68 protein-coding genes, 3 tRNA genes and 1 pseudogene (2 of these 72 only partly in view) are annotated in these 54713 nt (G+C 50.6%); 18 read left to right on the top strand and 54 right to left on the bottom strand.

The features are described 5' to 3' along the window. Both HV302_RS10250 and HV302_RS10245 read right to left on the bottom strand, forming a co-directional pair. Window positions 1-187: the 5' portion of an arsenic transporter gene (locus tag HV302_RS10250; protein WP_016156830.1), read on the bottom strand. 1103 nt of this gene lie to the left of the window's left edge; 187 of the gene's 1290 nt are visible here — the first part of the coding sequence; the start codon lies at window positions 185-187; its stop codon lies beyond the left edge, outside the window. Window positions 188-231: 44 nt separating this feature from the next. Further along, window positions 232-552: a transcriptional regulator gene (locus HV302_RS10245; protein WP_016153468.1), complete on the bottom strand. Its 321-nt coding sequence runs from the start codon at window positions 550-552 to the stop codon at window positions 232-234. An 86-nt stretch (window positions 553-638) separates the two neighbouring features. On the opposite strand from HV302_RS10245, the gene arsH reads away from it, so the two are divergent. Next, the gene (gene arsH / locus HV302_RS10240; protein WP_016153469.1) at window positions 639-1337 is read left to right on the top strand and encodes an arsenical resistance protein ArsH; all 699 of its coding nucleotides are present in this window, start codon (window positions 639-641) and stop codon (window positions 1335-1337) included. Window positions 1338-1361: 24 nt separating this feature from the next. Here arsH and HV302_RS28255 read toward each other — a convergent pair. After that, window positions 1362-1535, bottom strand: a pseudogene (locus HV302_RS28255) (IS30 family transposase); the annotation flags it as partial. Between the two features lie 131 nt (window positions 1536-1666). Here HV302_RS28255 and HV302_RS10235 point away from each other — a divergent pair. After that, window positions 1667-1837 (top strand): YnfU family zinc-binding protein, encoded by a 171-nt coding sequence (locus HV302_RS10235; protein ID WP_162835200.1) that lies wholly within the window; start codon window positions 1667-1669, stop codon window positions 1835-1837. 394 nt (window positions 1838-2231) lie between these two features. On the opposite strand, the gene cspA is transcribed toward HV302_RS10235, so the two are convergent. Then, window positions 2232-2447: an RNA chaperone/antiterminator CspA gene (gene cspA / locus HV302_RS10230; protein WP_016153470.1), complete on the bottom strand. Its 216-nt coding sequence runs from the start codon at window positions 2445-2447 to the stop codon at window positions 2232-2234. A 297-nt stretch (window positions 2448-2744) separates the two neighbouring features. Here cspA and cspH point away from each other — a divergent pair, with 297 nt between their 5' ends. Beyond that, window positions 2745-2957 carry a cold shock-like protein CspH gene (gene cspH, locus HV302_RS10225; protein WP_049040548.1) on the top strand — a complete coding sequence of 71 codons (213 nt, stop codon included), beginning with the start codon at window positions 2745-2747 and terminating at the stop codon, window positions 2955-2957. A gap of 65 nt (window positions 2958-3022) precedes the next feature. Beyond that, window positions 3023-3112 carry a hypothetical protein gene (locus tag HV302_RS28560; RefSeq protein ID WP_016153471.1) on the top strand — a complete coding sequence of 30 codons (90 nt, stop codon included), beginning with the start codon at window positions 3023-3025 and terminating at the stop codon, window positions 3110-3112. 543 nt (window positions 3113-3655) lie between these two features. Here HV302_RS28560 and HV302_RS10220 read toward each other — a convergent pair. Genes HV302_RS10220 through HV302_RS10210 form a run of 3 tightly spaced genes read right to left on the bottom strand, consistent with a single transcriptional unit; the run spans window position 3656 to window position 4874 of the window. After that, the gene (locus HV302_RS10220; RefSeq protein ID WP_181627296.1) at window positions 3656-4015 is read right to left on the bottom strand and encodes a hypothetical protein; all 360 of its coding nucleotides are present in this window, start codon (window positions 4013-4015) and stop codon (window positions 3656-3658) included. Next, entirely contained in the window at window positions 4012-4548 is a 537-nt protein-coding gene (locus HV302_RS10215) for a lysozyme (protein ID WP_181627295.1), read from the bottom strand. Before HV302_RS10215 ends, HV302_RS10220 begins: the two co-directional genes overlap by 4 nt. Then, a complete protein-coding gene (locus HV302_RS10210; protein ID WP_181627294.1) occupies window positions 4545-4874 on the bottom strand; it encodes a hypothetical protein in 330 nt (109 codons plus the stop codon). The genes HV302_RS10215 and HV302_RS10210 overlap by 4 nt, the downstream gene beginning before the upstream one ends. Window positions 4875-5016: 142 nt before the next feature. Here HV302_RS10210 and HV302_RS10205 point away from each other — a divergent pair, with 142 nt between their 5' ends. Genes HV302_RS10205 through HV302_RS10195 form a run of 3 tightly spaced genes read left to right on the top strand, consistent with a single transcriptional unit; the run spans window position 5017 to window position 7774 of the window. Continuing rightward, window positions 5017-5379, top strand: a complete 363-nt coding sequence (locus tag HV302_RS10205; protein ID WP_160387618.1) for a GtrA family protein — start codon at window positions 5017-5019, stop codon at window positions 5377-5379. Next, the gene (locus HV302_RS10200; RefSeq protein ID WP_160387620.1) at window positions 5376-6293 is read left to right on the top strand and encodes a glycosyltransferase family 2 protein; all 918 of its coding nucleotides are present in this window, start codon (window positions 5376-5378) and stop codon (window positions 6291-6293) included. Before HV302_RS10205 ends, HV302_RS10200 begins: the two co-directional genes overlap by 4 nt. Beyond that, window positions 6290-7774: a glucosyltransferase domain-containing protein gene (locus HV302_RS10195; RefSeq protein ID WP_175136012.1), complete on the top strand. Its 1485-nt coding sequence runs from the start codon at window positions 6290-6292 to the stop codon at window positions 7772-7774. Before HV302_RS10200 ends, HV302_RS10195 begins: the two co-directional genes overlap by 4 nt. Window positions 7775-7844: 70 nt before the next feature. Here the strand turns inward: HV302_RS10195 and HV302_RS10190 are convergent, their stop codons facing one another. The 32 genes from HV302_RS10190 to HV302_RS10035 form a co-directional block, all read right to left on the bottom strand. After that, window positions 7845-10349 (bottom strand): phage tail fiber domain-containing protein, encoded by a 2505-nt coding sequence (locus tag HV302_RS10190; RefSeq protein ID WP_181627293.1) that lies wholly within the window; start codon window positions 10347-10349, stop codon window positions 7845-7847. Between the two features lie 21 nt (window positions 10350-10370). After that, window positions 10371-11981 carry a phage terminase large subunit gene (gene terL, locus HV302_RS10185; protein ID WP_152933127.1) on the bottom strand — a complete coding sequence of 537 codons (1611 nt, stop codon included), beginning with the start codon at window positions 11979-11981 and terminating at the stop codon, window positions 10371-10373. Then, window positions 11978-12319 carry a hypothetical protein gene (locus HV302_RS10180; protein WP_001619040.1) on the bottom strand — a complete coding sequence of 114 codons (342 nt, stop codon included), beginning with the start codon at window positions 12317-12319 and terminating at the stop codon, window positions 11978-11980. Before HV302_RS10180 ends, terL begins: the two co-directional genes overlap by 4 nt. Window positions 12320-12383: 64 nt before the next feature. Beyond that, window positions 12384-15272: a hypothetical protein gene (locus HV302_RS10175; RefSeq protein ID WP_049122000.1), complete on the bottom strand. Its 2889-nt coding sequence runs from the start codon at window positions 15270-15272 to the stop codon at window positions 12384-12386. Beyond that, entirely contained in the window at window positions 15272-17980 is a 2709-nt protein-coding gene (locus HV302_RS10170) for a transglycosylase SLT domain-containing protein (RefSeq protein ID WP_181627292.1), read from the bottom strand. Before HV302_RS10170 ends, HV302_RS10175 begins: the two co-directional genes overlap by 1 nt. A 2-nt stretch (window positions 17981-17982) precedes the next feature. Next, window positions 17983-18450 (bottom strand): hypothetical protein, encoded by a 468-nt coding sequence (locus HV302_RS10165; RefSeq protein ID WP_181627291.1) that lies wholly within the window; start codon window positions 18448-18450, stop codon window positions 17983-17985. A 2-nt stretch (window positions 18451-18452) separates the two neighbouring features. Then, complete coding sequence (locus HV302_RS10160) at window positions 18453-18902, bottom strand: GNAT family N-acetyltransferase (RefSeq protein WP_001619036.1); 450 nt, start codon at window positions 18900-18902, stop codon at window positions 18453-18455. A gap of 1 nt (window position 18903) precedes the next feature. Beyond that, window positions 18904-20892 carry a hypothetical protein gene (locus HV302_RS10155; RefSeq protein WP_160387465.1) on the bottom strand — a complete coding sequence of 663 codons (1989 nt, stop codon included), beginning with the start codon at window positions 20890-20892 and terminating at the stop codon, window positions 18904-18906. Between the two features lies 1 nt (window position 20893). Further along, on the bottom strand, window positions 20894-21457 hold the full coding sequence (locus HV302_RS10150) for a hypothetical protein (protein ID WP_181627290.1): 564 nt from the start codon (window positions 21455-21457) through the stop codon (window positions 20894-20896). Window positions 21458-21515: 58 nt separating this feature from the next. Beyond that, complete coding sequence (locus tag HV302_RS10145; RefSeq protein ID WP_181627289.1) at window positions 21516-22427, bottom strand: phage capsid protein; 912 nt, start codon at window positions 22425-22427, stop codon at window positions 21516-21518. A 215-nt stretch (window positions 22428-22642) separates the two neighbouring features. Beyond that, complete coding sequence (locus HV302_RS10140; RefSeq protein WP_110820427.1) at window positions 22643-23095, bottom strand: Gp49 family protein; 453 nt, start codon at window positions 23093-23095, stop codon at window positions 22643-22645. 34 nt (window positions 23096-23129) lie between these two features. Continuing rightward, window positions 23130-23966 (bottom strand): hypothetical protein, encoded by an 837-nt coding sequence (locus HV302_RS10135; RefSeq protein ID WP_110820428.1) that lies wholly within the window; start codon window positions 23964-23966, stop codon window positions 23130-23132. After that, complete coding sequence (locus HV302_RS10130; protein WP_110820429.1) at window positions 23953-24186, bottom strand: Bbp19 family protein; 234 nt, start codon at window positions 24184-24186, stop codon at window positions 23953-23955. The genes HV302_RS10135 and HV302_RS10130 overlap by 14 nt, the downstream gene beginning before the upstream one ends. Then, window positions 24183-25808 carry a portal protein gene (locus HV302_RS10125; RefSeq protein WP_110820430.1) on the bottom strand — a complete coding sequence of 542 codons (1626 nt, stop codon included), beginning with the start codon at window positions 25806-25808 and terminating at the stop codon, window positions 24183-24185. Before HV302_RS10125 ends, HV302_RS10130 begins: the two co-directional genes overlap by 4 nt. Before the next feature lie 3 nt (window positions 25809-25811). Continuing rightward, entirely contained in the window at window positions 25812-26042 is a 231-nt protein-coding gene (locus HV302_RS10120) for a hypothetical protein (RefSeq protein ID WP_015571350.1), read from the bottom strand. A gap of 12 nt (window positions 26043-26054) precedes the next feature. Further along, a complete protein-coding gene (locus HV302_RS10115) occupies window positions 26055-26540 on the bottom strand; it encodes a hypothetical protein (RefSeq protein WP_058662367.1) in 486 nt (161 codons plus the stop codon). Between the two features lie 36 nt (window positions 26541-26576). Then, on the bottom strand, window positions 26577-26867 hold the full coding sequence (locus HV302_RS10110) for a hypothetical protein (protein WP_017384458.1): 291 nt from the start codon (window positions 26865-26867) through the stop codon (window positions 26577-26579). Between the two features lie 155 nt (window positions 26868-27022). After that, the gene (locus HV302_RS10105; protein WP_181627288.1) at window positions 27023-27325 is read right to left on the bottom strand and encodes a Ref family recombination enhancement nuclease; all 303 of its coding nucleotides are present in this window, start codon (window positions 27323-27325) and stop codon (window positions 27023-27025) included. An 11-nt stretch (window positions 27326-27336) separates the two neighbouring features. Then, entirely contained in the window at window positions 27337-27933 is a 597-nt protein-coding gene (locus tag HV302_RS10100) for a DUF1367 family protein (RefSeq protein ID WP_181627287.1), read from the bottom strand. 68 nt (window positions 27934-28001) lie between these two features. Beyond that, the gene (locus tag HV302_RS28250) at window positions 28002-28397 is read right to left on the bottom strand and encodes a hypothetical protein (protein WP_326928705.1); all 396 of its coding nucleotides are present in this window, start codon (window positions 28395-28397) and stop codon (window positions 28002-28004) included. Further along, window positions 28370-28708, bottom strand: a complete 339-nt coding sequence (locus tag HV302_RS10090; RefSeq protein WP_181627286.1) for a hypothetical protein — start codon at window positions 28706-28708, stop codon at window positions 28370-28372. Before HV302_RS10090 ends, HV302_RS28250 begins: the two co-directional genes overlap by 28 nt. 1 nt (window position 28709) lies before the next feature. After that, the gene (locus tag HV302_RS28245) at window positions 28710-29030 is read right to left on the bottom strand and encodes a hypothetical protein (protein ID WP_326928704.1); all 321 of its coding nucleotides are present in this window, start codon (window positions 29028-29030) and stop codon (window positions 28710-28712) included. Then, window positions 29027-29275, bottom strand: a complete 249-nt coding sequence (locus HV302_RS10080; protein ID WP_181627285.1) for a hypothetical protein — start codon at window positions 29273-29275, stop codon at window positions 29027-29029. Before HV302_RS10080 ends, HV302_RS28245 begins: the two co-directional genes overlap by 4 nt. Continuing rightward, window positions 29272-29493: a hypothetical protein gene (locus HV302_RS10075; protein ID WP_047720581.1), complete on the bottom strand. Its 222-nt coding sequence runs from the start codon at window positions 29491-29493 to the stop codon at window positions 29272-29274. Before HV302_RS10075 ends, HV302_RS10080 begins: the two co-directional genes overlap by 4 nt. Beyond that, complete coding sequence (locus HV302_RS10070; RefSeq protein WP_181627284.1) at window positions 29490-29966, bottom strand: hypothetical protein; 477 nt, start codon at window positions 29964-29966, stop codon at window positions 29490-29492. The genes HV302_RS10075 and HV302_RS10070 overlap by 4 nt, the downstream gene beginning before the upstream one ends. Beyond that, window positions 29959-30207 (bottom strand): hypothetical protein, encoded by a 249-nt coding sequence (locus HV302_RS10065; RefSeq protein WP_181627283.1) that lies wholly within the window; start codon window positions 30205-30207, stop codon window positions 29959-29961. The genes HV302_RS10070 and HV302_RS10065 overlap by 8 nt, the downstream gene beginning before the upstream one ends. A 3-nt stretch (window positions 30208-30210) precedes the next feature. Further along, window positions 30211-30888 (bottom strand): hypothetical protein, encoded by a 678-nt coding sequence (locus HV302_RS10060; RefSeq protein WP_181627282.1) that lies wholly within the window; start codon window positions 30886-30888, stop codon window positions 30211-30213. A 41-nt stretch (window positions 30889-30929) separates the two neighbouring features. After that, window positions 30930-32318, bottom strand: a complete 1389-nt coding sequence (locus HV302_RS10055) for a replicative DNA helicase (protein ID WP_181627281.1) — start codon at window positions 32316-32318, stop codon at window positions 30930-30932. Next, window positions 32315-33373 (bottom strand): replication protein RepO, encoded by a 1059-nt coding sequence (locus tag HV302_RS10050; protein WP_181627280.1) that lies wholly within the window; start codon window positions 33371-33373, stop codon window positions 32315-32317. Before HV302_RS10050 ends, HV302_RS10055 begins: the two co-directional genes overlap by 4 nt. A gap of 2 nt (window positions 33374-33375) precedes the next feature. Then, window positions 33376-33600: a hypothetical protein gene (locus HV302_RS10045; RefSeq protein WP_017384467.1), complete on the bottom strand. Its 225-nt coding sequence runs from the start codon at window positions 33598-33600 to the stop codon at window positions 33376-33378. Window positions 33601-33621: 21 nt separating this feature from the next. Then, window positions 33622-34068 carry a toxin YdaT family protein gene (locus HV302_RS10040; RefSeq protein WP_017384468.1) on the bottom strand — a complete coding sequence of 149 codons (447 nt, stop codon included), beginning with the start codon at window positions 34066-34068 and terminating at the stop codon, window positions 33622-33624. A 65-nt stretch (window positions 34069-34133) separates the two neighbouring features. Continuing rightward, a complete protein-coding gene (locus tag HV302_RS10035; RefSeq protein ID WP_181627279.1) occupies window positions 34134-34367 on the bottom strand; it encodes a YdaS family helix-turn-helix protein in 234 nt (77 codons plus the stop codon). 108 nt (window positions 34368-34475) lie between these two features. Here HV302_RS10035 and HV302_RS10030 point away from each other — a divergent pair, with 108 nt between their 5' ends. The 8 genes from HV302_RS10030 (at window position 34476) to HV302_RS09995 (ending at window position 40409) form a co-directional block, all read left to right on the top strand. After that, window positions 34476-34931, top strand: coding sequence for a helix-turn-helix domain-containing protein (locus HV302_RS10030; protein WP_181627278.1), 456 nt, complete (start codon window positions 34476-34478; stop codon window positions 34929-34931). 516 nt (window positions 34932-35447) lie between these two features. Then, a complete protein-coding gene (locus HV302_RS10025) occupies window positions 35448-35771 on the top strand; it encodes a hypothetical protein (RefSeq protein ID WP_023282796.1) in 324 nt (107 codons plus the stop codon). A 7-nt stretch (window positions 35772-35778) separates the two neighbouring features. Further along, entirely contained in the window at window positions 35779-36024 is a 246-nt protein-coding gene (locus HV302_RS10020) for a hypothetical protein (RefSeq protein ID WP_134898686.1), read from the top strand. Window positions 36025-36053: 29 nt separating this feature from the next. Continuing rightward, the gene (locus tag HV302_RS10015; protein WP_181627277.1) at window positions 36054-38198 is read left to right on the top strand and encodes a hypothetical protein; all 2145 of its coding nucleotides are present in this window, start codon (window positions 36054-36056) and stop codon (window positions 38196-38198) included. After that, a complete protein-coding gene (locus HV302_RS10010) occupies window positions 38198-38764 on the top strand; it encodes a siphovirus Gp157 family protein (protein ID WP_023316169.1) in 567 nt (188 codons plus the stop codon). Before HV302_RS10015 ends, HV302_RS10010 begins: the two co-directional genes overlap by 1 nt. 1 nt (window position 38765) lies before the next feature. After that, window positions 38766-38951, top strand: a complete 186-nt coding sequence (locus HV302_RS10005) for a hypothetical protein (RefSeq protein ID WP_023282799.1) — start codon at window positions 38766-38768, stop codon at window positions 38949-38951. A 209-nt stretch (window positions 38952-39160) separates the two neighbouring features. After that, complete coding sequence (locus HV302_RS10000; protein ID WP_023282800.1) at window positions 39161-39424, top strand: DUF4224 domain-containing protein; 264 nt, start codon at window positions 39161-39163, stop codon at window positions 39422-39424. After that, a complete protein-coding gene (locus tag HV302_RS09995; RefSeq protein WP_032723132.1) occupies window positions 39393-40409 on the top strand; it encodes a tyrosine-type recombinase/integrase in 1017 nt (338 codons plus the stop codon). Before HV302_RS10000 ends, HV302_RS09995 begins: the two co-directional genes overlap by 32 nt. Before the next feature lie 128 nt (window positions 40410-40537). Here HV302_RS09995 and HV302_RS09990 read toward each other — a convergent pair. The 6 genes from HV302_RS09990 to uvrY form a co-directional block, all read right to left on the bottom strand. Next, window positions 40538-40624, bottom strand: a tRNA-Leu gene (locus tag HV302_RS09990). Between the two features lie 12 nt (window positions 40625-40636). Further along, window positions 40637-40710 (bottom strand) — tRNA-Cys (locus HV302_RS09985). A gap of 51 nt (window positions 40711-40761) precedes the next feature. Beyond that, window positions 40762-40837 (bottom strand) — tRNA-Gly (locus HV302_RS09980). Window positions 40838-40988: 151 nt separating this feature from the next. Then, on the bottom strand, window positions 40989-41537 hold the full coding sequence (pgsA, locus tag HV302_RS09975; protein WP_016153472.1) for a CDP-diacylglycerol--glycerol-3-phosphate 3-phosphatidyltransferase: 549 nt from the start codon (window positions 41535-41537) through the stop codon (window positions 40989-40991). A gap of 55 nt (window positions 41538-41592) precedes the next feature. Then, window positions 41593-43425 (bottom strand): excinuclease ABC subunit UvrC, encoded by a 1833-nt coding sequence (uvrC, locus tag HV302_RS09970; RefSeq protein ID WP_016153473.1) that lies wholly within the window; start codon window positions 43423-43425, stop codon window positions 41593-41595. Beyond that, window positions 43422-44078, bottom strand: a complete 657-nt coding sequence (gene uvrY / locus HV302_RS09965; protein ID WP_006684079.1) for a UvrY/SirA/GacA family response regulator transcription factor — start codon at window positions 44076-44078, stop codon at window positions 43422-43424. Before uvrY ends, uvrC begins: the two co-directional genes overlap by 4 nt. Before the next feature lie 295 nt (window positions 44079-44373). On the opposite strand from uvrY, the gene HV302_RS28555 reads away from it, so the two are divergent. Together HV302_RS28555 and HV302_RS09960 are read left to right on the top strand one after the other, a co-directional pair. Beyond that, window positions 44374-44517 (top strand): hypothetical protein, encoded by a 144-nt coding sequence (locus HV302_RS28555; RefSeq protein ID WP_418135068.1) that lies wholly within the window; start codon window positions 44374-44376, stop codon window positions 44515-44517. 19 nt (window positions 44518-44536) lie between these two features. Continuing rightward, on the top strand, window positions 44537-44761 hold the full coding sequence (locus HV302_RS09960; protein ID WP_016153474.1) for a DUF2594 family protein: 225 nt from the start codon (window positions 44537-44539) through the stop codon (window positions 44759-44761). Window positions 44762-44827: 66 nt separating this feature from the next. Here the strand turns inward: HV302_RS09960 and sdiA are convergent, their stop codons facing one another. From sdiA to HV302_RS09915, 9 genes are all read right to left on the bottom strand, one after another. After that, window positions 44828-45550, bottom strand: a complete 723-nt coding sequence (gene sdiA, locus HV302_RS09955; protein WP_016156833.1) for a transcriptional regulator SdiA — start codon at window positions 45548-45550, stop codon at window positions 44828-44830. A 231-nt stretch (window positions 45551-45781) separates the two neighbouring features. Continuing rightward, window positions 45782-46534, bottom strand: coding sequence for an L-cystine ABC transporter ATP-binding protein TcyN (gene tcyN / locus HV302_RS09950; RefSeq protein WP_003030477.1), 753 nt, complete (start codon window positions 46532-46534; stop codon window positions 45782-45784). After that, window positions 46531-47199, bottom strand: coding sequence for a cystine ABC transporter permease (gene tcyL / locus HV302_RS09945; RefSeq protein WP_003030474.1), 669 nt, complete (start codon window positions 47197-47199; stop codon window positions 46531-46533). Before tcyL ends, tcyN begins: the two co-directional genes overlap by 4 nt. Before the next feature lie 21 nt (window positions 47200-47220). After that, window positions 47221-48207 (bottom strand): D-cysteine desulfhydrase, encoded by a 987-nt coding sequence (gene dcyD / locus HV302_RS09940; protein ID WP_104651509.1) that lies wholly within the window; start codon window positions 48205-48207, stop codon window positions 47221-47223. A gap of 106 nt (window positions 48208-48313) precedes the next feature. Next, window positions 48314-49114, bottom strand: coding sequence for a cystine ABC transporter substrate-binding protein (gene tcyJ, locus HV302_RS09935; RefSeq protein WP_016156835.1), 801 nt, complete (start codon window positions 49112-49114; stop codon window positions 48314-48316). 100 nt (window positions 49115-49214) lie between these two features. Continuing rightward, on the bottom strand, window positions 49215-49766 hold the full coding sequence (gene fliZ / locus HV302_RS09930; RefSeq protein WP_016153478.1) for a flagella biosynthesis regulatory protein FliZ: 552 nt from the start codon (window positions 49764-49766) through the stop codon (window positions 49215-49217). A 57-nt stretch (window positions 49767-49823) separates the two neighbouring features. After that, complete coding sequence (fliA, locus tag HV302_RS09925; RefSeq protein ID WP_016153479.1) at window positions 49824-50543, bottom strand: RNA polymerase sigma factor FliA; 720 nt, start codon at window positions 50541-50543, stop codon at window positions 49824-49826. A 195-nt stretch (window positions 50544-50738) separates the two neighbouring features. Continuing rightward, window positions 50739-51935 (bottom strand): flagellin lysine-N-methylase, encoded by a 1197-nt coding sequence (gene fliB / locus HV302_RS09920; protein ID WP_181627276.1) that lies wholly within the window; start codon window positions 51933-51935, stop codon window positions 50739-50741. Window positions 51936-52016: 81 nt separating this feature from the next. Continuing rightward, window positions 52017-53198 carry a FliC/FljB family flagellin gene (locus HV302_RS09915; protein ID WP_181627275.1) on the bottom strand — a complete coding sequence of 394 codons (1182 nt, stop codon included), beginning with the start codon at window positions 53196-53198 and terminating at the stop codon, window positions 52017-52019. A gap of 255 nt (window positions 53199-53453) precedes the next feature. On the opposite strand from HV302_RS09915, the gene fliD reads away from it, so the two are divergent. Beyond that, window positions 53454-54713 carry the 5' portion of a flagellar filament capping protein FliD gene (gene fliD, locus HV302_RS09910; RefSeq protein ID WP_153646347.1) on the top strand. The gene runs 141 nt beyond the window's last position, so only the first 1260 of its 1401 coding nucleotides appear in the window; it begins with the start codon at window positions 53454-53456; the stop codon falls past the right edge of the window.

Here is a 54713-nt window from a genome sequence, read left to right as displayed (position 1 = left end):
CCGCGATGAATGCCGCTGTTGCGTTCCAGACGATATTCCAGACTACGGGAATATCATCAATGTGGATGACCCCCGTCCCCAGTGCCAGTAAGGCTCCGATACTTGCGCTCCAGCCAATGCTGAGACCTCTGGGCTGCCAGATGACCAGGACCAGCGTCAGTATAAAAATACTCCCTGCCAAAAGCATTTTAGATTCCTTTATATATGATTATGTGTATGTGAAAAATTCTCTCAACAGGATGTGCAGGCTGATTTTTTCAGCCATTCACCCACATCTTTCCTCAGACACTGCCAGGACGTCGTGATCGTCTCAGCGGCCCACGCTGGCATGTGGGGAGACAGACGGTAGTGAATCCATTTGCCTTCCCGGCGGTCAAGCACCAGCTCTGCTTCACGCAGAATAGCCATGTGGCGAGAAATTTTAGGCTGTGATTCAGAGGTCGCCGCGCATATATCGCATACGCACAGTTCGCCGGATTCCCGGAGAAGCATAACAATCGCGAGACGGGTTTCATCCGACAGGATTTTAAAAAGCTGAACAGGCTGTAGCATTTTTTACTCCGTTCCCTTTAGAATACATATATGATAAATCATATGTGTTGAATTTGAAATCACAGAACCTCCCGGAGGAGTAAAAAATGGAACACTTTCCTGCACTGAATGCTGATTGCTTCGATCAGCAGATTGCTGAACGCCTGCAGCTCCAGGAGCCGCCACGCATACTGATCCTGTATGGCTCGGTAAGAGAGCGTTCTTACAGTCGTTTTGCCGCAGAAGAAGCAGGACGCCTGCTGACGGCGATGGGAGCGGAAGTAAGACTGTTTAATCCCTCAGGTTTACCCCTGCCGGATGATGCCCCAGATACGCACCCAAAAGTCACCGAGCTGCGCGAGCTGGTCAGATGGTGTGATGGGATGGTGTGGAGTTCCCCAGAGCGGCATGGGGCAATGAGTGCGGTGATGAAGGCACAGATCGACTGGATCCCCTTAAGCGAAGGGGCCGTTCGCCCTTCACAGGGAAAAACACTAGCGGTGATGCAGGTCTGCGGCGGGTCGCAGTCGTTTAACGCCGTGAACCAGATGCGTATCCTTGGGCGCTGGATGAGGATGTTCACGATCCCTAACCAGTCCTCAGTAGCCAAAGCCTGGCAAGAATTCGATGAGAACGGGCGAATGAAACCTTCGTCCTGGTATGATCGTATCGTCGATGTCGCCGAGGAGTTGTTTAAAATCACGCTGCTGCTCAAGGGGCAAACCGATTACCTTGCCGATCGCTACAGCGAACGAAAAGAGAGCCATCAGGAGCTTTCATCCCGCGTCAATCAGGCGAAAATATAACGGCCTTTCTTTCTGAGCTCAAACTCAAAAACGTCCGCTTTTTGCTGTGCGTTCAATGCTGGATGCAACAATGTTAATTCTTTGCTGGCTGCGAACCGATAAGCCAGCTCCTTTTTGAAAATACTGTCTGAGCAATCTGTTCATATTTTCATATGAACCACGCAGCCAGGGAGATTGAGGATTACAGAAATAAATTTGGGAAGCCGCCCTTATCATCAGGCTCTTTGCGATACCTTTTCTTTATATTTACATATCCAAAACATCATAAAGTTAAGATTTTTTGGACAAATTAGGGTATGGTTGAAGTTCATCCACTCAAGGAAAAGCCTATGTCAGAACGTAAAGACTCTAAATCACGCCGTAACTATCTTGTCAAATGCACCTGCCCAAACTGTACCCAACAATCTGAACACAGTTTTTCAAGAGTACAAAAAGGTTCTCTTTTAATCTGTCCTCATTGCAATAAAGTATTCCAGACAAACCAAAAAGAAGCAGCCTGAATCCGTTTTAGACTCTATTTCTGGAACAGAATCACCACATCTGTATTTTAAGATTTATCAAGCTACAGATAATAGAAAACCCGCTGGCTGCGGGTTTAGTATTTTCATATTTAAAAAATAAAAATTATGGTGATATCTGGGAAAAGCTATCTCCTTGCGTACGTTGTCGTGCAAGGCAAGCGGTTAGACTTTTTGTGCAGCGAACCTACACGTACTCACAATGGTCAGCATACTTTCTCATGCAAAAGAGAGATGAAATATGCTGACCGTTGCCCTGAATGCCGGATCAGTAACATTTCATCTCTACTGACCCAACAATACATCCATTGCTTCTGTCAGTATGTCTACTCAGGCTTTAGCCTTCTTCGTTATCGCATACAGACAAAAAAAGGATTTACTCTGTAATAACTACATTGCCAGCAACCGGACCTTTAGTACCATTCTCAATGGAGTAAGAGACTTTTTGCCCTTCAAACAAGGTGCGGAAATTATCGCTCTGGATAGCAGAAAAATGTACAAATAAATCTTTACTACCATCAACAGGAGAAATAAAACCGAATCCCTTATCGGCATTAAACCATTTTACTAAACCATTCATCTTTTTTGACATTTTGTATTCCTTAATTTGGCCTTCCGGCGAACATGGTTTTATTACAGAAACTACTTAGTGCTTAGTGGGGAGACTCAAAGAAGGGATAAATATAAAACACCTGAAATGAGAACTGCTTTAGTAAACTACTTTGTATTTTGTCTGTTCTTCAAACCGACGCGACCATTAACGCACGGGCGTATATAATAATCAATGTTTATTTTAGCTATCCAGATCTCACGATTGCTGAAAAATATTTCTGGCATTATCCAGGGGTATGTGTATAGTGCAACACGTTATTAGCTTTAAGGAATTTTTTTGTCTCGTAAAATGACAGGAATTGTTAAAGCCTTTGACTGCAAGAGCGGTAAAGGCCTTATCTCCCCCTCCGATGGTCGCAAAGATGTACAGCTTCACATTTCAGCCTTAAGTCTCCGTGACTCAGAAGTACTCATCCCCGGATTACGCGTTGAGTTTTGTCGAATAAATGGTCTTCGAGGCCCCTCGGCTGCGAACGTTTATCTCTCATGACCTGTAGCCGCCCCTCCTGACTTCTGGAATCATAAAAGAGAATTTCAAAACAGGGAGAGTTTCATATGTATCAGAAAATCTATCTCAACGACTGGCTGACGGGCCTTAAGAGCTCATGCTGCACGCTGATAGTAACTCTGCTTGTTTTCATCTAACCTGTTAGTTCAAGACCGGTAAGAGATGCAATAGCGTTGGCGTACCTGTGTTGAGCCCGTCAGGGTGATATGTTTGCGTTACACCCCAAATGCCTGTGATGCACAAAGGATGAAAGCCAGGGGATTTCTGAGCTTGAAGGTTCGCTGAGCGAGAAGCGAGAAATTTCAGGCACAAAAAAACCACCCGTAGGTGGTTTCACGACACTGCTTATTGCTTTGATTATTCTTTTCTTTCCCATGGTACCCGGAGTGGGACTTGAACCCACACAGCGCGAACGCCGAGGGATTTTAAATTGGTTGTTAAAATCAATATAATCAAAGGATTATAAAAATATTCCGAACATAGACATGAATTTCATCACATTAAATACATGCACTTACAAACTCTATGGAACCTATCTTCGGAATAATTAGTGAATAAAAATGCGTTATTCTGTAGCCCTGTACCACGTCTGCCAGCGATAGATATTAGTCCGTAGTTCCCGCACGCATTCCGTCGTCTGGTTATCCGCCTGTAGGTCTTCGTCGCTATCCCGCCCGGCGTCACTTGCCTTGCATGGCGGGTTCATCAAATCCGGGGATATTGTTGGCCGCGTCGATTGCTCGCTGCCGCAACTGCACAGCGTGATCGTCAAAATCGCAATTAACATGATTCGGGTCGTTAACATATTTCACCACGTCTCGGTAGATGGTCCGGTAAATCACTTTTCCTTCTGCGCTGGCCGCTGCTGCTTTTTGCTCGCCGGTAGCGACGGCTTTCTCCACCTTTTTGTCCTTCGCTGTATGCTCGCTGTTTACCTTGTCGCTGTGCGCATACCAACCTTTCAGGTAACCGGCATAATACGTACCAGCCAAGAGCGCCAGCAGAGCGGCCAGCGATAACAGCTTCGATTTAATGGTCACTGGTCTATCCCCCAGCACGCTAACGCGCTCTCCTGATCACGGCGCTCAACCTGACCATAGCAACCATTCTTCTGGCCTTTGGTCAGACGGCAATCACGACCACCGTCTTTAATCCACCAGCGGATAGCTTCACATGCCCCTTTCCGGTCACCAGCATTAATACGCTTGTAGAACGTCGAGGGGAAACATTTACCCGGGCCGATGTTGTACGGGCAGAACGAAGCAATACCGGCTTTCTGCGGTTCGGTCAGCGGCACCTTAATATTGCGGTCAACCCAAGCCAGCGCCTTATTGCGTTCAATGGCGTTTACCTGATCACATTTCGCCTGTGTAAGCTTCATGCCCCGCACCACCGATTTACCATCCACCGTTGTGGCGCCACGGCAAATCGTCCAAATGCCAGAGCCGTCCTTGTACGCGGTTAGACTGTTTCCCTCTTTCTCATTCAGGAACTGGTCGAGAATGATAGTTGCTGGTGCGCCAGCGAGTACCAGCCCCAGAACAGCAGCACTTAGTTTCGCTCTGTTATTCACGACTTGTTCTCCGTCTCTGCCATTACACGCTGAACCTTCGCAACGACTTCATCGCTCTGGTCGATGTTATGAGTATCCGAGCGGCTAAGAAATTCGATCACTGCCCGTGTACGCTGCCGGTCTAACGCAAGACGCTCTGCCGAAGCATGGCGGTCAGCTTTGATTTTCGATCGGCGATCAAGCCAGCCAAAAAAGGAGAGAAGAAAACCGAGAACGGCCAGGACAAGATAGGTTAAATCAAGAGTGGTAATGCCAAGATAAGCGGCAACGGTAGTTAGCCCGTTACCTATCCATGAAAGCCAGTTGTTTTGCGGGTTCATCCTCATACCTTACCCCCGTAGGGAACACTATTAAGTGCTCTGAGGGTAAGGTGGTGATGTGGTCGGAATCCTGACTTTGTTGCACAGGTCGATCAATATCCTGAATGATGCTAAACTACCGCCTACTCAGAATTGACTGATTTTTCTAATGTTAAAGTTATTCGCTAAGTACACATCGATTGGCGTTCTGAACACGCTCATTCACTGGGTCGTGTTTGGAGTTTGCATTTATGGGCTGCACACGAATCAAGCACAGGCCAACTTTGCAGGGTTTGTAATTTCCGTCTCATTCAGCTTTTTTGCTAACGCCAGATTTACGTTTAAAGCATCAACAACTACCATGCGCTACATGCTGTATGTTGGACTAATGGGAACGCTCAGCGCCGCTGTTGGGCGGGTTGCCGATAAGTGCACTCTGCCACCAGCGGTTACCCTGATCACGTTTTCCGCTATCAGTCTGGTATGCGGTTTTATTTATTCAAAATTCATTGTCTTTAGGAATTCAAAATGAAAATTTCGCTGGTCGTTCCGGTCTTCAATGAGGAGGCCGCAATACCAATCTTCTACAAAACGGTGCGGGAATTCGACAAGTTAAAGCAGTATGAAGTTGAAATAGTTTTCATCAATGATGGCAGTAAAGACGCAACAGAATCAATTATCAACGCGCTTGCGATGTCAGACCCTCTTGTAGTTTCACTGTCATTCACAAGGAATTTTGGTAAAGAGCCAGCTTTGTTTGCTGGACTTGAACATGCAACTGGCAATGCAGTAATACCTATAGATGTTGATCTTCAGGACCCAATCGAGGTTATCCCGCACCTGATAGAGAAATGGCAGTCAGGATCTGACATGGTTCTTGCTAAGCGATCAGAACGTTCTACTGATGGTCTATTAAAGCGGAAAACAGCGGAGTGGTTCTACAAACTACATAACAAAATCAGCAATCCAAAGATTGAGGAAAATGTTGGTGATTTTCGGCTGATGAGCCGCGATGTTGTCGAAAACATAAAGAGAATGCCAGAACGAAACCTGTTCATGAAAGGCGTGTTGAGTTGGGTTGGTGGCAAGACAGACGTCGTTGAATATGTCCGTGCTGAACGTGTTGCGGGAGATTCAAAGTTCAATGGCTGGAAATTATGGAACCTAGCACTTGAAGGTATTACCAGCTTTTCAACTTTTCCTCTCAAAATATGGACATATATAGGTTTGTTCGTCGCCGGTACAGCGTTCACGTATGGCTCGTGGATGATTATTGATACGTTAGCATTTGGTAACCCCGTTAGAGGTTATCCGTCAATTCTGGTATCGATTCTTTTCCTTGGAGGCATCCAACTTATTGGAATAGGTATTCTTGGTGAATATGTCGGACGTATATATATAGAAACAAAAAAACGACCAAAATATTTTTTAAAGGGTAAAAAATGAATTTAAAAAAAGAAATCAACGACAATAGCATTAAGATAATGGTTATAGCATTTATAACGTCTTTACTCGTTTATTTTCAAAACCTAACCAACTTTTCTATATCAATAGACACAGAGTACGCTTTTTTTTCATGGCCTAATGAAGGTATTTTATGGTGGATTTCTCTAGGGCGGTGGGGTTCAGCAATAATCGACTATATATTTAGGGTAAACGCCTACACGCCGGGATTTACAACTCTCGTAATGTTAGCGCTTAATGTTATAACTGCGTTCTTATTAGCTGTAAACACGTTTAAGCTCCTTAGTACAAGGATAATGTTTGCTATTATTTTTGTATCATTTCCGCAATTTGCTTATCAAGCTGAGTTTGCTCAGCAGTCCGATACCGTTGCATTAGGTCAACTTCTCGCATGTATATCAGGTCTGATACTTTATTCTTCAATCTTTGGAAAAGACAAAATAAATATAAAACTTCTATTCATTGGGGTTTTAGTGCTTGCCTTTTCACTAGGAATATATCAATCACTAATCTCTTTCCCTGTCATTGTATTTTTAATGCAATTTATTGCAAAATGTAATGAAGAATGCAAAAAGAGAATCATTAAATGTTTTTCAATATTTTCGCTTGCAATAATACTTGCTACATCCATTTATTATATAATGGTTTTTTTAAGTCATGCTATATTCAACGTAACCACACCCGCATATCTTAAAGGCACCTTTCACTGGCTAAAAGAACCTGTATACGAAACGCTTCAAAGGGTGAGTGAGGTTGTGATATCAACACTCACAGGTGATTATTATTTTGGGGCTAGCATTATTCCGTTCATGGTGGCTCCCGTTGTTTTTCTTTCCTATAGTCAGGTAATCAATCATGATAAAAATATTATAAAATTAATATCAATATTAACATTAGCAATCAGCCCCTTCTTTGTGGTTATCGGACTCGGGGGCATACAGGGCCCCAGAGTTTTGCTTGGGTTATCTGTAACATTCGCTTTTCTATTTGCTTTCGCTATAGAAAAATTAAAAACATGCAGCAAAGTAAAAAGCACACTGTCAACCCTAATTTGCACAATTGTAGTTTACTATAGTGCATCAACAGTAAATATGCTCTTTTACTCTGATTCAATGGCAAGAGAGATAGATTCCAACATAACTAACAGGATATTGTCCCAACTACAAAGTAAGTATGGTAACTTTAATCCGTCAACGGATGTCGTAAGTTTCATCGGTGCGTATCCCACATACAACCCTTGGAAAAAAAATAATTCTGACACCTTTGGTGAGTCAATGTTTAGTTTTTCAGGAGGAGATCCTCGTAGAATTACAAAATATGCAGCAATGATAAGTGGGTTTTCTTTAAATTTACACATTGCAAGTAACGATGAAAAAGAAGAATTAAAACTCATTCCGTCATGGCCTGACGCGAACTCAATAACAGTTATGAATGGAATTTATTTCATTAAGCTAGGAGATTAATAAATGGCAAGAGGTGGTTTCTACCTCTTGCCTTACAAAATCAACCAAACTTTTTATTATGAACAGAAATTTAGCCTGATGATAATCTAGCAACAACACCAGCCATGATAAAAACGATAATCTGATCGTAGTTTAATCCGTATGTGTCGGCCTCTAGATCATGCTCAATCATTTTATACTTTCTGTAATCAAGCCCGTGTCTATCCATTACCTTCATGACATGTTGTACGGTATACCCAATGTTAACCCCCGCCTGCTCGCCAAAGTCTCGGCAGTCCTTGAGCCATCGGAAAGTACCTGCGCCTAATGCAAGCTCTTGGGATGCTGCAATCTCGGCATCAGTGAATGGTTCAATCTCAGTTTTCTGGCGTGCATCAGAGGTAGTAACCACACCACCTGCTGAATATACACTAGCCCATCGCTTGGTTGCGTTACCTAGTGTATAGGTGTTATCTACATGCGGTCCGATAGCACCATTAACATCCAGCGGGAATAGAGGATTAGTTGTATTTACACCAACGTCACCCCCCCTGGGGTTCAGTGTAACCTGATAGTTATTACCTGATGCATCGCTACCCTGAATGAACCCTCCATTGTTACCACTGTTACTATGTGAGCCAATCCATAATTCCCTACCACCGTCATTATATGAAGACCTAAATATTACTGATGTTTTCAACGTTGAATCTGACAGGGGAGTATTTGTTTTATTGTCTACAGAAAATAACGCCCTTGGGGATCCTCCCGTATTCATTACCCCAACAAGCCCACCTGGTGTTATCTCCATAACTTTATGTGGCTTATAGGCCCCATCATCACCATTGTAGAACCGTATGGGGTAATAGTATCCGTTGCCAGCTATACCGGCTCTAATCTCGTATTCACCAGTCGCTTTTGCAGATATAGTGAGATTTTCTTCGTCAGCCCCCGTAGTCTTCTGCACACGGATCGTACTTAGCTGCGCCCCAATATCGTCACGCATTTTATATATTGCGCCTGTAGCATTTATAGTCGTGTCCTGTAAATTACAAGTGTTGCCATTATTTGAAATGCTGACAACAGTGCGTAGCGTACCATTCAGCCAGAATTTATAAGTTCCATTACCGTAACCGAAGAAAAAAAACGGGTCCCCTGACGTTCTGGTGCAAACGCCGTTAATCACGTCACATATGCCACCACCAGTGGTGTACACATAATGGAATTTTGAGTGAGTACCCACTGCCGCAGTAAGATTTCTACCGCCGATTTCAGTAACAGATACCTGGTCTTTTGAAGCGATCGCAGTAATCACTAGCGCCCTTTCGAATGCATAAATAGCATCCCCAATAGCCCAGTTTTTGGTATCAAATTCTGTTCCGCTTTCACGCACAAGTACGTTTTGCGATTGATGAACTAACTGCCCTTGAGCGGCGGAACCATAAATTACAACTTCTGATGGATTATAGTTTTTACTGGTTTGGATACGCATCCAGTTAGCATGTCCATCTGATGATAGGAACATGCCATCGCCGGAATCCATGAGAGCACCCCCGCCAACTTTGAACCCCCCTGAATTTGCAGTAGTACCGGCCGAAACAATGCCAGCTCCAAATTTGGTCTCATCCCGTTTACGATACTGGACATTAAGGAATGCCGAGAAGGATGCTGCTGGTGATAATATTGCCTCGGAGTCCACAACCAGTGTTGGGAGTTTCGCCCATACTAAGGCTATTGGTGTATTGCAAACATAATTCCCCTGCGGAACATGCAAAGTGGCACACCCGGATGGGAGGTTGGATATCATAGAAGCCCAAGCCGCGCTCTCGTCTGTACCATCCCCCCTGATTCCGAAATCTTTTACGCTCAGTGTGTCGGCGTTTTTATCATGCTGTGTACGCCCCACAGATCCAGAATATGGCTGTTTTACCCCGATAAGAGCATCGCCCTTGCCGCTATCGGTACTCGCGAGATCTACCAACACATCAGCAGCGCTACCACTCTCCGGACGAACGAATATCGGAGCACCCTCAGCATTGTAAGCCTGTAATCTGTTTGCACGCTGCTCAGCTGGTGCAAGCGGTGCCACGTAGTTTTCAGGTACGCGCAATGTCCGATTAAGATTGTTGGCACCAACTTGATCTACATAATTTTTCGTGGCTGCATCCTGTTTATCTACAGGGTCAGCCAGTTTTTCTATACGGTACCCTTCTGCGTTAAACGGTCCTCCAAGCAACGGGCGACGTAACGCCAGTCCGAGATAAATAAAAGAACGCTGGATAGCCATCCAGAGGCGGTCAAAATCTTTATTGACGGTATCTGCCAGCAGATCGCCATTGTCCTGGTAATCAGTCAGGCGATAGGTAGGAACAACACGTTCCAGCATAACAACCGTGCCGTTAGCAGGTGGGGTTAAAAACGTAAGATCACCACCGCTAACGTTACCCACTCCCGACACAGTAAATCCAGTAGTAACAGGCGTACCATTAAGACTCACCTGAATATCGCTGGCGCTGATGATGTAGAACTCAAAGGGAAAAACGGTCGTCAGACCGTTGGCGTTATAAATAATATAGGGGGTCTGATTCGGTACCGACATGGCGTGTAACCTCTGGCAGGGTTAATAATCGACTTCGACCTCATGGTCTCCGTCACTTAACTGCCAATGTTCCCGCGATTGTCCGGTCGGAATCCCGACCACTTTGCCGATACGAACCGGCGTTGCACTAATAGCACCCGCACCAGAATCAATGAAATCGTCCGGCTGGTTGGTCAGTGCCGGGTTAAAGTCCCGCATCTGGTCGTACATCGGGCCATCAAGCACGTCAGTGTGCGCCCACAGGAAACGGGAAGACAAAGGAGCTTCGAACGCATCAAGGATACGCTTCTGCTTGTTTGTCACGCTGAATTCTTCCCGCACGCCGCACCCGGTACCTTTTAACGCCTGCCGCAGCAGTTTTCCCGCAAAGCCGCCGGGGCCGTTTACCTCGACACAAACAACGGGGATCTGGTATCGGATAACCAGCTCTTTAATCTGGGCGACCTGCCCGCCAGTAATCTTGTCGTTATCGTCAAACTCTGCCAGTTCACCAGTCAGCTCCTTGCAAACATGCCAGTACAGATGTCCGCGCGCGTCAGTCAGTATCAGGGATAACGCTGAGGCGTCCGCTTTCACTTTACCGGTTGCCACGTCCCACCACGCCACAGCACCAACAATTTGCGTGCTGCCGAGCCACATCGAGGCGGTACGGTTGGCGTAGCGAATTTCAGGATGGATGTTGTACTCGCGTATGCGGTCAGGATCGAGACGAACATCGCCAACGGGTTTACTGTGCAACTGGTACTGGCTGTCCCACTCGTTAACGGTGCGACATTCTTTACGGCGCAGCTCCAGCTCATCATGATCGAATCGCTCAGGCCAGGCACATCCGGCATAGAAATCAATAACCGTCTCTGGCGCCGCAGCAAACTCCACGCCGTCGGCGGTCAGCTTGTAGTCGACATCCTCGACCAGCAGGCGGGCCGCTTTATGGATGCCCGCGAAAACGTACTCAGGGCGGAAGGGTAATATATAGCGCAGTTGCGTGGCGTCTTTCGCCTCGATGCGCTTTTCTTTCTCAAACAGTTTAATGGTCAGACAGTCAGCACCTGCCGATTCCATTTCATCGTAGAGGCTGTCATGTGTGTGCGGTGTACCGATAAAGAGCTTTCGCCCGCCGGGGATCAGGATGTGAGTTTGCTCGCTCAGGCGATATCGCAGTTTCTCACGCGCTTCCGGCGTCTGGATGTTGCCGGGGACTTCCACGTCGTCGTTCTGGCACTCATTAGCGCGTGCGCCGGTGACGTTCGACAGGATACCTTTTGCGAACATACTGGCGTTACGCATATCCAGCGAACCGTTAACCCACCATTGCTCGACCGTGCCGATCCCGTCGGGCAACATGCCTTTTGTCAGGGGGTGGTTGCGTAAAACGTTCTGCGTATCGCGGCTGGTTTTACGCGCTGTGGAATCTGATTCAGACTGATGCAGAATACGGTACTGGCGATCGCAGTAATATCGCCAGGCGTTATAGACGCCAAGAATGGTGGATTTACCGAACCCACGAAAGCAGCGGAGCACAGCTAGATTCCCGCGATGCTCCAGCCAGTGGCAGGCGCGATAGTGGCAGTCCGGAACGTCCCAGTTCATCCGTTCCGCCCACATTAAAAAGAAGGCGAGGAACGAAATCATTTTTTGCCTTTCTGCAGACGCTCGATAATGGCGAGCGCTTCGCGCTCAGCCTTCGATACCTGCTGCCCCAGCGCAAAGGCTTCATCATCCTGTCCTGGATTGTCAGAAGGCGTACCACCACGCGTCTGCATGCCAATAAGGGAATGCACCTTAATCAGCAGCGTCAGCGAAGCCGCCGCGTTCTTCTTATCCCAGTAGCGGTCGCCGCGCTCGTCTTTGGTCAGTTCGCTGGGTTTCTTACCCGCCCCCGGCCAGTTGTCCGGATCAGCTTCCTCGAGCACCACGTCAGTAAGTTTGTCGCTCAGCGCGGTAAGGCGTGTCTTGTAATCCTGATGCATAAAAAAGCCCTGTAGTGAATACAGGGCTATGGTGTATGCTTTTTGAGGTCGGAATCCCGACCGATTACCGCATGCCGGGGTCAACCTGATTTATCAGCGGCGCTATCCAGAAAAGATTATTACCCGGCAGCAGCGTACGCACATTATGCAGCACTCGATCACCTGCATCGCCGTTGAGCACGCCAGCGGTAACATCTGTGATGGTATCGAGCAGGCCAAACGTCGGGCCGAGAGCGGAGCCAATAAAGCCACGGCTGGCATAGCGAGACTGTGTGCCGGTACCGAGCAGTGCACCCAGCCCCACCATACCGCCGGAGGCTTTTTCTGCCATGTTGTTATATTCCATCAGCGGGCCGAGAATACCGGACCGGTCGATACCTTCAATGGCCAGTTTCTGAGGCGACCAGTCAACCTCTTTGCCGTTTGCAGACTGCTTAAGCGCGTATGTCAGTGCACCGAGCCCTATCTGAAAAGCAGCACCGTAATAAAATTGTGCTGTACCTTCTGATAAACCTCCGATTGTCGCCCGGTTGTATGAAGCTGTGGTAAAAGAGCGAAACTGGAAGATCGACCGTCCGATAGTGCTGCTGGCCCATAACGGAGTATCCCCAACCCCAGGTGTTATAATGATGTTATTTGTATCTTTCAGCACGGCGGACTGAAAAACTCCAGCGACATGCTGATCATCCCATTTATCAAAATTACCAATGTGCCAGCCGTCAACGACTTCTCCATGCTTCTGGAATTCACCACGTATCCGCCCAGCCATGTTTTCATCGATACCGAGTTTTGCCAGTCGGCGTCCGGTAAAAGCCCCTGATAAAATGCCGTCTGAAGTTATCAATCCATTGATTGCTTTATTCACATCGTTAAACTGCCCCATCAGTGTGAGCTTGCCAAATACATCAGTCACTCGATCAAGTCCTGCCTCCGCAGCGTTCGTACGCGTAGAGCTATCTACGAGATCAGCCATTAATCGCGAACGGGTGTTAAGAACAGTTTCAAGCCCGACGGCCATTTTTTCCATTTCGGCTTTACTGGCTTGTAATGCAGGAGAGCGACTAATAAGGGCCCCATAGCCTTTCATCGTTTTACTGAATCCCTGCACCATCACCCCGCGGGCAAGATCGGGAATTGCGGATACGGTCATGCCACCAAGTTTCGTCACAAAATTCACATTGCGCAAAGCTCTTCCTGCACGTACAAAGAAAGATCCAGGGTCGTCCGGCATCTTGTATGTACCCACAAGGCGATCGCGCATAGCCCTAATATCGCGAATATCATTCTCCCTTGCTTTTGCTAACCTCGCCTGATCTGTGGGGTTTGCGCGCATCAGATCATCATATTCATCCTGAATATCCTTAAGCTGCTTTTCCAACGTCCTGTCACCAAACGTCCTGGTAAGCTCTATATCGGGGGCGCTTTCGCGGATATGTCGCTGGAGCACGTAGTTTGCATCACTTTCGAGATATTCACGCATCATACTGTCGGGCAAATTCAACGTTCGTGATTTTGAACTGCCAGGAACCTTGACAGTAAATACGTTAACAAAATCCTGAGGGATCCGCGCACCAACTATTTTGTTAATAGTAGCGTCAGCTGCTATCTCTGCATCCTCTTTAGACATACCCTGAGCTCCACGCGCCCACCAGTTAACAAGAATGTCTCGGAATTTATCACGCTCGTTTACGATTTTCCCGACTCGATACACTCGTGGAAAGTAACTGGTTTGGCCCAGTGCTTTCAGCTCGTCATCCGGCGGGAGAAGCCCTAACTTCTGTTGGGCTACTTTCACGCGGTCTACAACAGTTCTGAGTGCTTTTGCCGTTTCTTGCACAACCGGATTTGCATGGATATCTCCATTTCTCATCGCGTCACCAACCTCTTCACGAAACGCCGTAAAGTTAAGGTCTCCGCCACCAGATTTGTATTTTGCATATGCCTGTTTGTTAGTAACGACAACAGCCGCCTCCTCACGGCGCCAGCTGCGAACCCTTGTTTCCGTAGCAACTGGGGTGGCGTAGCCACGTTCATTACCCCGCAACGTAAAATTATTCTCAGCAAGCTCCAGTGCGGTAATTCTGGTACGGCGCGATGGAGATGTGATGGCACGGGTTAGTGGCGTCATGTAGCCACCCGCCTTAATCGCCGCATCAGCCACTCGACCACCGGCCAGTGTCAGATCGTCAAGATTTGCATCATTAATACGCATCGCACCGACACTTCCACCATCCTGAGCAGCATCAACACCACGTGCGATATCGCTATTAATACTCATACTATCGAGCGCATCAGCCACTTCGCGCGTGGCTGCGGTGCGAACAGAAGGAGACAGCGCGGCGCCAGCCGCCGCAAATACACCACTCATCAACGCACCGGCTGCGACGTGGGAAGCGCTTTCCCCCCACGTGCGGGTAATCTGCTGGTTATTCAGCGCAACCTCGCTCGCTGCTGTTGCAGCTGCACCGATTGCAGCCTGTGATGCAATGCGGGCCACTGCACCCCCCTGAGCGCCGGGAATAAACATCGAAGCGACGGTGACGGGGTCAACAACCCCGGCTGCAATACTGGCGAGAACGCCCTCTCCGCCCGCCTCGGAAAGTACCCGACGGTCTTCGTTTTCGTCGTCTATCTGCTGTTTCAGCCAGGCAGTTTCTTCCGGTGAGCGGGAGTCGGCAAAAGCGGATCCCCATTGTTCATACCCATGCAGCTCGTTTTTATCAACATACGGATTGTACCCGTCTACCGGCTCGAACTGCTTAGCCGGGCGGAACATCTGCCCCAGCAGGTTATTCTGGCGAAATGCTGCGCCCCATACGGATGGCTCATCCTGCTGAGGTACCGGGTTGGTACCTTCGGGCAAAGGAACATCAAACCCGGTTGGTGCCGCCAGCACATTGCCTGCTGGAGTGAATCCGTTATTGAGTTCTTCAGGGGTGGCGTATACCGGCATTATTCAGTGCTCCACGAAAAGTAATTTTTAACCCTGTCCATACGCTCGTTATGCAGACGTTTATATTGTTCATCGAGCGCGCGGTGTTTATCTTTGAACCCACGAATATCCTGACCGCGTTGCAGCTCATTGCGATCATGTTCTTCGCGCTCTTCCTGCATTTTTTTGTATGGCGCCCACTCTTCCAGTGACGGCTTCCAGCGCATCGGCCTGCCGTACGAATCGTAGAACGGTTGTACCGCTTCGATACCATCCTTATCTTTTGTTCGCACCATGATGGCGTAATCGCCATTACGGGCCGTCAGCACATCAGGGGTAATTTCCAGATCGCCACCAATACGTGACTCCGGCGTTTTGCTGGTGACAGGTACCGCGCTACCAGAAGTGATCCCAAGCTGCGCTGGGCTGGTGGTGATCTCGCCCTTGCGCTCGCCGTACATCAGGTTTTCTTTTTCTTCTTTCCACTGTGCCGCTTGCCAGCCTGACGGACCGTAGTTATATAGTGCCTCCGGCGCGTATTTCATAAGTTTTGCGTCGCCGTTAACCTCGCTGATACTCCAGGTGCGGGCGATCTGCTGGTTGGTCATTTTTTTGGCCGCATCCGCATTACCGCCGGTAGTGCGGTAATTGATGTCGTACAGCGACTGGTAATCGTTGCGGAAACGTGCGGCCTCCGGCGTCTGATCGTCGGCAGATGGATTTCCCCAGCTAAAGAAGCCCGACATGCTGCTCACCGCAGAATCCATCGCTTTGCCGCGGTCTTTTTTGTACTCCTTGGTGCTCTGGGTTGATGCCAGTTGCGCTTTGAGTGCATCGGTCTGGTTGTAGGTCAGATTCTGCGCCTGTTCGATAGCGGTATCGGACGCCATGCCAGAATCGGTAAGCTGTTTAACGGTGAGATAAAATCCCTGCATATCCTTTGGCATGTCGCCAACAGACGCGGGATCCGTGTCATAGAGGCGGTTAAATAACTCAGCCCCCTGACGGACCGCCTCAGGACTGCGCGCGCGGGATATCGCCGATAACTGGGTGGTTACCTGCGAAGGGATGATCCCGGTCTGGGCCACCTGTTGCACAATCCCGTCATGGGTGGTGGCGTCGTTAATACGGAAGTTTTGCGCCGTTGGCGTGGCGTCGGCGGCTTTTTGCATGGATTTGTTGGTAGGGTCAAGTTTCTCGCCCATAGACAGCGCTTCGTTAAAACGACGGGTATCACGCTGCGCCTGTATCGCTTCATTGCTTTTCTGCACCAGCGCGCCGAGCTTGCCATACGCATCGAGCTTGAGCGCATAATCTGGGTCATTTGCCTGAGGTTTTAGCTTTGCGATTTCTGCCTGCTGCTGTTCCGGTGACACGTACTGGATCGCCTGGAAGGTTTTGGCATTGTTGATCGCGATGTCGAGCTGCTTAACGGCTTTTGCCCCCTGCTCGCCGTACGCAAACATAATTGATGCTTTATCGGGCATCGCGTCAGGCACTTCCCCGTTGTACAGCTGCACCATCGTATTGTTCAGAATCGGGTCAATTTGCTCGCGCAGCGCCGTACGCTGCTCCCGGATTTTTGACTCGGCAATGTTATCGATTTTGTTGACAGAAACAGGATCGAGGCCTGTTTTGTTTTTACGGTAGCGGGCCAGCCATCCGCGAGTTTCAGCGGGCAGCTTACTGATAAACTCAGACTCAGAAATTTCACCCTTGCGCGGGTCGCCCACTTTGTCGATCAGTTTGTCAACGTTACCCATCCCCCAGTTATAAGCGGCTCCTGCCAGAGTCTCGGAGCCATATTTACCGTAAAGCTGGTTTGCATAGTCGCTGGCAAGTATCGCATTCTGCTGTTCGTCGGCAGGGTTGTATTCCACGCCGCGTTTAGCCGCCAGCTCTTTACCCGTGTCCGGCATAAGCTGGTATTTACCCTGCGCGCCAGCGGGCGAAGTGATAATGCTGCCGTCAGCATTAAAATGCTTACCGCCGGATTCAACAATCCCGATGGCACGCATATCCAGCGCACCGGTGTCTTTCACGGGAAAATCGCCATTTAACCAGCCCTGAGGATTGGTTACCGCATAGTTCTGGGCTCGCTGATCCATAGCGCGTAAGTTGGCCTCAGAAACAGCCTGGTCTATTTGCTCCTGTGACCACCCCTGCGCCTGGCCATACAATGAAATTGAGTGCTGCCGGGCGCTGCGAATCAATGCGGCAGCCTGCGGATCGTCAAACGCCCCCGCTTCCTGTTCAACGGACGATTTAACTGTCGCGTCGAGCTGCTGGCGCTGCGCCTGTTCTGTCTGGCTACGCTCAAAGCTGTTATAAGTGCTGGCTCTGCGGACCTGACCCGCTTTCCACTGCGCGTCAAAATACTGCAGCTGGCTCTGCGGCACGCGTTTACGGGCCTCTTCATAGTCGGAAGAGTCCTGTTTATCCATGTCCAGACCAACGCCAGAAGACTTGAACCCCTGCCGGGTTACCAGCGCGCCGGTCTCCGGGTTTTCCCAGCGGTCACTGGATTTCGCATCAAGATCGGTAAGAATGGCCTGGGTTGCCGCCACGTCCGCTTTATCCTGGGTGCGCTGCAAATCCTCTACAGTCTGACCCAGAGCGGCTCCCAGCCCAGCTACAGCATTACCTATTTGACCAACATTACTGACCCCGATCCGGGTCGGATTAGCCTGCGGCGTAACGTTGCCAAAATTACCCGTTGGAATTCTCACGGTTATTTACTCCCTGCTTTTTTCCAGCCGTTATACGCTGTCCCGCCAGCGCTCAGCAGCGAGCTGCCCGCGCTGATGTAGTCAGATGTTGAAGCATTACGGCCGCTAATGCGGTCGGCAGACGCCTGTGCGTTGAGCCGTGAGCTCTGGTTCGCACCATTCAAAATGGTCTGGTACGCATCCTGCTCCGCATCACCCACGATGCCGGACTGGATACGTAATGCAGTACCTTCCCCCGTGTCCACACCAGACCCAGCAAGAGAAGCTCGCGCTGCAGCTGCCTGTGCTCGTCCAGCTTTACGGATGCGATCGGCTTCCACCCGTGCAGCTGCCTGTGCAGCCTCGGCATCAGCTTCCGCCTGTGCAGCCTGATAGTTGGACATTTTCTTTTGCTGCTGCCCGCTATAAACCGCACCACCAGCCGCAAGAACTGATGCGCCGATCGCCGCAATTTCTATGCCAGTGCACATCGTTACACCTCTTTGGAATAAAGCAGACCGGTACGCGACAGGCCGAGACGTGAATACAAATCGCCGGTGCGTTCTTCATGCACGCCCGTGGTGATCCCCATGTTTATGAGCGCAGCGCCGTGCTCTTCAGCCCAGGTGATAAACGCTTTAGCGAGACGCGGTCCCGCAGTGCCGCCGCGATGCTCAGGAGCAATGAACAGCCCATACTCAAACGCCATCAGCTGGCGGCTGAACCATTGCTCAGCAATCCCCCCGGCCAGCCAGCCGATTACAGCACCGTCTTTTTCGACCACCAGCAGACAACCGGCGGGGGACGAAATAAGGTTGCGGGCGAGCTCTGCGCACTTTCCTTCATCGAAGGGAGAATTCCGCGAATAACGGGACTCGATATACATCCTTGCTCCCAGCTCGATCAGCGCCGGGATATCCCCGGCCGTTGCGTTACGTACCATGTCAGCCCCCGTTACTGGTGAATGTGAAAATAATGGCAAGAAGATGGAATGGCAGCGGCTGGCGCTGCTGGATAAGCAGGGTATCTTCTCCGCGTTCCCAGCCGAGTTTTCCCCAATAGTGATCGCCGGTGAATAATGGAGCGGGCTGGTTGAGGATTTTTGGTCCGAAACGGCGGAACGGAATAACCTGGCCGTTGCACTCCGCGCCAGTCGTTTCGAGGAAACGCATAGTCACTTCGCTGGTGCGTTTTCTCGCGTTCTGTGTCGTACCCTCGGTGGTCTGAACTTCAGGCGTAAGCGTTTCGATCGTGCTTTCAAAGTGCAGGCCAATTTCCACGCTTTTCGCCGGGCGTGAGAGGGTGATCTGACCAGAGGAAACGGTGTACTGCGGCATAACCGCGCCATCGGCCACCACATCAACCGTCTGGCCCTCGAGGTGCGCAAGCCCAGACCATGTCGCAGAACCGGCGCTACTTGTTCCGGTTACTGCAGCATCCGTATAGAGTTTGCTGTCGAACACCTCGACATAACGTACGGTCTGACCGTTTATCTCGCGACGGACGATCGCATAAACCACATCGTCAGCTTCCGATGGTATGGTCGCCACCGACTCAAACGCGCCATCTGTAACCTGACGTGACCATGCAATTACATCCTGACCACGGTCGATAGCCATCGTGACCGCAGCGCCATCAGCCCGAACCATCCAGATAAACGCATCAGGCTGTTGCTGATAGGCCATGTCCAGCACCCCACCAGCGGTGATGTGTTCGGCCAGCACAGTCATATCGTTGGCCGAATAGGAAACAAAGCTGTCGGGGTCGTATGCCACTGCATAAAGCTTGCGGCCAGCGCGCTGCACGAACATGATTTCGGTACCAACGCGCACCGGGCGGATCCCGTTGCAGCCGTACGGGCTTGGATTTTTCACCGAAATATTGGTCGGTGTTATGGCCGCATCGTTGCCGGAGGTGATCGTAAACTCCCCGCCGTAGGTCAGCGCAATCAGGGTATTCATCTGCGCCAGATGCACAATCGGGTTGAGCTGGTCAGAAGACAGCGTGAAGCTGATCGCGTCATCGTCCTCGGTACCAATCTCAAAGGACAGGTAAACGCCCGTTTCGCTCCACCAGATTGTTTGCGGATATTTTGGCGAACCCGCCAGGACAAGGCGCTGCTGGTATAGCGTCACCGCGCCGGGGTACCCAAATTCATTGGTCCAGACCGTGTCCTCACGCGTCCATGAACCCGGTGATGCCGCCTGCGTGGCGGTTAAGTCGCTGCGGATAGTACCAACGGCAACCTGCGGGCTGGTGATGCTTTTAATCAGTACCAGACCACCATTAAGGCGAACGTAGGAGCCCACGTCCTGAGCAACCCAGCCGCCCCCCGTAAATGGAGGTGTTGGGTTGGTGCCTGGATCAGCGTCGCTCAGCGTAAGCGTAATTTCAGAGCCCACGAATTCTTTTACGGACGGCTTACACCACTTCTGCGGTGTATCGCGCACCTCGTCGAATGGCTCAACGACAAATGGCGCTGGCTCAAGCACCCAGTCGGTTTGGCCGCGTCGCTGGAGGCGATGAGGCTTAACAGACTGATGTACCAGAAACATGGTGTCAGCGCCCTGGACATAATTCACAGCAGACAACATATCGGCGGTGTATGGGCTGGCGATTTCATACGGCGTATTGTCGCCATTAACCAGCTGCTTACCGTTCTGATAAATGCGCATGTAGCCATCGCCGAATTCAAGCATGTAGGCCTGAGAACGGTTGAACACGTACGGAATAAGGCGGGATTTTTTATTGCCGAATTTCGTGGCCGCCGCATATCGGCTGCCAGGTCTGCGGACAACGCCACCCTGCACGACCACTACCGCGTTTTCGATAATCTTCGCGCCGTTGGCATAGCGGGCAATATCAACGCGCCCCATCAGGCGTGGGGAAACTTCGCCAGCTGTAAAATTGGTTTTTATAAGGTTCGCGCGCATGTCAGAACCTCGACTCATAAGTTGGATAACCGCCCAGCTCTTCCGGCGGTTCTTCCTGACCATCGACGGCTTTTGCCTGTTTCAGCAGAAATGAGGCCTCCTGCGCCAGGCTATCGCGCAGGCTGGTGGAGCCGGTCACTGCATACGCCAGCTTGGACTGCATCGTCATTTCAGCAACATCCACCAGCGCGGCATCCCATGTGGACTCGTCCTCGTTACGGTAGATATAACGCAGACGAATCACATCTACGTTAGCCAGCAGCCGGCTCCCCTCAATCCGGTAATCAATATCGTCACGTTGTTCGCCAACAGAGAGAACGCGAATCAGGTCGCCAGGCAGCGAAAACTGATAACCGTACCCGAAGACTGGCGCGGCACTGACAGGCGAGAGCACAATGCGTTTTATGGCGCAGTTCCACGGGTGAGCACGGAGTAATTTATTGCGGACTGTAGGGTAAAGGTTGGCGCAAAGACGGGCATGATCCGTGTCTTCGTCGAAATCGTTTATCGGGTGAGCACCCAGCGCCAGAAGTGCGTTTGAGCAGATAGAGACACTCGAAGTCATGGCATAGCCTCAGATGAAAAAAGGCCGGGGGGTATACCCCGGCAAAAACGCCAGCGGCTTAAACAACAAAATCGATGGCGACGACTTTTTTCTCGTTGGCACGGCCAGCACCATAAGACGCATCAACAGAGATCTGAATGGTGTTGTTTTTATCGCGGCGTGGGCCGATATCGACGTTGTACTCAGCGCCGGTACCGAAATGCACAGCGGATTTACACCATGCGACGGCGGTTTTGGTGGTAACTGCCGGACCGCCTGCGGTCGCAGAATCCAGTTTTTCGTATGCCAGCCACTTAAAGCCGAGCCAGTTCCCAGACACTGCGCCTTCCTGCAGCATTTTCACCGCCATGAAGTCGGCAGAAGTCAGCGTGGTATCGCTGAGGATCTGCGTGAGCATGTCGGCGTTGTAGGTGATATACAGCTCTTCACCGTTCTGCTCGTCACACTCGTTGCGGCGGAACATCGCTTTCGCGGCGATCAGCTTGGCTTTGGTCATGCCAGTGCCGCCTGCAACGATTTTCTGCGACGCAGGCAGCGCCACCGGTGCATACGCGCCACCGCTGGATGTTTTACGCATCACAGGGTCGAGCAGCGCACGATAAACAACATCGTCTTTTTTGCGGTTGGAGGCCGCCAGGGTGAGCTGCAGATATGGACCCTGCGGATCGGCCAGCAGTTTACGCAGGTCACGTTTTTCAACTGGCACGAATACAGCATAGTCCGCCATCAACGCGTTACGGGTGCCGGCTTCAGGCAGGTCCCATACGGTGTCACCGAAACGCGTGGTGATCTGCGTCATTTCGATGGTGCCCATATCGTTGATGGTGAACGCTTCGCCGGTGATCATCCCACGGTCGTTTACCGCTGCCTGCAGGCGGGAATCCTTCTGCTGCGCGGCGATTTCGAAAGAATCATGAAACTGCGTGATAAACGCAGCGGTGATCATGTTCTTATTGGCATCAAATGACATAACAATCACTCCAGAAAATATCGCCTGCTGGGTTGTCGGTTGCCCGGCCCGATTAACACAATGCGCGTGGCGCTTACGCACTGCGGGAAAATTCAGTTATCCGGCGTCCCCGCCGGGCTGGTTGTGGGGAGATTGTTAGCGAGGTGTGCGGTCGGAATCCCGACCAAATGAAAAAAGCCAGCGGGTTAGGCTGGCTTTTTGAAGAATGATAAGAGTTATTTAACTTCTAATGCACGTCGACAATCGTCTTCGTTTTCCCATACATCAGAACGGTCATCATGCAGGCGCTGCTTCAGCAGATAACCTTCCAGCATCCAGATTTTATTCACTGCGTTTTCACGCGCAATTTTACGCCCGATCTCAGGGTCGAAATTTTCCGGACTGGCGCAGGCGCTTTCGCCGGTGACGGTGAAGCCGTTGCGCAGTACAAGAACGCAGAAGGTCAGCAATCCAAGACTTTCATGTACCGGGAATGCAGGTGTATCTTTCAGCTCGGTCACATGGGTTGCAGCTTCCCCAAAAACGCCTTGCTGAGCGGTAAAATACAACTCGTGGCTGATGACGCTATCGATGTGCTGCGGAGTAACACGCGGAGCGGTTAAGCCTTTGGCCTGAATTTCCTGCTCGATAGCCACGCAGGAGGGTGCCGGGGATGCGGTTGATACCATGATATTTACCTTTAAAGTTATTTGTCGTGACATGTCACGCTACGGTTTGATCGCCATAACGCTTCTGGTAGTACGCTTTGACCTTCGCAGATACGCGTTCGTGGTCGGCGTGTTTCGGGTCCATATACGCCGGGGACTTCATCAGGTCGCGAATGGTCTGCTGTTCTTCGAGGTTCACATCGCCGCCCGCTGGCACATCCTCCTGCATTTCGGCACCGACTTTAGCCAGCATGCGGATAACCATCGGGTTATTGCCGATCTCGTCAATGCGCCCTCGGTCGCTCTCGTCAGCAAGGGAATTAAACGCCCGGAAAGCCAGACCGATGTTCTGCTTAAACTCTGCGTCAGTCTTCCACACTTCGCGCAGCTGCGTGGTGGCTGCTTCCGAATCAAGCGCAGCGGCACCGCCAACCAGCTCAGGAGCTCGCTGTGCGTATTCGCCCAGGATAAAGCTCATCTGATCGTTGGTGATGCCTTTGGCGTGCGCTGTTTTCATGAAGCCCTGCATGCGCGGATCGGCTTTGAATTCTTCCCAGTTGAACCCCTCAACCTCTACCTTAGGTGCATACTCATCTGCCGTTTTCGGCGGTGCGTCGCCGCTCCCCATGCGTTTTTCAAGGTGAGTGTAATTTTCCGCCAGTTTGCGGGCAGAGCTTTCAATACTGAGCTTTCCGTCTTCGCCCATAACGCGGAATTTCTCAGGTAGCCAGTCATTAGCACCCGGTTCGCCCGCGCCGGTGCTGAGCAGAGAATTACCAGAAGGTTCGCCAGCACCCGGATTATTGCCGCCATCTTCACCACCTCCGTTACCACCGCCTGGCTGTTCTGCGCCCTGCTCAGCGTTCATGAATAAGTGTTTAAGCTTCCACATCGTCTTCTACTCCATCGGCCTTGTTGATTTCGCGCAGGATGTAATCCAGTACGGATCGCTGCCCTGCCCTGTAACACGTTTCACGGTCGCCCTCGGTGCCGCCGGGGACATATGCCGCACGCCCAAAGCGGCGGGTTAATTCTTCCAGCACCTGAGAACCGCCAGGCATTTCTTCAAAAATGCGCTTAAAGTCCTGAGGTGTAGCCTGTTTTAGTCTCATTGGTTACCTGCCAGTCGTTGCCCTATTGCCGCGCCTGCTGTCTGCCCTGCGGCTCCAGCCGCCTCGGTGCCCGCCTGCATCATGAGCTGCTGCTGAGCGGCCTGCTGCTGTGCTTTCTGGCGCTGGTCGCGGAGATCCGCCACAGCATCGGATGAGCGAATTACTTTTGCCGGAACGCCAAGAGCATCAGCCACAACGCGCGTGGCCTCGTCGGTATCGATGAGATCAACAACGTCCTGGCTGATGCCCGCGAGGTTTTGCACGTTAACGCCGAGGCGTTCGATTGCCGTTACGTCTTCCAGCTTCTGGGCGCGTGCCAGAGGTGAGATGTAACGCACATTGAAATTGGCGTTCTGCAGGCTTTCCGGCGGCGGGGAGAAGATGCCTGCGCGGAAAGCGATACCAAAGCAGCGCACCACCAGCAGCTGGAGATATTCCGCCTGGAAACGGCCATACACCGGGCCGAGCAACTGGCGAATCAGCGCGACGCGCACGTGTACCTCGGTTGCGGTCATGGCTGGCCCGTCCTGCGGCTGCAGCTGGTCGGCCATCATGATTTTGCGGATTGACGCCTGCAGGCGCTCTTCGGCAGTGAATGCCACGCTGAAATCTGAACCGGTCAGCAGTGGTTTCATGCTGTCGACGCTGTTCGCCACGATGATGCGACGCGGGCCGACCTTGACCGTGCGCGGGTTGAGTACGCCGTCGTCTTCGGCAATCCACATGCCGGAGATAGCCAGATCCTGCGCGGCTTTCTCCATGCGTTTGGTTTCGTTCAGCTCTTTGCAGTCCGGCAGCGCGTCGTACACCGGGCCGATGCCGTAGGAGCTGCCGGGGATTTTCATCCAGCGCGGAACGCAGCACGGGAATTCGTGATAGCCGGATTCGCGCACAATCTGCTTATTGTTCACGTCGACGTTGTACGACGCAAAGCGCATGTTTTTCGCCAGGCGGGCATCGACCATGTAGGTTTCGCGCGGGAAAATGCAGTGCAGGAAATCGAATTTATCGTCGGGCTTTTGCTTCGCCGCGTCGCGGATCTTCTCGCTGACCTTGTCCGCGCCGAATTCTTTGATGGCCTGCTCTGCGGTAAGCTGGTAGCGGCGGTAGATCGTGTCCACGATGCCATCCTTGCGGGTGGACGTGACATAGCACTGCGCCAGCGGCCACTGCTGGAAGGTGTAGCCGCCCTCTTCGCGGTCCTCGTCGATGTACAGGACGAACCAGCCAGCGCACACCACGTCGAGATTCGCCTCGTAGCCCTCGGCGTCGAAGTTTGCCGCATGGATATTTTCCCAGACCAGCGTTGCGCACTCAGACAGCCAGGCTTTGGCATCGTCCGGAAGCGATTCGCTGTCGAGGTTCAGCCATTGCGCGTTTGCCGGGGTCATGCCGGACATGAGCGCAGAGGCCAGCATTCGGGCGCTATCGGTGGCGGTGCCGTCCAGTAGCTTCGCCACCTTGTGTTTTGCGCTCTGAGCGTCGAGCACTTCGTCAGAGAATCCCGCGCCGCGCAGCGGATAGGTGTAGTCATAGCACTCGCGCCAGACGCTTTCATGCTGCTGGCGGTTGGCTTTCAGCGTGTCAGAACGCTTAATCAGCTTAACGGCGAGTTCATCCATCAGTTACGCCCCCAGAGTGTTTTTCTGCTGCGCCGCCTGCGCACCAGAGGACAGCAGAGAGCTGCCAGAATCAGCCGCACCCTCTGCACCACTGGCGAGAAGGGACGAGCCTTTCTTGCGCTTCTTACGCGCTGCTGCATCTGCGTTTGCCGCTTTTGCTGCTGCATCGGCAGCTGCATCCGCTTCGGCCTGCGGGTCGGTCTGTACGACCTTAGGTGCTCCACCTCCACACATAGCGACCCCCTCTTAGCCCGGAACGTGCCAGCCGTGCTCAGTCAGAACGGGCTTACCCGTAACCGGCTGGCGCTTGCCCTCGTCGTTCGTCACATAGCCCAGCGGCGCGGCGGGCTCCGCCGTGGTGGCTTTTTTGACAAGCTGGAGGAATTCGAGATTGTCGGTCAGCTGCTGGTCAGCCAGGTCGGTATATCCCAGCGTTTCAAAGCGGGCGATGATGGCCGCGCCCTGCTCGTTGATGGTACCGAGCAGAGTATTGCGCTCAGCGAGGGCGGCATCGTCCAGCAGGCTGGCAACGCGCTGCTGGATTACTTCCTGCTCTGCGCGCTTGCCGTCAGCATTAAGCGTCTGGATCTCAGTCGCTGTAATTGGGGCGTCAGCAACGGTCTGGTTAACGGGGACAGAATTAAGCAATTGCCCTTCCGCCACGATATTGGTTGTATCGGTACCAGCAGTTTCCTGCCCCGGCACTTCAACGTTTTTTCTTGGTCGACCCATTTTGGATATCTCCGGATGAATGGTGAGCGGTCATTGTTATTTGCATGCCTGGTCAGTTTCCCGACCAAAACGCGATTTACGGAAGGTGAACCACTGGCGATGCAAAACCGTGGGTAATTTTTTTCTGTCAGAGCTGGTTGCCATGCACCAGAGCGCAATAAGTGCCTCACCATGACCGTGGCGAGGTTCTGATCCTGACTTCCAGCCCAGAACGGCAGATTTCGAAACGCCAAGTTCGTTGGCAATTTCCTGTGTCGTGAGGTTTTTTCTGGTCAGGTCGGTAATGACCCGGAACCAGTCGGTTTTGAAGGTGGCAACCAGCGGCATTTATCACCCCCCAAAACGCGCGCGCGCGCGAGCATAGAGAAGGGAAAAATCGCCCGCCGCTGTGGTGAGAAAAGAAAGGAAACAGAATATTGTTCTTTCCGGATGCTGGGCGCCATTAAACTTTTTGGTGTTTCCTGCTACCTCTAAGAGTGGAATTAAATTCTGCATAATCGTAATTCCCCGACTTCAATGGTCACCTGATCCAGTAACTCAGTCTCGGTACCGTAATTTTTTTCCCATGTTTTCTGGCCTGCGTGGATAGCAACGCCGTGCCCGCCGGTTCTGTGGTGAGGTGCGCAGAGAGGTAATGTTTTTTTGTGGTCTGCACGCTGGGCCATTCCCTGCCCTGCGCGTATGTGATGAATTTCTGCAGGTGATGCACCGTAGCCAAGATTTCGGCATACAACGCAACCCAGAGAGGCAACGTCGGCCAGCCAGCGTTTATCGTCGTTAGTCATGGCGATATTTCTTACGCTGCATAGCTGAATAATTGTGAGGCTGCGTTTTCTGCGGCCTGCTGTGTTGGGAATGTGCGGTACAGGATGAAATTCCAGAGCACATCGAGAACGGATTTGTAGAGCTGGGAAAATTCGATATCGTCCATTTTTGCGAACGATATGGATTTTGGTTCTTTGCGGGTGGTGCCGTCAGGCATTTCGTATTCGGTGTAAAAACCTGCCTGAATAGTTACCCAGAAGCGGAACGCCTCAAACGATTTTACTGCGCTGATATTTCCGGCGCGTTTTTCTGCTTCGTCGCGGAGATACTGATCGGCCAGTTCCTGGAGTGTTTCTTCATGCCCGGCATAATGGGCCACCAGCTGCACATACCCACGAACCAGTTTTTTATCGGCCGGGGAAATGGTTCCGCCGGTCGGCTGCCAGTAATCAAACCCCAGATTAAGCAACGCGAAGAATTTGCGATGAAATGCCGGATTGCGCGCTTGTTTAAAGTCGGCGTAAAGCACAGCGCCCATGCGACATTTTTTTTCGATAAATTCTCGCGCTTCCGGCGTTGCCGGGATTAATACTCCGCCTGCTGATTTTACAAAAGAATACTGCGCCATTGGTTTCCCCTTTAGCGCAGCAATTGCTCAGAAATACAGGTTATCGGGTGTTCAGCCCGATGCCCTAATTATACCTTAGTTTTGTCTTTTTCGACAATGGTAAAACCGGACAATTCAGCCAATTCAAACAACGACTTAAGTGATGCAAGGTGCTCATCATCATGAGCAATTCGTAGGGCTGATATTTTGCCGTTTCTGAGGGTCACGAGTACGCGGCCGTTATCGGGAAGATGATCCCCAATCTCCGTTTTTTCAATCACGCCTCCCCCTCTCAAACGACTGTATAAAATTACAGTATATATACTCCCAAGTGGCAGGAAGTGCAAATCCTTAAGAGCACAAAACGTTAAAATAATTGAAAATGGAATTTCGTATTGCTTTGTTTTTAAACAAAAAAACCGCCGTTTCCGGCGGCAGTATACTTTGCTGCGCTGACTCATACTGTCAGTATGAACTTTTTCCATCCAGTAGTTACCCAGCACTGAGAATCGCCAGACATGATGCAGCTTTTAACCGGAAGCGCGTCGCCGCATTTGGTGCATTTGCTGGCGCGTATACGCTTAATGCGGTTGCGCATCCGTGCATCATCCTGGCGGATCAGCAGCGCGATGTACTCGGTCATATCGTACGGCGCTCTCCCCGGGCGGCGTGATGCACAATTGCGCTCGAGCATTTCAATCTCCTGAGTATCCAACTGCAGCTCCAGCTTGCGGTTACCAGCTTCAGCCTGGCGGGCGCGCTGGGCTTTTTTTCGCTCAGATGCTGTCTTAGCCATATCACTCTCCTTTAGCGGTGCCAGCGAGCTGCTTAACGTCATGCATGAATCGCGCAAGCAATTTAGGCTCAGGCCATTTTAATTCGCTGGCGTAGATGATTTCGTGTAAACGAGTAATGGTGAAGCAATCGGCATCGCTCATATCGATTTCAGACCACATAGTTTTTGCTTCCCTGGCCTCCAGCTCAGCAATCCGCTTCTCTGCGGCTTCCAGCTCATCCAGCAGCGCCTTAGCCTCATCCTCTTTCAGCACCACTGTGTCAAAGCTTTCGGTCTGCTTTTTGATTTTTGCAATCAGCGCCTGTTTGTCGATGTTGCTCATTGGGCGGCCTCCATTGCAGGTAACTCAGAAAGCTGTTGAAACCCCTCTTCTAGTTCGCAAAATTCTATCGAACCAGTGAATTCAGGCTCATTAAGCTTCAGGCGAACAAAATCAGCCGATGCCTGATCGAGAGTCACAGTCCACCAACCATATTCATCTCTGCTAGCACCGCTTCCGTCGTACTCGACATCAGCGACCAGGCCTTTCTCTTTCAGAATTTTGTTAATTTTGCGACGAGTGCTCATTGGGCGGCTCCGGGCTTGCGAGTTAACTGGTTGATGTAGCGCTGGAGTTGATTCCAGATACCTACATGCACGTTATGGGCATCCACGCAGATATTGTGAATTTCCACATCCTTCACCCCATGCACGCCTACCATGCCGACTTCATTAAGCTCATGCATTTTTGAAGCGCTAACGCGCTGAGCCTTACGCATGCGGTTTACTATTTTGCGATGTGTCATGACTGCACTCCTTTGCGAAGCTCGTCGGCGAAGTCTTCAGCGTTTTCACCCGAGACCCACCAAGAATCCCTGGCGTCAGAAGAGTGGGCACGCTTCGATTCTTCTTTGCACTTTGATGCAAACATCTCCACACCCTGCGCCCGCACTTCAGCCAGGAAAGCGTCGGTCGCTGTCGTATCAACGCGGATGCTGTCTCGCAGGATAAAGAATGCATCTAGCATGCCTGTCTCAGGCGTTTCATCCTGATGTTTCTCATACGCATCAAGAGCCTTCATCATCTCAGCTCCGAATGGCTGAGGGTGCGCAGACTTCAGCCCTGCATTCTCCGCAGCCAGCGCATTACTGCGAGCCAGCTGCACATCCAACTGCGTAGCAAGATTGGAAACCATCTTCGCGATCTCGATCAGCGGCGTATCATTGCTGATAGCTTTTGCCAGTGCGTGTCCGGCATTGATTAATTCTTTGTTATTCATCGTTAAATCCTTCTCTCTGCGCGCGCCAGTAATTTAAGCGCTCTCTAAAAAACTCTCGTTGACTCTCCGGCGTTGCCTCGATCTGCTGAACGACCGCGTAACGTGTGATTTTCTTCTCATAGAGCTGGCGCACTAGCGCAGCAGCGCACATGTCGTAATGCTCTTTGAGCTGAAATTCCTGCGGCCATTTGGCGCGATTGAGGGGTAAGCCGGGCGGTAGGTAATCCGATTGCCCGGCCATGCCTTAATCCTTCACGCTTTTCTCTGAATGGGTGTAAAAACGAGGATCAACACTTTTCAAGGTGAAATGAGTCACTGGCATTTCATCGTGACGCTCAATGCCAACGTATTTGGACTGAACCATGCGCCAGATACGCTTTTGCAGTTGGCCGGGGGTAATGTTGATGTCCGGGTGATATTTTTTGATCGCAGCGAGGATGCCCTGATACGAAAGGGTTTTGCCCTTCATCAGCGCCACCAGCTTTTGTGCTGATAACTCTCTGGAGGCCTTTTGGGATTCCGCTTTTGCTTTGCGTGCAATCGGAGTGATCGACTCCAGAAGGAGGCGGCATCGGCCCGGTGCGCCGACGCGCTGCCCGGTGAGCTTGTCGTAGTTTTCATTGCTCCCGGCACTCCAAACGGTGGCAGTCTCGCGGATTTTTACCGTTTTTTCGCCTTTAGCAGTGATAACCGTCGCAGTGTGGGTTTTGAGCCAACGCCCTGAGGTGTTAACGGCTTGCACAGGTGCTTTTTTTGTTTTCGCTACGCGATAAACAGGGTTTACCTGGATCGGGCGGGGTGCCGGAACGTAACAGGCTCGATTTCGGGCACGCGCGCCAGCATTCATACGCCAGATGATTACTGGCCCCCAGTCACAACCATCATCTGCGCTGGTGGTTTTTGCATACAGTAAATCGGTCATTGGTCTTTCCTCGTTGGTTAATTAGCGCTGGTCAGGCGCGGTCAAAACGGTTCGGTGTTGTATTTGTCGGAATACCGACGCTGTTGTTTTTTGGGTTTGGCTGCCTCCAGTTGAATGCGGGTTTTCTCTTTCCCGACATGTTGATCGATTGGCAAGAAATGGCCGTTCTTGAATTCCTGGTAAATCACGGTACCGGATGCGGCAAAACGGCACTTACCGAGAATGACCTCAGCCACGCCAGCAGCAGGGCTTTCAGGGTCATAAACCTCGTCGCGGTACAGAAACAGAATGCTGTCGGCGTCCTGCTCAATAGAGCCGGAATCACGCAGGTCTGACATCACCGGGCGGCGCTGTGCTGCCGGGCGCGCATCAACGGCACGGGAGAGCTGGCTCAGCGCGAAAGTGGGCGTGTGCAGGCGCATAGCCATCGTTTTGAGGTTTCGCGAAATATGCGCGACGGCGAGATCGTTACGCTCTGCTTTTGGTTTTTTTATCAGGCCGAGGTAATCGACCATAATCATCGCTAAATGCGGGTGGCGGCGTTTGTGCGTTTCAGCGATCGCGCGGATTTGTTCGACGGTCAAATCAGTAGCGTCAACAATCCAGATATCACGATCGTTGAGTGTGGCCATCGCTGATGTCAGGCGCGCCCAGTCCTCGTCATACATGTCCTGAGGGTTACGCAGCCGTGACACAGAAAGGTTTCCGGCGCCAGCCAGTGAGCGCTCAACGATCTGCGTGGCAGCCATTTCCATACTAAAAATCAGCGCGCCGCCGCCTTTGGCCGTTACCCCTTCCACCACGGTGAGCGCGAACTCTGTTTTACCCATGCCCGGGCGGCCAGCAACGACGATAAGATCCTGTGGGTTAATTCCTCCAGTGGCGCTATCGAGATCCGAAATACCCGTCAGCAAATTGCGGGTCGATTCATCGCCATCCATGCGTTTTTGCACGGTATCCATGTAAACAGGCAAAAGCTCGTTGATATGCACCGGCTGAATGTCGCCAGTGTCAGCAGTCATGTCCAGAAGCTGTGCGACGGCGTTCTCTACCACCTGATCGCGTTGTTCCTGGTTTGCTGCCTGCCGGATGCCGTCGGCTCCGTCCTGCAGCAGTTTCGCCAGAGCACGGCTGCGCCATGCTTTGACCATCTTCCCTGCATACCCTTTCAGGTTTGGTACCGTGGCGGGGATGCGTGAAATATCTGATAAATCGGCCAGGCTTGAGCCACCCAGCGCCTCGCTGATAAAAAGCATATCGATCATGCCGTTCGCCAGGGCTTGTTTTTTTATTTCACTGAAAGCGCGGCGATGGAATCCGATGCTGAATGATTCCTCCGGAGTGCTGGCGATTACATCGAACGCATCTGGTGTTGCACCGCCATTCAGCAGGCCAGCCAGCACACAGGCTTCGAGATCCTGAGGGCTCACAGTGCACCTTCCCTTGTCTTACGCAGTGTTTCCGGTTTCATGAGGTAATCAAAACTGGCGCGCCAGCCGTCGCGGTGTTCGCCGCCAAAGTAAAAATCTGGTGCGGTATTGCGGAATTTTTCCAGGTAGCCTAGAAACGCCCCCGTGGTTTTATTCATCATGTGAGCCGCAAGGCGCGTAATTTTCTGGCGGCGATCAGCGTCAAGGGTCGCGGCTGGCAGCACATCGGCGAAAATCTCGTTGTAACCATCGATAACAGCTGCCGGATCAATACTGGCATCGGTAGTGGCCCATGCCTCAGCGTCAGCGAGATAGCCATCGAACCGGCTAACCCGGCAGATATTTGCTGGTTTTGGTGCACCAGCACCACGGCGCCGCCAGGTAGCCAGAACCCAGCGGATAACCAACTGCAGTTCGGTCAGGGTGTACCCTTCGCGCGTTTTGGTCGGTGTCAGCATGAGCACAAACGGCTTAACGTCACGGCAACGGGTACCGGTGCAGTCGTTATAAAACTCGAGGGCTTTTTTCGCGTCAGCGAGAATAATTTCCTCGCCCTCCCCCATTTGGGGGTTAGGGGGATCTAGATCTTTATTCTCTGTTGTATTCTCTGTAGGAGATCGGGTCATTTTGACCTGTGGGGACTGGTCATTTTGACCTGATGCTTTGGTCATTTTGCGATCTTCGATTGGTTCATTTTGACCTAATCGATTGGTCACTGTTTTAGAGGGGCCAGAAAGCTTGTCGAGATTATCGTAATTTATTGAATACCATTTTGTTTTATCCCAGGCATCACTATTGAAATCACCGATATCAACCAGCCCCAGCTTTTCGAGTTTTGCCAGTGCGCGTTTTGTTGTCGATTCGCTCCAGAATGGGAACTGGGTTTGCCACTCAGAGACGCTGTTGTATACCCAGTAACGACCCTCAAAGAAATTCTTGGAGGAGTTCATCCAGTAGTGGATTTGCTGCAATACCAGAGCTTCGTTAAGCCCTATTTCGCATGCTAAGGATGGAAGCACCAGTAATGGTTGCTCATTGATAAGTAAACGGCTCATGATCAAATCCCCAGCATTTCGGCGATTTGACGGCATGCCGCCTGATATTCCTCAGGTGACAAATTCATTTCGCGGAGTTCTTCTTTCAGTTTTTCATACTGCGCCCAGATAGATAACGCAGCTGCGCGGCGACCTTCGAAAATATCTTCGATGTCTTCCATGACGGCCGGTGCGCCATTCAAACGGAAGCCGTTCCGCCAGGTAATGCGGTCAATTGAATTCAGCATGTTGGTCTTTCCTCGGTACAGTTAAACGCTGGTCAGGCGCTGTGTTTCCTGGATGGCTTGCAATGCCTGGGCTATCCTCTGCGGTCTATCCCTGGCATCCAGCAGTAGCGCGATGATCGCCGCAGCAAACTCGCGTATCGCTACGCATATCAAATGCTGAGTAGTCATTCCCAGCTGCGCGTATCGTTCTGCGGGCAGCGCCGCTTCCATCGCCTTAGCCAGTGCTCTTGTTTTGGCTCTTGCCGCTTTGGTGTCGCCACGTAACCAGCGAAAAATTTGCTGGCGATTGTTGTTTATGGCCCGCCAGTCGGCGTTACCCATTGGATCTTCCATCTGGTGAAGCTTTACCGTGCTGGTGTTGCCGCCCATTCGGAACCACATGCGTGTGATTTCGATGGCAACATGTTCCTGCCCGCGCTCTACGGCCCAGTTGAAGATCTCCCGTTTCAGTTCTTCGAGGTTTTCCACTTCCTTCGCGTCTCCTGTCGCTGAAAACCTGATTAGGCTTAATCAGATTTATTGGTTGCTGATTGTTAGGCTGCTGCCCTGTCTGGAATCCCGTCTTTTGGGTTCGGATATAGATCAGGGCGCAGATCATGGGGTGTTACCTGGAATTCAGTTGCGGCAGCCCACTTAAGTGCTGTGGCCGCGCCAAGAAGACACTCTCCGGAGGCGACACGGCTGACATATCCCTGTGTCCGCCCTACGAGTGCGGCAAATGCTTTCTGGCGAACACCAGAAGTTTTTAGAAATGTTTTGAGATCCATCGATCCTCCTGGGTTGTATGAGACAAGCAAATATTAGTATCACGAATATAGAGGTGTCAACAGTAACACGCTTGGGAGTTGATTAATTTTACGAATAATATGGATGCCATGAGAAAGAAAACGCTTGATGCAGCTGAAACTGATGCCGCGCAAAGACTGCGCGACATATGGGATAAGAAAAAAGTAACTTTACGCCTTACGCAGGAAAAGGCGGCGGATGCTCTTGGCTTCAGCACACAAGCGACTGTAAGCCAGTATTTACGTGGAAGCATCCCCCTCAATACCGATGCAACATTGAAATTCGCCGCGCTTCTTGGCGTTAAGCCTGAGGAAATCCGCCCCGACCTAGCTGAAATGATGAACTACGTTCGTGCTACCGGTTCGCATGTTCAAGACTACTCAGCTGCTGGCTGGAGGCTTTTGACTCCAGGCGACGCAGAGCTTTTAGAGCTTTACGAAAGGCTGCCACAAAGCGAGAAAGAAAGGCATCTATCTGATTTAAAGGAAAAAGTTAAAGATTTTGACCGGCTTTTCGAGGAACTTCTGGCCACCAGAAAGCAATAACCACCTTCCCCAAACAATCCCGCAAATGCGGGATTTTTTTTATTCTTAATTTTCAAACACATGCAAACAATATTCGCATTGCGATTATTTTTAGCTTGACCTCAAATATACGCATAACTAATATTCAAATCACCAACGACGCACTAACCACGCGGCAGTTGTTCAGAAAAACGTTCTGACAGTCTGGAAAGACAGGCACCAAATTCGCGGGTCGCCGCCAGTACGATGACATGCGGGAAAGACCGCAATGAATGCGAATTGCTGTGTGTAGTCTTGGCCCCGGCGCCCGGGGCATTTTTTTCACACGGTAACGAGGAAAGACCAACGGGACTGACCACCCTGACAGCCGGGAAAGACCGGCAACCTTCAGGCGTAAAAAAGCCCACCGGAGTGGGCTGATTTACCCCAGCGGAGACCAATCCGCCAGGAGTGCTACAGGGGACCAACCCTGTAGCGAGGAAAGACCAACGACAGAGTCGCCGATCGGCTCTGAGTATACATCACCAAGGAGTCGCTATGGAAGCGCTTACCATCCCCGTAACTATCTACGTTATGGCAACAACCAATCCATATCTACCAACGTCTTATCACTCATTCACCTGTGACATGTCACAGAAATATCCTGATTCGTACGTGCTTGTTACTACCAAAACGGTAGAGATTGCCATTCCTGCTTTAGAGCCTATCGATATTATCGGGATGCAGGTTAATGCCCTTCGCGCGAAGAAAGAGCAAATATCTGCTGATGCCAACAAACAGTTAAGCGTTATTGAAGACCAGATCCAGCAGCTGCTGTGCATCGACCACTCTCCGATTGAAGAAAGCGACGTCCCTTTTTGAGGTTCCTATGACAAATAACTCATTCATCGAAAAAATAATCGATGCTGGCTTATCAGTATTTGAGCACGAAAATAATAGCGACTTTGGTTCAGGGACTATGCATATCACCATTATCGGCGGTGTTCGTCGTGTCGAGTTCTACCCTACTACTGGCACCGTTTACGCCAATGCTGAAAAGGGAAAATTTCCGGCGTTCAAGCAGAAAAAAGCCGGGATTAAAGTTGCTATCCGTTTAGCTAAATCCGGCGCGTGACCTGCGCCTGCAACCAAGAGGAAAGACCAATGACCATCTACAACGGCTTATTCGAGCCAAAAAAATCGGCTATCAAAGACTGCGGCGCCGTGCAGCTGGCGATCGCCGTCGAAGCACCAAACAAGAAAATCGCCGAAAGCATTATCACCGGCAAACTCTGGGAATCTTACCCGGCGAACGGTGACAACTATTTCAAACCGAAGCTGTGGGAACACGAAGAAGGCCAGCCGCTGCCGACCGTTGGCCAGTTCGACGAGCTATTCGCCCAGCAACATACTTTCGACGGTGAAAAATGGGTTTCCATTACCGCGAACGGTACCGCCGGTGAGGAATCAAGTTTACCAGCTGACGATGATGTTATCGATCTAATGGCCGTTTCCCCAGGTGAACGCTTTGCAGCCGTTCTGCTGTTTAGCACCGCTCAGATTGACGGCCATATCTATTCTCAGGTTGTGGATTATCTTGATAACCTGAATAACCGTGATACCGAACTGGAAGAAGAAGATCGTTTTAACCTTAACGTTCTGTGTGCTCTGCATAATAACGAACCAGTTAAGCACATGCATGTTGAAGGTCTGAATAATCTTATTCAGGGGATTTTCTCCCATTTTGAAAACCAGACTCCGGGCAAAGCGGCTATTTCTCAATTTGTAAAACGCTGGCTTGAGAATCCCGGTAAACGTGAAGAAATGGTACCAGGCCAAAATTCCTCACTCGGCGCCGCCAGCACTGATACCAACGTTAAAATCGCGCCAAAACGTGGTTATAAACATACCTATGCAACACTGGATCTGGAGATCGCTGTTGCCCTACTCCCTATTTCTCCCGACGCGCCAGTATTATCAGGCAACCTTCGCGATGCTGAGAAAATCATTGCAGACGAGCGCGAAGATTTTAAACGTTGGTCAATGGCGCTTCGCACCACGGAGCACATTCTCAAATATGACCGAGACAGTATTTTTGGCGTAGTGCAGAACGTACCGGCAAAAGATACCTACCATTTCCCTGACAGCCTACGCCGCCACATTGATTCATGGCTGGAGGCAAACGGCCGCTTTGAAGAAACCGAGACAGGATCCGTTAAACAACCAGAGGCAACGCAAAATACCACCTCAAACGTGGTCGAAAAAGCGGAAGCGCCACAGCCGGTGGTAACCGATACCCAGGCGAAACAGGCACGTGAAACGCTCAACGATATGGGATATGGCGTATATGCCTCTGATGATGCAGAGCAGCCAGTCGAGAATTTAAGCGCTAAAGCGGAAACAATAGCTGATAACGCCGAGGTGCTGGCAAAGCAAATTGTTCACGCTGAAAGACTGCCTGACGCTGAAGAAGTTATGAGGTCTGCCGGCGCGCAGAGTATCGGACAGGACAATTTAGAACTGTGGAAACGTGTATTCAAAACTGATGAACGGTTTACTAAAGCCTTTACGCAGAACGGCGGCGGTACCTCGATCAACGGTACCTATTTAACCATGCTTGCCACTCGCGAGTTTGGGCCAAAGGGGATCGGCTGGGGTGTGGACATCCTCGAGGAACGTTTCGATATCGGCGCCCCCATTACACGCCAGGTGAAAGGGAAAGATAACAATGCGTCATGGGAGTTAGTGCTCGACGGGAATGGAAATACCGTCAACGAGCAGCATCACGTCGTTACCGTGCGACTCTGGTACATCCTGAATGGTGTGCGCGGCGAGGAAACGGCCTACGGTTGCACGCCATACATTTACGGCAGTAAGTACGGTATTACCTGCGATGGTGAGGCAACAAAAAAATCGCTGACTGATGCAACCAAAAAGGCTTTATCTGGCCTCGGCTTCAGTGGCGATATCTTCATGGGCCTTTACGACAATCTGGAATACCGCCAGAAAAACAAGGCAGAGTTTGATCTGAAGAATGCCAGCGAAACCGCAGAGGACGCTGCACGTCTTCGCCAGGAGTTTGACGACAAACTTAGCCGTGTTGCTAACACCCTGGCACATGGCGTGACAGTGAACGAAATAAACGGCGTGTTCTCCCCTATCGCACGTGAAATCGATGTTCACATTAAGGCCGCACAGGCCAACGGTGACGCACAACATGAACGCTATCTGTCTGGCCGCTTGCGCCGACTCATTACGATTAAAGACGGACGTATTAAAGAACTGAATAAAGCCGAGGAGAAAGCATAATGACTTCCACAACTGCAATTGCTATCGCTGCTGATATGTCTAAACTCCAGGCGCTTCTGGAAAACGAAGACGGTTCTGGTCTGTCAGCTGAAATGATCGCCGATACAATGGAGGGGCTCGAGCTGCAGCTCGGCGACAAACTGGACGCGGTATTCGTCCACGTTCGCAACCTTGAAGGTCTGGCGAAAACCTGCGACGAAGAAGCCAAACGCCTGGCCGCCCGTAAAAAGTCATTCGAAGGTAAGATCACCAACCTGAAGAAATATGTTCTCCAGTGCCTTCTGGCCGCCGGACAGGATACCGTAAAAACGGCAAAAAACACCTTCACCGCCCGTAAAGGTGCAATCAACGTGGTGATCGATAACGTTGATTTACTCCCGGATGAATTGGTGACTGTTCAGACAGTAGTTGCGCCTGACAAAAAGGCAATCAAAGAGGCTATCGAGTCAGCAGAAGCGGCCGCAGCTCAGATTACCGCAGATGGTGGGGAAGTCCCGGAAGAGCTCTTAAACCCGGTTCCGGGCGCCCACATTGAAATCGGCGAACGTTCGCTGCAGGTGCGCTGATATGCTGAGACTATCCCTGAAGAAAGGTGATGCGGTTCATGTCGTTTTACCAGATGGAACCAATGCAATTATCGAAGCGCGGGCCCGTTGCGAACTCGGCATGCACTTCCCTCGCAATATCAAGATAACGCGTGAAGATGGCGCATTCCGACCAAAACAAAACCTGATTAAGCGTAATCAGAAATAACCCATCACTACCGATAGCATTGTGGTCTACCAATAAACCGGAGATCACAATGCTACGTTGGCAACCAGGTGTAGTTTTACTTTCAGAATTCGATATCAAAATTGGCAGGCTATCAGCCAGCGTTAGAAAGAGGACTCTGACCCAGTCCGATATCCAGCGCGCTTGCGATGCAGCAGACAACGCTATAGCCGGCATGCTGAGGAAAGACCATGAGACACGATCACGACATCATCACCAGAGAGGAAATGATCGAGCTGACGGGGACGCCACTTAAATCAAAACAATGTGAGGCGCTGCGCCGGGCCGGCATCTTCTTTATGGAAAGAGCAGATGGCCACCCTAAAACCACATGGGGCCACTTCCTGAACCCGATCAAGTACCGCGGCCAGAAGGAAGATATAACGCACGAAAATGACGAACCTGATTTTGGAGCTATATTCGATGGCCGGAAAGCGAAAGAATCCTGCCGATAGCTGGATGCCCCCGCGAGTATACCGGGGCAAGGCTGCATTTGAATTCCGTACGAAAGACAACAAAGGGATCCGCCTGTGTGGGTTAAATGAACCACAATCAGCTGTATGGCTGGCATATGAAAAAGCTGTAGGCGAAGTGACAGAAAGAAAAACGTTCCAGGCGCTCACAGAGCAGTTTATGGCGTCTCCAGACTGGCAGGATTTAGCGGCAGAAACCAGAAAGGACTATACGAAATACGCAGGAAAAGTATTGCCAGTATTCGGGAAAGTTAACCCTGATAAAATTAAACCAGAACACATCCGGCGATATATGGATCAACGTGGTATTGCCAGTAAAACGCAGGCCAACCGGGAAAAGAGTTTTCTTTCGCGGGTATTCCGCTGGGGTTACGAGCGGGGTTACGTCCAGCACAATCCCTGCCAGGGCGTTAAGAAGTTCAAAGAGACAGCCCGAGAGCGTTACATTACCGACGAAGAATACAAAGCGGTTTACGATGTTGCTCCGGACGTAGTGCGCGCCACCATGGAAATAGCTTATTTGTGTCTGGCCAGACAAAGCGATGTGCTGGCTTTAACTGAAGACCAGATACGGGAAACCGGAATATTTATCCGCCAGGGGAAAACTGGAGTGAAGCAAATCAAGGCATGGTCGCCACGCCTCCGCGCTGCCGTCGCCCTCGCCCGTTCCCTGCCGTTAAAGCCGGGTATCCGTAGCCTGTTCGTCATTCACCAGACCAGCGGCAGTAAATACACTCGCGACGGTTTTAATTCACGCTGGCGCGAAGCCAAAATTGCAGCACAGGAGAAGTACCCACACCTGCAGATAGATTTCACATTTCACGATCTGAAGGCTAAAGGTGTCTCTGATCTGGAAGGAAGCCTCGAGGAGAAGCAGGCAATTTCTGGTCATAAGAATTCGAGACAAACGGCGATTTATGACAGGAAAACTAAAATTGTGCCGGTTGTTGGCGGTCAGAAAAAATGAATCGCTATGCGTTCGTAGAAAAACCATCTTCGGACGCATCTTCGGAAATGGTACTTCACAAATGAAAAAACCACCCGTAGGTGGTTTCACGACACTGCTTATTGCTTTGATTATTCTTTTCTTTCCCATGGTGCCCGGAGTGGGACTTGAACCCACACAGCCTTACAGCCGAGGGATTTTAAATCCCTTGTGTCTACCGATTCCACCATCCGGGCTCGGGAAGAAATTGGAGGCGCGTTCCGGAGTCGAACCGGACTAGACGGATTTGCAATCCGCTACATAACCGCTTTGCTAACGCGCCGAAATCTTCTGGCTTTTCAGCCGACATCCGCTATTGCCGATGTCTATAATTTGGAGCGGGAAACGAGACTCGAACTCGCGACCCCGACCTTGGCAAGGTCGTGCTCTACCAACTGAGCTATTCCCGCATCACCAAGTAACTTTGTTAATCACTTGATTTTGTTATCGTCTGGCAATCAGTGCTGCCGTTCGATGCGTTGCATTCTACTTACCTGACGCAATGAGTCAACGATATTTTTCACCACTGACGATCGTTTGCTGAAATTTGCGCCGAAACGATCACTGTTCAAGCAAATCTCCCCACGCAGCGCTCAAATACTGGAACATTGACCACAACGTCAGTATCGCGGCGACGAAGAAAAGTGCGATCCCGGCGTACTCTACCCAAATATTTGGACGCCACAGCAGCCATGCGAGCGCGGCCATTTGCGAAGTGGTTTTCACTTTGCCGATCCAGGACACCGCCACACTGCTACGTTTACCCAGTTCAGCCATCCACTCACGCAGCGCAGAGATAATAATTTCACGCGCGATCATCGTGGCGGCAGGAAGCGTTACCCACCAGCTGTGATAGTGCTCGGTCACCAGCACCATCGCGATAGCCACCAGTACCTTATCAGCCACCGGATCGAGGAAGGCGCCAAAACGCGTGCTTTGGTTCCAGCGACGCGCCAGATAGCCGTCAAACCAGTCGGTGACCGCCGCAATACAGAAGATCAGCGCACAAACGAAGGGAGCCCAGGTGAATGGCAGATAAAAAGCCAATACAAAGAATGGGATCAGGATGACGCGAAACAGCGTGAGCAACGTAGGGATATTAAATTGCATATGACGGATAACTATCTGTTGTCAGTAAAATTACCCCTATGTTGCTACAGAGGGCCTAATGTTTCAACGAGTAGAAGATCTTTTCTGCCAGAGCTTGCGAAATACCCGGCACTTTTGCAATTTCTTCAATACTCGCGTTACGAAGCCCTTGCAAACCGCCCATATATTTCAACAACATCTGCCGACGCTTCGGCCCGACACCTTCAATAGTCTCCAGCGTGCTGGTACTTTTCACCTTCGCCCGTTTTTTACGGTGCCCGCTAATCGCATGATCGTGAGATTCATCGCGGATATGCTGGATAACGTGCAATGCAGGCGAATCCGGCGGTAGGCTAAAGCCCTCACCTTCCGGCTCAAAGAACAGCGTTTCCAGACCAGCTTTACGATCGGCCCCTTTTGCCACGCCCAACAAAAGCGGGTGCTGTTTGTCCCAGGGCACGTCCAGTTCAGCAAACACGGCTTTCGCCTGCCCCAGTTGACCTTTCCCGCCATCGATCAATATGACGTCCGGAATCTTACTTTCTTCAATTGCCTTACCGTAGCGCCGGCGGAGAACCTGATTCATTGCCGCATAATCATCACCCGGCGTAATACCCGTGATGTTATAGCGGCGATACTCGGCGCGCAGTGGTCCATTGGCATCGAATACCACGCAGGAGGCTACCGTCTGCTCGCCCATCGTGTGGCTGATATCAAAGCACTCCATGCGTTTCACTGCGGGTAACTTGAGTACTGATGCCAGCGCCGTCAGGCGTTGAGTAATGGTCGACTGCTGGGAAAGTTTTGTGGTTAACGCCACCGCCGCGTTGGTACGCGCCAGCTTCAGATACCGCGCGCGATCGCCTCGCGGTTTCGTCTGAACGTTGATCTTCCGCCCGGCCAGCTCAGACAGAGAGTCTGCCAGCAGGGTTTTATCGCTAAGATTAAAATCGAGCAGGATCTCACCGGGTAAGGTGCGCATCTGACTTCCCTGCAGATAAAACTGTCCGACAAAGGTTTCAACGACCTCGCCGAGTTCTGTTCCACCTGGGACTTTCGGGAAATAGCTACGACTGCCTAACACTTTACCCTGGCGAATAAACAGCACGTGCACACAGGCCATGCCAGCGTCAAACGCCACGCCGATGACGTCCAGATCATCTCCGGTATTAGAGACAAACTGTTTTTCGGTCACGCGGCGTACGGCCTGAATTTGGTCGCGAATGCGGGCAGCCTCTTCAAACTCGAGATTCTGGCTGGCCTTTTCCATCCGGGCGATCAGCTGCGTTAATACCTGATCGTCTTTCCCGGACAGGAACAGACGAACGTAATCAACCTGCTGCGCATACTCTTCCTCACTCACCAGGCCCGCCACACACGGACCGAGGCAGCGGCCAATCTGATATTGCAGACAGGGCCGCGAGCGATTGCGATAAACACTATTTTCGCACTGACGAATAGGGAAGATTTTCTGCAGCAACGCCAGCGTTTCGCGTACGGCGTAGCCGTTAGGAAACGGTCCAAAGTACTCGCCTTTGGCATGCTTGGCCCCGCGATGCATTGCCAGGCGAGGATGGGTATCGCCGCTGAGGAAAATAAAAGGATAGGATTTATCGTCGCGCAGCAAAACGTTATAACGCGGCTGATACAGCTTGATGTAGTTGTGCTCAAGCAATAACGCCTCGGTTTCGGTGTGCGTAACCGTGACATCAATCTGCTGGATTTGCGCGACCAGTGCTTCGGTCTTACGCGATGCGAGGTTGCTACGGAAGTAGCTGGAAAGCCTTTTTTTCAGGTCTTTCGCTTTCCCGACGTAGATGACCGTCCCGGCATCATCATACATACGATAAACGCCGGGCTGACTGGTCACGGTTTTCAGGAACGCTTTGGCATCAAACTGATCGGTCACTGGCTTGTTAATGTCTCCGCATTACACAGGCCATGGCGAATTGCCAGGTGAGTCAGCTCAACATCGCCGTGAATGTTTAATTTACTGAACATTCGATAGCGATAGCTGTTCACCGTTTTAGGACTAAGATTCAGTTGCTCTGAGATCTCATTGACCTTCTGACCTTTGGTGATCATCAGCATAATCTGCAACTCACGTTCAGACAAACTGGCAAACGGGGTTTCCGTTTTCTCAGGCTCAATCTGGCTAAGCGCCATCTGCTGAGCGATATCGGAGGCAATATAACGTTGGCCAGAATAAACCGAACGAATCGCACTCACGACCTCCTGGGGCGCAGCCCCCTTACTGAGATAGCCCGCGGCTCCCGCCTGCATGACTTTTGCAGGTAACGGGTTTTCGGTATGGACAGTCAGCATGATCACTTTAATATCAGCCGTTGAACGCGCAATTTTACGCGTTGCCTCAAGGCCACCAATACCGGGCATATTCATGTCCATCAGCACAACATCAACGGAATTTGAGCGGCACCATTTTACCGCATCTTCACCGCAGCACGCCTCGCCGACAACTTTAATGCCTTTTATATCTTCAAGAATGCGTCGTATCCCTGCGCGCACCAGTTCGTGGTCATCAACAAGAAAAACGTTGATCAAAGGAATATCTCCAGAATAGGGATAACGCTACCGATAGTTAATCGGTCCTATGTTAACGGGTTTTATCTCAACTTTGAAATGTAAAAATCGCCGTCTTTCGATTTTGCTCTCGTTTTTGGAAATTAGAAGGTACGACGAGTGGAAACTTTCTGTTATGGCAACCTTTTGCCACGGTTATATCTGCATAGCTGTTTCAGAATAGTGACAAAAAATTCATATTCGTCCGTTGAATGCAAAATAAGCAGCTAAAGTTGTAACAATAATTAACGAGTAAAATACTCGAAATAAACAACAGATGGAGAAAATATATGCAGTGCAACATGTTGTTTATTTTAATGTCCGCGGCTTATGTTTGCGCAGAAAACAACCGCTGATATTTTTAGCCTCGCTTATGGTATACTCCGGCGCCTTAAGATTTGACATCGCACTTTTTCATTGAAACATAACGAGGAAAATAAATGAGTACGCCTGACTTTTCCACTGCTGAGAATAACCAGGAACTGGCCAATGAAGTCACCTGCCTGAAAGCCATGTTAACGCTGATGCTGCAGGCAATGGGCCAAGCCGATGCAGGGCGCGTGATTCTTAAAATGGAAAAACAGATCGCGCTGATTGAAGATCAATCACAGGCTGCGGTATTTTCCAGCACTGTTAAGCAAATTAAACAGGCCTACCGCCAGTAATAAGAACCCGGCTGACAGCGATGCTCTCAGCCGGGTTTGCGTCTGACACTCAGAACGATGATTTACTCAGATCAGCCCGGTTGCCGCGGCATAACAGGCGATCTGCGTTTTGTTGGGTGCATTAAATTTCTTTTGCATATTTTTCTGGTGAAAGTTAACGGTATTTTCAGAAATCGACAGAATTATCGCTATCTCTGAAGAGGTTTTCCCCTCTGCCGTCCATTTCAATATCTCTTTTTCCCGCTTGCTAAAGCGCATCTCTGGCGCCATGACCATGTCATCTTGCAGCCGCGTCAGTACCGACAAGCTTTCCCGCACCAGCAGTTGCATCCTGAGCTCTACCTCATCGTTTGCAAAGCGACTATTACGGACACTCGCACGCGATACCGATAAAAAACCCAACGCCCGATTAGGCAACATTAAGCATTGCGTCATCCCTTTACGTAAACCGTGATTGCGCGCGGCATCCCACAGGGGCTGTGCATCGCGAAATAAGGTATCGTTCCAGGGTAAATGCCCCTGACTGAAGTTTTCAGGCTTCAGCACCGGATCAATAGCGAAATAATTCTCGGACTGATAATGCGCCACCCATGCTTTGGGATAGGTCGTGTGAAGCGACGTTTTAGGTCGGGTAAAAGGTACGGGATGACGAACACAGAGCGCGTAAAAATCGAACTCTAAATGCTGCGTCTGTTGTTGTAATTCATTATAGACATCCTCTGCCGTCGCCATTTCCTGAAAGCGTAACAGCATACTCCGTCGCCAGGTGAAGAAATCATGACCCTGCATACTAAGTGGTAATACCCCTGAGATTGATAATCATCCAAACATATGAAACAAGCTAACACATAAATGTATTTTATATATGCAAATTATCGGACAAATGAACAATTACTTGAGCATTACTCAACAACGGCAGGAAGTAACAGTATTGGGAGTTAATAATAAAGCAATAATTATAAATAGTTATGCGAACAGCACTCGCCAAAAAACAATTTCGACGAGTGCTGCATGCACTATTTATTGCATCAGAAACTTTTCAAGAAACTGACGGGTTCGCGGTTGCTGCGGATGCGTGAATAAGGATTTAGCGGGCCCCTGCTCCACTATCCGTCCTTGATCCATAAATATCGCCCGATCGGCAACGTCGCGCGCAAAGCTCATTTCATGCGTCACTATCACCATGGTGCGTTTTTCCTGCGCCAGTTGGCGGATGGTATTAAGTACCTCACCAACCAGTTCAGGATCAAGCGCGGAGGTCGGTTCATCAAAAAGAATAACCTCAGGTCGCATCGCCAACGCCCGGGCAATAGCCACGCGCTGCTGCTGCCCGCCGGACAAACGCCGCGGATAGCTGGTTTCTTTACCAGCTAACCCGACTTTCGCCAGCAGTTCGCGCGCTCGGGCTGTCGCTTCGGCTTTCGGTTCGCCTTTAACAATCACCGGACCTTCAATAATGTTTTCCAGCACCGTGCGATGCGGGAACAAATTAAAGTTCTGGAACACAAAGCCCACGTGCTGGCGCAACTGACGAATCAGACCTTTCTGCTGAGTTAACGAACGCGCGGTATCAATGGTAATCTCACCCACCTTAATGGTGCCCGCCTCCGGTTGCTCCAGCAAATTAATGCTGCGCAGCAGCGTCGTTTTGCCCGAGCCGCTCGGCCCGATAATCGCCACAACTTCACCGGGTTTAACGTCAAGATCGATCCCATGCAGCACCGTTTGCCCATGGAATTTTTTGACCAGGTTTCTGACTTCGATAGCACTCATTTCGGCTCTCTCTCCTGGCGGTTCAGTTGCTCTTCAAAATAGTTTTGCAGTGCAGAAAGCACCGTCGCCATCACCCAATAAATCAACGAGGCTGCCAGATACATCGTGAATACCTCCAGCGTACGCGAGGTAATCAACTGCGCCTGACGGAACAGTTCCGGTACCTGAATAGTCGCGGCCAGAGAGGTGTCTTTCACCAGGCTAATAAAGCTGTTACTCAGCGGTGGGAGTGCAACCCGCGCAGCCTGCGGCAGGATTGCCCGGCGCATGGTTTGCCACCGCGTCATACCAATACTGGCACCCGCTTCCCACTGCCCTTTGTCGATGGAGGAGATTGCCGCACGCAGCGTTTCCGCAGCGTAGGCCGCCGTATTAAGCGATAAGCCAATCATCGCCGCCGGAATAGGATCAAGCTCAATACCAAACTGCGGCAGACCGTAATAGATCATGAACAGCTGGGCAATCAACGGCGTTCCGCGAAAGATAGAGATATAAAAGCGCGCCAGCCAGCGCACGGGCAGCAGCGGCGACAGACGCATCAGCGCCAGGATAAACCCCAGCACGAGGCCAAAGAACATCCCACCGATACTCAGTTGCAGCGTAAACACTGCGCCCTTGAGCAGATACGGCAGAGAATCAATCACCAGTTGGATACTTTCATGCATTAGCGTTTTTCTACCTGGTCGTTACACGTGAGGATGGTAGGCAAACAGCGCAGGTGCCCCACCAGTATGAATAAAGAGAATTGGCCCTTCATCCTTGAAGCGTTTCTGGCTGATGCCATCAATCAGACCCGCCATCGCCTTGCCGGTATACACCGGATCCAACAAAATGCCTTCCAGACGCGCCAGCAGTTTTACCGCCTCCATGCCCTCTTCGTTTGGCGTACCGTAGCCCGGCGCATAATAATCGTCCCATAACAGGATTTCCGCTGAGGCCGTCAGTTCCAGCTCCCGGGCAATATCCTGCTGCAGTGCAACAACTTTGGGCTTTTGATCCGCCACGCTGCGTGAGACGGTCACGCCGATGAGTTCGACGTCTGGCATCAATTGCTCCAGACCCACGGCCAGTCCGGCATGCGTTCCCGCACTGCCCGAGGCCACCACTACGGAAGAGAGCGAAACGGCCCCTTCACACTGTTGGGCAATTTCCAGCGCACTTTCCACATAGCCCAGCGCACCCAGTGCATTGGAACCCCCAACCGGGATCACATACGGGCGGAACCCTTGCGCTTCAATCCGCGTCGCCAGCTCCTGCAGCTGTGCATTCGGATCGGTCAGCGCATCGCACATTTCAATCTGCGTATTAAACAGGTCCAGCAGCAGACGGTTGCCATTGGTGAGATAGTTTTCGGCAGTGGTGCCTATCGGATTTTCCAACAGCGCCACGCAGTGCAGGCCAAGCTTAGCGGCGACCGCCGCCGTCTGGCGAACGTGGTTAGACTGAATCGCACCCGCGGTTATCAGCGTATCCGCGCCTTCACGCAGCGCGTCTGCTGCCAGAAACTCCAGCTTACGCAGCTTATTGCCGCCCATAGCCATCGGCGTGACGTCATCGCGTTTAATGAAAATATCGCGCCCGAGATAATCTGAGAGGCGCGGAAGATATTCGAGTGGCGTTGGCGCGCCAATAAATTCCAGACGTGGAAAGCGCGTTAAATTATGCAGCGGCATACAGCCTCCGGTATTCGTTGTTGTGATGTTCTTTTATTATGCACGTTCAGGCGCAATGAAATAAAAAAAGGCGCTGTTAAAGGCGCCTTTTTTCATCAGATGACGATTATTTCGTCACATCTGCTCCAAACCATTTTTCAGACAGGGCTTTCAGCGAACCGTCTTTCTGCATTTCAGCAATGGCTGCATCCACCGCTTTCAGCAGATCTTCATTGCCTTTACGCAGCGCCACGCCGGACTCCTGGCGGGAGAATGCTTCACCGGTAACGGCCAGCGTATCCTTGGTTTTTTTCACCAGATCCAGCGCGGCCAGACGGTCAACCAGGATGGCGTCGATACGACCTACACGCAGATCCTGATATTTGGTCGGGTCATCATCATAGGTACGAATATCCACACCCTGCACGTTCTGGCGCAGCCACTCTTCATAGTTGGTTCCCAGACCCACGCCGACTTTTTTACCTTTCAGATCGGCAGCAGTCTTAATAACGCCTTCATTGCCTTTCTTCACCAGCGCCTGGATACCAGAGACCGTATACGGGGTAGAAAAATCGTATTTTTTCTTACGATCATCAGAGATAGTCACCTGGTTGATGACCACGTCAATGCGTTTGGAATCAAGAGAAGCCAGCATACCGTCCCATTTGGTCGGCTTCAGCGTGGCTTTCACCCCAAGATGCTTGGCCAGTTCCTCGGCGAACTCCACTTCGAAACCGGTCAGCTTGCCGTCATCGCCCTGAAAACTAAACGGGGGATAGGTCCCTTCCAGGCCCACCAGCAGCGTGCCGCGCTCTTTAACTTTATTTAACAGACCTTCATCTGCATAAGTCTTCACGCTCATTCCGGCGACAAGTGCAACAGCCATTACACCCATCAGAGCCTGACGTCCCAGAAGTGCTAATTTCATAGTTACCCCGAATATTGTCATTAGTGACTATCATTTATGACTACAGTGTAAAGCGTTTGCCGTGATCCACAAACACGACTCTGTTACACCTTATTCGTTTTTAATATATATCAGAACTGGCTGTCCAGGAGGATTTCTGCATATGTCCCATATGCGTATGGGCTTTAAACTGCTCATACTTACGCAAGGCGATGCGGTAATTGTTGGTGCTGGTTTCCGGTAGCCACGGGGCAAGGTTTTCGTCGAGAAACCCTTCCTGCAGCAGATCGTGAGAGATATTTTGTTCGGTCAGATGATTCCCGAGGCGACGCAGGCGAACGACGTATTCGCGTACCGTGCCGTGACTCATTTCGGTCTGCTCGAATAAAAATTGCTTGAAGCCGATAATGTCAAAAAAGTCGCTCTGCTCTTTGCAGTGCAAATCACCGCAAAAACGACACAGTGCCACCCACTCTTTTTTCTCCTGTTCCCACTCTGCTTCATTCAGCAACGTGTCCAGTCGGGCGATGGCGATTTTATTCACAATTTGCCCGCGGCGAACCAGTGTGATCCTGTCGAGCAACTTAAAGCAATGGGCGCAATGCGTCTGGCTGTGTTTGAAATCTTTGAGGTAGCGGCTTAGAGGCCGTCTTTTTGATTGCTGCACCGTCATGAGAACTCCTGGTAGTCAATTCGTAATGCGGCATTGTTCAGGGGTAATGATGTACCCCTATAGCTTACCCAGCTTGGTGCGTAGACGTTTGATGGCCTGACTGTGCAACTGGCTAACCCGTGACTCCCCCACTTCCAGTACCGCGCCAATCTCTTTCAGATTCAGCTCTTCCTGGTAGTACAGCGTTAACACCAGCTTTTCGCGTTCCGGCAACGCTTCGATCGCGTCCATCACGCGCTGGCGGAGGTTACCCTCAAGTAGCTGCTGTAACGGGTTTTCCTGCTGATGTTCTTCCGTCACCAGCTCAATACTATCGCCATGCTCTTCCCGCCACTCGTCGTAGGAGAAGAGTTGGCTATTATTGGTATCAAGCAACATCTGACGATACTCTTGCACAGGAATAGCCAGACGCTCCGCCACTTCGGTTTCCGTCGCGTTACGCCCTAATTCCTGCTCCAGTTGCCCCATCGCCTGTGCCACTTCGCGAGCATTGCGCCGAACGCTACGCGGCACCCAATCCCGGCTACGTAGTTCGTCCAGCATCGCCCCACGAATACGCTGCACTGCGTAAGTGGTAAATGCCGTTCCTTGCAAAGCGTCATATCGGTCGACTGCATTCAATAACCCGATGCCGCCCGCTTGTAGCAGGTCATCCAGTTCTACGCTCGCCGGCAAACGCACCTGAAGGCGCAATGCTTCGTGACGCACCAACGGTACATAACGCTGCCACAGCGAGTGTTTATCCATTACACCTTCAGCGGTATACAGTGAATTCACGATAAACAGCCCTGCGTTAAATGAGTTATCGGCATGATTATCCGTTTCTGCAGGGGGTTCTATCGGAGGAATAAGGCTATAAAAGAAGGGTTATTTGACTTTTGTAATGCTACAAACAGAAGAAAGAAAACAAAAAACCTTTAAAATCAAAAAATTAAATCGTGAAGCATCTGTGAGATACCTCACGATAATATGCTATACCAGTAAAGAGACCAGAGACAAATCATCTCCCATTCTCACATTCTCAATGTAGCGATAAAAGTTCTCTGTTAGCGCTTTGCTATGTTGGCTTGAAGAGTGAAAGCTATAGATGATGTTGATAATATCTTCCAACTGCACGGATCCATGTTCTTTCGCGTGTGCGGCGACCAGTAGTTTGATAAAATAATATTCCGCAACAATCATATACAGGCCACGAAACGGTGTTCCCGACGACATATTAGGAAAATCATTTTGCCAAAATTTATAAAGTACATAATTTTTAAGCGCACATGGCGTTTTCCCTATTTCGGGTAGAACAATACTTTTCCATACTTGTTCGACATCGGCGATTTTATCTTCTAGTGTTAGCCCGTTTTCTACAGCCAACATGCGCAGCAGGGAATCAATATATTGCGTAATTACTTTTTTCCCACGAGAAAAACACTTCGTACGGAAATAATTTTGCATTAGTACAGTCATCGACGCTTTGATACGATAATCGCCAGTAATATCACCCATCACTTCGCCGTTTTGTAGTTGCTGTACCAATTGCTCATGAACGGATTCAATCTGCCCAATCGTTGATTCATCTACAGTTTCAATTTTTTCGAGGAACAGCAGGAACTTCACCACGGCAAAAAGCGCGGGTTCAACCTCAATATCAGTCCGTCCAATTAGATCCAGACAAAACAGACTCAGTACCTTGTGCACCACCGAAAGCGGTTTCGCGGCATTGGACTTTTGTTGCAACACAATCCGCTCATTAAATTTCATCGAATCAGGTTCGCTAAGCAATAACCTGACTACTTCAGGGCATGAAATATTCAGTGACTGGTGTACATCATTTTTATAGCTACGATAAGAGCGAGGATAAATAGCACAGGTTTTACTCAGTGCTTGCGCCCCCAACCGCTTATGTACCATGCACAATTTATCATCACCAAAATATGGACAGTTGCCGGATTCAGGTGAGAATATAATTTTTCCCCAGTTGAGCGAGTCCTTTTTAACCAGTTGGACACTTTCTTTCGCAATGGTCTGGATTAATAGATCTTTATTCGTCAGATATTTTTTTACCGTTGGCTTATCAACTGCGATTTCCCACTCTTTACAGCAATGGTCGCGACACTCGCTACCCACACAATTGAACGCCGCGACAAAGGCAGGTTCAGTAATTATAATTTCTTTCATTACGTTTGCTCCGGTAAAAAAAAATCAAGGTGACTTTCGCCACCTTGATTGTACTGACTTATTTGTAAAACTATCGTCAGATTAACGCAGTAAAGAGAGCACGTTTTGCGTGGTCTGGTTAGCCTGGGCCAGAACGGAGGTACCCGCCTGTTGCAGAATTTGCGCACGAGACATGTTAGACACTTCAGTCGCGTAGTCAGAATCTTCGATACGACTACGAGCAGAAGACAGGTTGTTTACTGTATTACCCAAGTTGGTAATAGCAGATTCAAAACGGTTTTGAATCGCACCCAATGAAGAACGTTGCTTATCAACTTCGGCTAAGGCTGCATCAATAGTTTTTAGCGGATCAGTCGTTGTTGCTGTTTTTAATGTCTTGGCATTAAAAGATGCCTCATCGATAGTAAATGTTGCTTTAGTAGGGTCTGTAGTAACATCCGCACTAGCAGAGTTCAACGCGACCTGGAATACTTGACCTGCCGCTTTTTTTACATCTACACCACGAGACTGCAACGCATCAAAATCGGCCTGAGCGGAAGCATCAATTGTCACAGTAGCAAACAAGTTACCCTTATCATCTTGCTGAACAGCACCAATAGCAAGTTTACCTGCAGCCAGACCCAATTTTGCTCCTAATGCATCTTTCTTTGCGTCATCAGCTTCAGCAGTAGCAACTTTTGTGGTAGCTCCCCAGATAGCTTTAGTATCGACAGCTTTCAATGTCCCCTGCGGGCCAGATACGTTGAAGCCAGACAATTTTAGAGTGCTTGCAGTCACTTCACTCAGTTTAATATCAATCGTTTCGTTGTCATTCGCACCCACCTGAATAGACAGGGTCTGGTTTTTCGACAGAACGTTTGTACCATTGAACTGAGTTTGTGCTGAAACACGATCAATTTCATCCAGACGCTGTTTGATTTCATCTTGGATTGAAGAAAGGTCGGTTGAAGAGTTTGTGCCATTCTGTGCCTGAACAGTTAGTTCACGTACACGCTGCAGGTTGTTGTTAATTTCGTTCAGAGCACCTTCAGTGGTCTGCGCGATGGAGATACCGTCGTTGGCGTTACGGGAAGCCTGAGTCAGACCTTTGATGTTCGAGGTGAAGCGGTTAGCAATCGCCTGACCAGCAGCATCGTCTTTCGCGCTGTTGATACGCAGACCAGAGGACAGACGCTCGATAGCGGAGCTCAGAGAAGACTGAGATTTATTCAGGTTATTCTGGGTCAACAGCGACAGGCTGTTTGTATTGATGACTTGTGCCATGATCTTTTCCTTATCAATTACAACTTGATGTTATTGGGCTGTTGCCCACGGTTTCTCACCGTAACCCATGTATCGGCACCTTAATTTCGAACTTTAGAAAATTTTTACTTTCTGTCGTTTTTTTTCTTAGCCCGCGAAATACCCTCTATATGCACCACTATTCCGCGCATTATTTTGACAAAACTATCATTAAACTTTGCGCGCAGATTGCCGATAACCCGCTTAACAATTGTTTGCAATTACAAGGAATCGGGCATGGCTTCATTTACATCATTAGGCGTAGGCTCAGGCTTACCACTGGACACATTGCTAAACAACCTGACTATTGCTGAGAAAAAACGTTTAAATCCAATCACTCAGCAACAGAGCGATAATAACGCACGCCTGACGGCTTACGGTACGCTGAAGAGTGCGCTGGAAAAATTCCAGACGGCCAATACCGCGTTAAATAAACCAGAACTGTTCAGAAGCAGTAATGTGACCAGCAGTAGCGAAGATCTGAAAGTTACCACCGAAGCCGGCGCGGCACCGGGTATTTATACCATCAGCGTCACGCAACTGGCACAGGCACAGTCGCTGAGCACCTCATCGGTTGCTTCCAGCAAAGAGGCGCTGGGTGATGGTTCCGCCACGCGTACCATTAAAATTGAGCAGCCGGGTCGTAAAGAGCCGCTGGAGATTAAACTCTCCCAAGACAAAACCACGCTGGACGATATCAGTAAGGCGATCAACGATTCCGATAGCGGTATCTCCGCCAGTATCGTGAAGGTGAAAGACGGCGAGTTCAAACTGGTGCTGACCGCAGCCGAAGGTATGGACAGCAAGATGACCATCTCTGTTGACGGCGACAGCAAGCTTAACGATCTGCTGGCTTACGACAGCACGACCGGCACCGGAAAAATGACTGAGTTGGTTAAAGCGCAAAACGCACAGCTCACTATGAACGGGATCCCAATTGAACGTCAGAGTAACAAAGTCACCGATGCCCCGCAGGGTGTTACGCTGGAGCTGACCAAAAAAGTCACTGATGTCCGCGTAACCGTGACCAAAAGCAATGACAAAGCCACTGAAGCGATTAAAGGCTGGGTTGATGCCTATAACTCGCTTATCGATACCTTTAATTCGCTGACCAAATATAAAGCCGTAGACGCAGGTGCGGAAGGTCAGGACAAAGATAACGGCGCGCTGGTCGGTGATAGCGTAGTGCGTACCATTCAGACCGGTATTCGCGCCCAGTTTGCCAACTCAGGTAGCGAAGGAGCCTTTAAAACCCTGAATGAAATCGGCATCAAGCAAGATGGTACAACCGGCAAGATGACCATCGATAATACCAAACTGAAAAAAGCACTGGACGAAAACACCGCCTCTGTTCGCGAACTGCTGGCTGGCGACGGTAAAGATACCGGTATTACCACCAAGATTGCCACTGAAGTGAAAAGCTACCTGGCTGATGACGGCATTATCGACAGCGCACAAGACAGCATTAACGCCACGCTGAAAAAACTGACCAAACAG

This window comes from Citrobacter sp. RHBSTW-00859 (genome assembly GCF_013729795.1).
Lineage (GTDB): Bacteria > Pseudomonadota > Gammaproteobacteria > Enterobacterales > Enterobacteriaceae > Citrobacter > Citrobacter braakii.
This window is presented reverse-complemented; position numbering and strand designations above follow the sequence as displayed.

What these genes read in the sequence shown, in the direction of transcription:
- HV302_RS10245 (WP_016153468.1), bottom strand. Translation starts at nt 552, where the DNA reads ATGCTACAGCCTGTTCAGCTTTTTAAAATCCTGTCGGATGAAACCCGT.
- arsH (WP_016153469.1), top strand. Translation starts at nt 639, where the DNA reads ATGGAACACTTTCCTGCACTGAATGCTGATTGCTTCGATCAGCAGATT.
- HV302_RS10235 (WP_162835200.1), top strand. Translation starts at nt 1,667, where the DNA reads ATGTCAGAACGTAAAGACTCTAAATCACGCCGTAACTATCTTGTCAAA.
- cspA (WP_016153470.1), bottom strand. Translation starts at nt 2,447, where the DNA reads ATGTCAAAAAAGATGAATGGTTTAGTAAAATGGTTTAATGCCGATAAG.
- HV302_RS28560 (WP_016153471.1), top strand. Translation starts at nt 3,023, where the DNA reads ATGTATCAGAAAATCTATCTCAACGACTGGCTGACGGGCCTTAAGAGC.
- HV302_RS10210 (WP_181627294.1), bottom strand. Translation starts at nt 4,874, where the DNA reads ATGAGGATGAACCCGCAAAACAACTGGCTTTCATGGATAGGTAACGGG.
- HV302_RS10205 (WP_160387618.1), top strand. Translation starts at nt 5,017, where the DNA reads ATGTTAAAGTTATTCGCTAAGTACACATCGATTGGCGTTCTGAACACG.
- HV302_RS10200 (WP_160387620.1), top strand. Translation starts at nt 5,376, where the DNA reads ATGAAAATTTCGCTGGTCGTTCCGGTCTTCAATGAGGAGGCCGCAATA.
- HV302_RS10195 (WP_175136012.1), top strand. Translation starts at nt 6,290, where the DNA reads ATGAATTTAAAAAAAGAAATCAACGACAATAGCATTAAGATAATGGTT.
- HV302_RS10190 (WP_181627293.1), bottom strand. Translation starts at nt 10,349, where the DNA reads ATGTCGGTACCGAATCAGACCCCCTATATTATTTATAACGCCAACGGT.
- terL (WP_152933127.1), bottom strand. Translation starts at nt 11,981, where the DNA reads ATGATTTCGTTCCTCGCCTTCTTTTTAATGTGGGCGGAACGGATGAAC.
- HV302_RS10180 (WP_001619040.1), bottom strand. Translation starts at nt 12,319, where the DNA reads ATGCATCAGGATTACAAGACACGCCTTACCGCGCTGAGCGACAAACTT.
- HV302_RS10175 (WP_049122000.1), bottom strand. Translation starts at nt 15,272, where the DNA reads ATGCCGGTATACGCCACCCCTGAAGAACTCAATAACGGATTCACTCCA.
- HV302_RS10165 (WP_181627291.1), bottom strand. Translation starts at nt 18,450, where the DNA reads ATGTGCACTGGCATAGAAATTGCGGCGATCGGCGCATCAGTTCTTGCG.
- HV302_RS10160 (WP_001619036.1), bottom strand. Translation starts at nt 18,902, where the DNA reads ATGGTACGTAACGCAACGGCCGGGGATATCCCGGCGCTGATCGAGCTG.
- HV302_RS10155 (WP_160387465.1), bottom strand. Translation starts at nt 20,892, where the DNA reads ATGCGCGCGAACCTTATAAAAACCAATTTTACAGCTGGCGAAGTTTCC.
- HV302_RS10150 (WP_181627290.1), bottom strand. Translation starts at nt 21,457, where the DNA reads ATGACTTCGAGTGTCTCTATCTGCTCAAACGCACTTCTGGCGCTGGGT.
- HV302_RS10145 (WP_181627289.1), bottom strand. Translation starts at nt 22,427, where the DNA reads ATGTCATTTGATGCCAATAAGAACATGATCACCGCTGCGTTTATCACG.
- HV302_RS10140 (WP_110820427.1), bottom strand. Translation starts at nt 23,095, where the DNA reads ATGGTATCAACCGCATCCCCGGCACCCTCCTGCGTGGCTATCGAGCAG.
- HV302_RS10135 (WP_110820428.1), bottom strand. Translation starts at nt 23,966, where the DNA reads ATGTGGAAGCTTAAACACTTATTCATGAACGCTGAGCAGGGCGCAGAA.
- HV302_RS10130 (WP_110820429.1), bottom strand. Translation starts at nt 24,186, where the DNA reads ATGAGACTAAAACAGGCTACACCTCAGGACTTTAAGCGCATTTTTGAA.
- HV302_RS10125 (WP_110820430.1), bottom strand. Translation starts at nt 25,808, where the DNA reads ATGGATGAACTCGCCGTTAAGCTGATTAAGCGTTCTGACACGCTGAAA.
- HV302_RS10120 (WP_015571350.1), bottom strand. Translation starts at nt 26,042, where the DNA reads ATGTGTGGAGGTGGAGCACCTAAGGTCGTACAGACCGACCCGCAGGCC.
- HV302_RS10115 (WP_058662367.1), bottom strand. Translation starts at nt 26,540, where the DNA reads ATGGGTCGACCAAGAAAAAACGTTGAAGTGCCGGGGCAGGAAACTGCT.
- HV302_RS10110 (WP_017384458.1), bottom strand. Translation starts at nt 26,867, where the DNA reads ATGCCGCTGGTTGCCACCTTCAAAACCGACTGGTTCCGGGTCATTACC.
- HV302_RS10105 (WP_181627288.1), bottom strand. Translation starts at nt 27,325, where the DNA reads ATGACTAACGACGATAAACGCTGGCTGGCCGACGTTGCCTCTCTGGGT.
- HV302_RS10100 (WP_181627287.1), bottom strand. Translation starts at nt 27,933, where the DNA reads ATGGCGCAGTATTCTTTTGTAAAATCAGCAGGCGGAGTATTAATCCCG.
- HV302_RS28250 (WP_326928705.1), bottom strand. Translation starts at nt 28,397, where the DNA reads ATGGAAAAAGTTCATACTGACAGTATGAGTCAGCGCAGCAAAGTATAC.
- HV302_RS10090 (WP_181627286.1), bottom strand. Translation starts at nt 28,708, where the DNA reads ATGGCTAAGACAGCATCTGAGCGAAAAAAAGCCCAGCGCGCCCGCCAG.
- HV302_RS28245 (WP_326928704.1), bottom strand. Translation starts at nt 29,030, where the DNA reads ATGAGCAACATCGACAAACAGGCGCTGATTGCAAAAATCAAAAAGCAG.
- HV302_RS10080 (WP_181627285.1), bottom strand. Translation starts at nt 29,275, where the DNA reads ATGAGCACTCGTCGCAAAATTAACAAAATTCTGAAAGAGAAAGGCCTG.
- HV302_RS10075 (WP_047720581.1), bottom strand. Translation starts at nt 29,493, where the DNA reads ATGACACATCGCAAAATAGTAAACCGCATGCGTAAGGCTCAGCGCGTT.
- HV302_RS10070 (WP_181627284.1), bottom strand. Translation starts at nt 29,966, where the DNA reads ATGAATAACAAAGAATTAATCAATGCCGGACACGCACTGGCAAAAGCT.
- HV302_RS10065 (WP_181627283.1), bottom strand. Translation starts at nt 30,207, where the DNA reads ATGGCCGGGCAATCGGATTACCTACCGCCCGGCTTACCCCTCAATCGC.
- HV302_RS10060 (WP_181627282.1), bottom strand. Translation starts at nt 30,888, where the DNA reads ATGACCGATTTACTGTATGCAAAAACCACCAGCGCAGATGATGGTTGT.
- HV302_RS10050 (WP_181627280.1), bottom strand. Translation starts at nt 33,373, where the DNA reads ATGAGCCGTTTACTTATCAATGAGCAACCATTACTGGTGCTTCCATCC.
- HV302_RS10045 (WP_017384467.1), bottom strand. Translation starts at nt 33,600, where the DNA reads ATGCTGAATTCAATTGACCGCATTACCTGGCGGAACGGCTTCCGTTTG.
- HV302_RS10035 (WP_181627279.1), bottom strand. Translation starts at nt 34,367, where the DNA reads ATGGATCTCAAAACATTTCTAAAAACTTCTGGTGTTCGCCAGAAAGCA.
- HV302_RS10030 (WP_181627278.1), top strand. Translation starts at nt 34,476, where the DNA reads ATGAGAAAGAAAACGCTTGATGCAGCTGAAACTGATGCCGCGCAAAGA.
- HV302_RS10025 (WP_023282796.1), top strand. Translation starts at nt 35,448, where the DNA reads ATGGAAGCGCTTACCATCCCCGTAACTATCTACGTTATGGCAACAACC.
- HV302_RS10020 (WP_134898686.1), top strand. Translation starts at nt 35,779, where the DNA reads ATGACAAATAACTCATTCATCGAAAAAATAATCGATGCTGGCTTATCA.
- HV302_RS10015 (WP_181627277.1), top strand. Translation starts at nt 36,054, where the DNA reads ATGACCATCTACAACGGCTTATTCGAGCCAAAAAAATCGGCTATCAAA.
- HV302_RS10010 (WP_023316169.1), top strand. Translation starts at nt 38,198, where the DNA reads ATGACTTCCACAACTGCAATTGCTATCGCTGCTGATATGTCTAAACTC.
- HV302_RS10005 (WP_023282799.1), top strand. Translation starts at nt 38,766, where the DNA reads ATGCTGAGACTATCCCTGAAGAAAGGTGATGCGGTTCATGTCGTTTTA.
- HV302_RS10000 (WP_023282800.1), top strand. Translation starts at nt 39,161, where the DNA reads ATGAGACACGATCACGACATCATCACCAGAGAGGAAATGATCGAGCTG.
- HV302_RS09995 (WP_032723132.1), top strand. Translation starts at nt 39,393, where the DNA reads ATGGCCGGAAAGCGAAAGAATCCTGCCGATAGCTGGATGCCCCCGCGA.
- pgsA (WP_016153472.1), bottom strand. Translation starts at nt 41,537, where the DNA reads ATGCAATTTAATATCCCTACGTTGCTCACGCTGTTTCGCGTCATCCTG.
- HV302_RS28555 (WP_418135068.1), top strand. Translation starts at nt 44,374, where the DNA reads ATGGAGAAAATATATGCAGTGCAACATGTTGTTTATTTTAATGTCCGC.
- HV302_RS09960 (WP_016153474.1), top strand. Translation starts at nt 44,537, where the DNA reads ATGAGTACGCCTGACTTTTCCACTGCTGAGAATAACCAGGAACTGGCC.
- sdiA (WP_016156833.1), bottom strand. Translation starts at nt 45,550, where the DNA reads ATGCAGGGTCATGATTTCTTCACCTGGCGACGGAGTATGCTGTTACGC.
- tcyN (WP_003030477.1), bottom strand. Translation starts at nt 46,534, where the DNA reads ATGAGTGCTATCGAAGTCAGAAACCTGGTCAAAAAATTCCATGGGCAA.
- tcyL (WP_003030474.1), bottom strand. Translation starts at nt 47,199, where the DNA reads ATGCATGAAAGTATCCAACTGGTGATTGATTCTCTGCCGTATCTGCTC.
- dcyD (WP_104651509.1), bottom strand. Translation starts at nt 48,207, where the DNA reads ATGCCGCTGCATAATTTAACGCGCTTTCCACGTCTGGAATTTATTGGC.
- tcyJ (WP_016156835.1), bottom strand. Translation starts at nt 49,114, where the DNA reads ATGAAATTAGCACTTCTGGGACGTCAGGCTCTGATGGGTGTAATGGCT.
- fliZ (WP_016153478.1), bottom strand. Translation starts at nt 49,766, where the DNA reads ATGACGGTGCAGCAATCAAAAAGACGGCCTCTAAGCCGCTACCTCAAA.
- fliB (WP_181627276.1), bottom strand. Translation starts at nt 51,935, where the DNA reads ATGAAAGAAATTATAATTACTGAACCTGCCTTTGTCGCGGCGTTCAAT.
- HV302_RS09915 (WP_181627275.1), bottom strand. Translation starts at nt 53,198, where the DNA reads ATGGCACAAGTCATCAATACAAACAGCCTGTCGCTGTTGACCCAGAAT.